49 protein-coding genes, 1 pseudogene and 1 riboswitch (2 of these 51 cut by a window edge) are annotated in these 57,671 nt (G+C 71.5%); of the genes and pseudogenes, 37 read left to right on the top strand and 13 right to left on the bottom strand.

From position 1 onward, the window contains the following. The 5 genes from ACZ607_RS27170 to ACZ607_RS27150 all read left to right on the top strand — a co-directional run. Window positions 1-1,243, top strand: the 3' portion of a protein-coding gene (locus tag ACZ607_RS27170) for a GuaB1 family IMP dehydrogenase-related protein (protein ID WP_469738714.1). The gene continues 224 nt to the left of window position 1, outside the view; 1,243 of the gene's 1,467 nt are visible here — the last part of the coding sequence; its start codon lies beyond the left edge, outside the window; it ends in the stop codon at window positions 1,241-1,243. 207 nt (window positions 1,244-1,450) lie between these two features. Beyond that, the gene (locus tag ACZ607_RS27165; RefSeq protein ID WP_469738712.1) at window positions 1,451-2,911 is read left to right on the top strand and encodes an aldehyde dehydrogenase family protein; all 1,461 of its coding nucleotides are present in this window, start codon (window positions 1,451-1,453) and stop codon (window positions 2,909-2,911) included. Window positions 2,912-3,034: 123 nt separating this feature from the next. Then, a complete protein-coding gene (locus tag ACZ607_RS27160; protein ID WP_099176893.1) occupies window positions 3,035-3,493 on the top strand; it encodes an Lrp/AsnC family transcriptional regulator in 459 nt (152 codons plus the stop codon). A gap of 232 nt (window positions 3,494-3,725) precedes the next feature. Next, entirely contained in the window at window positions 3,726-4,523 is a 798-nt protein-coding gene (locus ACZ607_RS27155; protein WP_469738710.1) for a carbon-nitrogen hydrolase family protein, read from the top strand. Between the two features lie 50 nt (window positions 4,524-4,573). Beyond that, complete coding sequence (locus ACZ607_RS27150) at window positions 4,574-6,280, top strand: flavin monoamine oxidase family protein (protein WP_469738708.1); 1,707 nt, start codon at window positions 4,574-4,576, stop codon at window positions 6,278-6,280. Window positions 6,281-6,334: 54 nt separating this feature from the next. Here the strand turns inward: ACZ607_RS27150 and ACZ607_RS27145 are convergent, their stop codons facing one another. Beyond that, window positions 6,335-7,045, bottom strand: a complete 711-nt coding sequence (locus ACZ607_RS27145) for a DUF5995 family protein (protein WP_469738706.1) — start codon at window positions 7,043-7,045, stop codon at window positions 6,335-6,337. A gap of 97 nt (window positions 7,046-7,142) precedes the next feature. On the opposite strand from ACZ607_RS27145, the gene ACZ607_RS27140 reads away from it, so the two are divergent. Next, window positions 7,143-8,333, top strand: a complete 1,191-nt coding sequence (locus ACZ607_RS27140; RefSeq protein ID WP_469738704.1) for a glycoside hydrolase family 6 protein — start codon at window positions 7,143-7,145, stop codon at window positions 8,331-8,333. Between the two features lie 181 nt (window positions 8,334-8,514). Here the strand turns inward: ACZ607_RS27140 and ACZ607_RS27135 are convergent, their stop codons facing one another. After that, entirely contained in the window at window positions 8,515-9,837 is a 1,323-nt protein-coding gene (locus ACZ607_RS27135) for a COG1470 family protein (protein WP_469738702.1), read from the bottom strand. 232 nt (window positions 9,838-10,069) lie between these two features. Between ACZ607_RS27135 and ACZ607_RS27130 the strand changes: the two genes are divergently transcribed. The 4 genes from ACZ607_RS27130 to ACZ607_RS27115 all read left to right on the top strand — a co-directional run bounded on the left by ACZ607_RS27130 (window position 10,070) and on the right by ACZ607_RS27115 (window position 16,941). Then, window positions 10,070-10,762, top strand: a complete 693-nt coding sequence (locus ACZ607_RS27130; RefSeq protein ID WP_469738700.1) for a helix-turn-helix transcriptional regulator — start codon at window positions 10,070-10,072, stop codon at window positions 10,760-10,762. Window positions 10,763-10,907: 145 nt separating this feature from the next. Further along, window positions 10,908-14,120, top strand: a complete 3,213-nt coding sequence (locus ACZ607_RS27125; protein WP_469738699.1) for a hypothetical protein — start codon at window positions 10,908-10,910, stop codon at window positions 14,118-14,120. Then, a complete protein-coding gene (locus ACZ607_RS27120) occupies window positions 14,117-14,824 on the top strand; it encodes a Pvc16 family protein (RefSeq protein WP_469738697.1) in 708 nt (235 codons plus the stop codon). Before ACZ607_RS27125 ends, ACZ607_RS27120 begins: the two co-directional genes overlap by 4 nt. After that, window positions 14,821-16,941 carry an ATP-binding protein gene (locus ACZ607_RS27115; protein WP_469738695.1) on the top strand — a complete coding sequence of 707 codons (2,121 nt, stop codon included), beginning with the start codon at window positions 14,821-14,823 and terminating at the stop codon, window positions 16,939-16,941. Before ACZ607_RS27120 ends, ACZ607_RS27115 begins: the two co-directional genes overlap by 4 nt. Window positions 16,942-17,131: 190 nt before the next feature. Here ACZ607_RS27115 and ACZ607_RS27110 read toward each other — a convergent pair whose 3' ends face one another. Then, window positions 17,132-18,886, bottom strand: coding sequence for an eCIS core domain-containing protein (locus tag ACZ607_RS27110; protein ID WP_469738693.1), 1,755 nt, complete (start codon window positions 18,884-18,886; stop codon window positions 17,132-17,134). A 247-nt stretch (window positions 18,887-19,133) separates the two neighbouring features. Here ACZ607_RS27110 and ACZ607_RS27105 point away from each other — a divergent pair, with 247 nt between their 5' ends. The 13 genes from ACZ607_RS27105 (at window position 19,134) to ACZ607_RS27045 (ending at window position 32,484) form a co-directional block, all read left to right on the top strand. Beyond that, window positions 19,134-20,690 (top strand): phage tail sheath family protein, encoded by a 1,557-nt coding sequence (locus tag ACZ607_RS27105; protein WP_469738691.1) that lies wholly within the window; start codon window positions 19,134-19,136, stop codon window positions 20,688-20,690. A 50-nt stretch (window positions 20,691-20,740) separates the two neighbouring features. Next, entirely contained in the window at window positions 20,741-21,181 is a 441-nt protein-coding gene (locus ACZ607_RS27100) for a phage tail protein (protein ID WP_099176901.1), read from the top strand. Then, complete coding sequence (locus tag ACZ607_RS27095; protein WP_469738688.1) at window positions 21,178-21,678, top strand: hypothetical protein; 501 nt, start codon at window positions 21,178-21,180, stop codon at window positions 21,676-21,678. The genes ACZ607_RS27100 and ACZ607_RS27095 overlap by 4 nt, the downstream gene beginning before the upstream one ends. Further along, a complete protein-coding gene (locus tag ACZ607_RS27090; RefSeq protein ID WP_164992666.1) occupies window positions 21,675-21,833 on the top strand; it encodes a DUF6760 family protein in 159 nt (52 codons plus the stop codon). The genes ACZ607_RS27095 and ACZ607_RS27090 overlap by 4 nt, the downstream gene beginning before the upstream one ends. A gap of 127 nt (window positions 21,834-21,960) precedes the next feature. Continuing rightward, complete coding sequence (locus tag ACZ607_RS27085) at window positions 21,961-24,777, top strand: hypothetical protein (RefSeq protein ID WP_469738686.1); 2,817 nt, start codon at window positions 21,961-21,963, stop codon at window positions 24,775-24,777. A gap of 61 nt (window positions 24,778-24,838) precedes the next feature. Next, window positions 24,839-25,264 carry a phage tail protein gene (locus ACZ607_RS27080; protein WP_099176904.1) on the top strand — a complete coding sequence of 142 codons (426 nt, stop codon included), beginning with the start codon at window positions 24,839-24,841 and terminating at the stop codon, window positions 25,262-25,264. A 68-nt stretch (window positions 25,265-25,332) separates the two neighbouring features. Further along, on the top strand, window positions 25,333-26,052 hold the full coding sequence (locus ACZ607_RS27075; protein ID WP_129261296.1) for a CIS tube protein: 720 nt from the start codon (window positions 25,333-25,335) through the stop codon (window positions 26,050-26,052). Further along, window positions 26,049-27,878, top strand: a complete 1,830-nt coding sequence (locus tag ACZ607_RS27070; protein WP_469738683.1) for a VgrG-related protein — start codon at window positions 26,049-26,051, stop codon at window positions 27,876-27,878. The genes ACZ607_RS27075 and ACZ607_RS27070 overlap by 4 nt, the downstream gene beginning before the upstream one ends. 51 nt (window positions 27,879-27,929) lie before the next feature. Then, window positions 27,930-28,268, top strand: a complete 339-nt coding sequence (locus ACZ607_RS27065) for a PAAR domain-containing protein (RefSeq protein ID WP_469738681.1) — start codon at window positions 27,930-27,932, stop codon at window positions 28,266-28,268. Beyond that, window positions 28,268-28,690 carry a GPW/gp25 family protein gene (locus tag ACZ607_RS27060; RefSeq protein ID WP_129261289.1) on the top strand — a complete coding sequence of 141 codons (423 nt, stop codon included), beginning with the start codon at window positions 28,268-28,270 and terminating at the stop codon, window positions 28,688-28,690. The genes ACZ607_RS27065 and ACZ607_RS27060 overlap by 1 nt, the downstream gene beginning before the upstream one ends. Then, window positions 28,690-30,651, top strand: a complete 1,962-nt coding sequence (locus ACZ607_RS27055) for a putative baseplate assembly protein (protein WP_469739346.1) — start codon at window positions 28,690-28,692, stop codon at window positions 30,649-30,651. Before ACZ607_RS27060 ends, ACZ607_RS27055 begins: the two co-directional genes overlap by 1 nt. Further along, a complete protein-coding gene (locus ACZ607_RS27050; protein ID WP_469738679.1) occupies window positions 30,648-31,211 on the top strand; it encodes a phage tail protein in 564 nt (187 codons plus the stop codon). The genes ACZ607_RS27055 and ACZ607_RS27050 overlap by 4 nt, the downstream gene beginning before the upstream one ends. Before the next feature lie 265 nt (window positions 31,212-31,476). Then, complete coding sequence (locus ACZ607_RS27045; protein ID WP_469738677.1) at window positions 31,477-32,484, top strand: zinc ribbon domain-containing protein; 1,008 nt, start codon at window positions 31,477-31,479, stop codon at window positions 32,482-32,484. Between the two features lie 16 nt (window positions 32,485-32,500). Here ACZ607_RS27045 and ACZ607_RS27040 read toward each other — a convergent pair whose 3' ends face one another. The 3 genes from ACZ607_RS27040 to ACZ607_RS27030 all read right to left on the bottom strand — a co-directional run bounded on the left by ACZ607_RS27040 (window position 32,501) and on the right by ACZ607_RS27030 (window position 36,670). Further along, entirely contained in the window at window positions 32,501-33,796 is a 1,296-nt protein-coding gene (locus tag ACZ607_RS27040) for a hypothetical protein (RefSeq protein WP_469738675.1), read from the bottom strand. Window positions 33,797-33,892: 96 nt separating this feature from the next. Further along, window positions 33,893-35,287, bottom strand: coding sequence for a uracil-xanthine permease family protein (locus ACZ607_RS27035; protein WP_469738673.1), 1,395 nt, complete (start codon window positions 35,285-35,287; stop codon window positions 33,893-33,895). Between the two features lie 153 nt (window positions 35,288-35,440). Beyond that, window positions 35,441-36,670 carry an MFS transporter gene (locus ACZ607_RS27030; protein WP_469738671.1) on the bottom strand — a complete coding sequence of 410 codons (1,230 nt, stop codon included), beginning with the start codon at window positions 36,668-36,670 and terminating at the stop codon, window positions 35,441-35,443. Between the two features lie 145 nt (window positions 36,671-36,815). Here ACZ607_RS27030 and ACZ607_RS27025 point away from each other — a divergent pair, with 145 nt between their 5' ends. Together ACZ607_RS27025 and ACZ607_RS27020 are read left to right on the top strand one after the other, a co-directional pair. Beyond that, a complete protein-coding gene (locus ACZ607_RS27025) occupies window positions 36,816-38,015 on the top strand; it encodes an ROK family transcriptional regulator (protein WP_469738669.1) in 1,200 nt (399 codons plus the stop codon). Window positions 38,016-38,255: 240 nt separating this feature from the next. Further along, window positions 38,256-38,693, top strand: a pseudogene (locus tag ACZ607_RS27020) (serine/threonine-protein kinase); the annotation flags it as partial. A gap of 130 nt (window positions 38,694-38,823) precedes the next feature. On the opposite strand, the gene ACZ607_RS27015 reads toward ACZ607_RS27020, so the two are convergent. From ACZ607_RS27015 to ACZ607_RS26990, 6 genes are all read right to left on the bottom strand, one after another. Beyond that, entirely contained in the window at window positions 38,824-39,228 is a 405-nt protein-coding gene (locus ACZ607_RS27015; RefSeq protein ID WP_469738667.1) for a hypothetical protein, read from the bottom strand. Between the two features lie 20 nt (window positions 39,229-39,248). Continuing rightward, the gene (locus tag ACZ607_RS27010) at window positions 39,249-43,937 is read right to left on the bottom strand and encodes a putative T7SS-secreted protein (protein ID WP_469738665.1); all 4,689 of its coding nucleotides are present in this window, start codon (window positions 43,935-43,937) and stop codon (window positions 39,249-39,251) included. Beyond that, window positions 43,937-44,584: a hypothetical protein gene (locus ACZ607_RS27005; RefSeq protein WP_469738663.1), complete on the bottom strand. Its 648-nt coding sequence runs from the start codon at window positions 44,582-44,584 to the stop codon at window positions 43,937-43,939. Before ACZ607_RS27005 ends, ACZ607_RS27010 begins: the two co-directional genes overlap by 1 nt. Then, window positions 44,581-45,072 (bottom strand): SseB family protein, encoded by a 492-nt coding sequence (locus ACZ607_RS27000; protein WP_469738662.1) that lies wholly within the window; start codon window positions 45,070-45,072, stop codon window positions 44,581-44,583. The genes ACZ607_RS27005 and ACZ607_RS27000 overlap by 4 nt, the downstream gene beginning before the upstream one ends. Window positions 45,073-45,083: 11 nt before the next feature. Further along, a complete protein-coding gene (locus ACZ607_RS26995) occupies window positions 45,084-45,614 on the bottom strand; it encodes an ATP-binding protein (RefSeq protein ID WP_469738660.1) in 531 nt (176 codons plus the stop codon). 114 nt (window positions 45,615-45,728) lie between these two features. After that, complete coding sequence (locus ACZ607_RS26990; protein WP_469738658.1) at window positions 45,729-46,712, bottom strand: MarR family transcriptional regulator; 984 nt, start codon at window positions 46,710-46,712, stop codon at window positions 45,729-45,731. 524 nt (window positions 46,713-47,236) lie between these two features. Between ACZ607_RS26990 and ACZ607_RS26985 the strand changes: the two genes are divergently transcribed. From ACZ607_RS26985 to ACZ607_RS26930, 12 genes are all read left to right on the top strand, one after another. Continuing rightward, the gene (locus tag ACZ607_RS26985; RefSeq protein ID WP_469739344.1) at window positions 47,237-48,103 is read left to right on the top strand and encodes a helix-turn-helix domain-containing protein; all 867 of its coding nucleotides are present in this window, start codon (window positions 47,237-47,239) and stop codon (window positions 48,101-48,103) included. Continuing rightward, window positions 48,100-48,354 (top strand): DUF397 domain-containing protein, encoded by a 255-nt coding sequence (locus ACZ607_RS26980; protein ID WP_469738656.1) that lies wholly within the window; start codon window positions 48,100-48,102, stop codon window positions 48,352-48,354. Before ACZ607_RS26985 ends, ACZ607_RS26980 begins: the two co-directional genes overlap by 4 nt. Before the next feature lie 136 nt (window positions 48,355-48,490). Further along, window positions 48,491-48,621, top strand: a riboswitch (FMN riboswitch). Window positions 48,622-48,789: 168 nt separating this feature from the next. Beyond that, a complete protein-coding gene (gene ribD, locus ACZ607_RS26975; RefSeq protein WP_469738655.1) occupies window positions 48,790-49,890 on the top strand; it encodes a bifunctional diaminohydroxyphosphoribosylaminopyrimidine deaminase/5-amino-6-(5-phosphoribosylamino)uracil reductase RibD in 1,101 nt (366 codons plus the stop codon). Continuing rightward, complete coding sequence (locus tag ACZ607_RS26970) at window positions 49,891-50,511, top strand: riboflavin synthase (RefSeq protein WP_469738653.1); 621 nt, start codon at window positions 49,891-49,893, stop codon at window positions 50,509-50,511. Beyond that, on the top strand, window positions 50,508-51,152 hold the full coding sequence (locus ACZ607_RS26965; protein WP_099176922.1) for a nicotinamide mononucleotide transporter family protein: 645 nt from the start codon (window positions 50,508-50,510) through the stop codon (window positions 51,150-51,152). Before ACZ607_RS26970 ends, ACZ607_RS26965 begins: the two co-directional genes overlap by 4 nt. Beyond that, window positions 51,149-52,435 carry a bifunctional 3,4-dihydroxy-2-butanone-4-phosphate synthase/GTP cyclohydrolase II gene (locus ACZ607_RS26960; protein ID WP_469738651.1) on the top strand — a complete coding sequence of 429 codons (1,287 nt, stop codon included), beginning with the start codon at window positions 51,149-51,151 and terminating at the stop codon, window positions 52,433-52,435. The genes ACZ607_RS26965 and ACZ607_RS26960 overlap by 4 nt, the downstream gene beginning before the upstream one ends. 49 nt (window positions 52,436-52,484) lie before the next feature. Further along, window positions 52,485-52,970, top strand: a complete 486-nt coding sequence (gene ribH, locus ACZ607_RS26955; protein WP_099176924.1) for a 6,7-dimethyl-8-ribityllumazine synthase — start codon at window positions 52,485-52,487, stop codon at window positions 52,968-52,970. Between the two features lie 35 nt (window positions 52,971-53,005). Next, entirely contained in the window at window positions 53,006-53,278 is a 273-nt protein-coding gene (locus ACZ607_RS26950) for a phosphoribosyl-ATP diphosphatase (protein ID WP_031097852.1), read from the top strand. Window positions 53,279-53,329: 51 nt separating this feature from the next. Next, on the top strand, window positions 53,330-54,178 hold the full coding sequence (hisG, locus tag ACZ607_RS26945; RefSeq protein ID WP_469738648.1) for an ATP phosphoribosyltransferase: 849 nt from the start codon (window positions 53,330-53,332) through the stop codon (window positions 54,176-54,178). Window positions 54,179-54,219: 41 nt separating this feature from the next. Beyond that, a complete protein-coding gene (locus tag ACZ607_RS26940; RefSeq protein WP_469738646.1) occupies window positions 54,220-54,699 on the top strand; it encodes a PH domain-containing protein in 480 nt (159 codons plus the stop codon). A gap of 186 nt (window positions 54,700-54,885) precedes the next feature. Then, window positions 54,886-56,271 carry a hemolysin family protein gene (locus ACZ607_RS26935; protein ID WP_469738644.1) on the top strand — a complete coding sequence of 462 codons (1,386 nt, stop codon included), beginning with the start codon at window positions 54,886-54,888 and terminating at the stop codon, window positions 56,269-56,271. Then, window positions 56,268-57,353, top strand: a complete 1,086-nt coding sequence (locus ACZ607_RS26930; RefSeq protein ID WP_124279783.1) for a hemolysin family protein — start codon at window positions 56,268-56,270, stop codon at window positions 57,351-57,353. The genes ACZ607_RS26935 and ACZ607_RS26930 overlap by 4 nt, the downstream gene beginning before the upstream one ends. A 45-nt stretch (window positions 57,354-57,398) precedes the next feature. On the opposite strand, the gene ACZ607_RS26925 is transcribed toward ACZ607_RS26930, so the two are convergent. After that, window positions 57,399-57,671: the 3' portion of an AAA family ATPase gene (locus ACZ607_RS26925; RefSeq protein ID WP_469738642.1), read on the bottom strand. Its footprint extends 1,632 nt past the window's final position; the window shows 273 of its 1,905 coding nt (coding positions 1,633-1,905); the start codon falls outside the window, past its right edge — the gene reads right to left on this strand; it ends in the stop codon at window positions 57,399-57,401.

Genomic DNA, 57,671 nt, shown 5'->3' with positions numbered 1-57,671 from the left:
CGGCGGGCTCGTCGTGATCCCGCAGGACATCCCGATCGAGGTCGTCACCGAGGTCATCGGCTGGGTCAAGAAGCGTCACCTGGTGCTCGACACGCCCATCGTGCTGGCCCCCGGACAGACCGTCGCGGACGCCCTCTCCCTCCTGCACAAGCGGGCCCACGGGGCCGGTGTCGTCGTCGACGCCGAGCACCGGCCGGTCGGTGTCGTCACCGACCACGACCTGACCGGTGTGGACCGCTTCACCCAGCTGTCCGAGGTCATGTCCAAGGACCTGGTCGTCCTCGACGCGGGCATCGACCCGCGCGAGGCGTTCAACACCCTCGACGGCGCCAACCGCAAGCTCGCCCCGGCGGTCGACGAGGACGGCCGGCTCGTCGGCATCCTCACCCGCAAGGCCGCGCTGCGCGCGACGCTCTACACCCCCGCGACGGACGCGGACGGCAAGCTGCGGATCGCGGCCGCCGTCGGCATCAACGGCGACGTGGCGGGCAAGGCCAAGCAGCTCCTCGACGCCGGTGTCGACACCCTCGTCGTGGACACCGCGCACGGCCACCAGGAATCCATGATCAGCGCGGTCGCGGCCGTCCGGGCGCTCGACCCGGTCGTCCCGATCGTCGCGGGCAACGTCGTGGCCGCCGAGGGCGTACGCGATCTGATCGAGGCGGGCGCCGACATCATCAAGGTCGGTGTGGGTCCCGGCGCGATGTGCACCACCCGCATGATGACCGGCGTCGGCCGGCCGCAGTTCTCCGCCGTACTGGAGTGCGCCGCCGAGGCGAAGAAGCACGGCAAGCACGTCTGGGCCGACGGCGGTGTCCGGCACCCGCGCGACGTGGCGATGGCGCTCGCCGCCGGCGCGTCCAACGTGATGATCGGTTCCTGGTTCGCCGGTACGTACGAGTCGCCCGGCGACCTCCAGCAGTCCGCCGACGGGCGGTACTACAAGGAGTCCTTCGGGATGGCCTCGGCCCGCGCGGTCAAGAACCGCACCTCGGAGGAGTCCTCCTACGACCGGGCCCGCAAGGCGCTGTTCGAGGAGGGCATCTCCACCTCGCGGATGTTCCTCGACCCCACCCGTCCCGGTGTCGAGGACCTGATCGACTCGATCATCGCCGGTGTCCGCTCCTCCTGCACCTACGCGGGCGCGTCCTCGCTGGAGGAGTTCGCGGAGAAGGCGATCGTCGGTGTGCAGAGCGCCGCAGGTTACGCCGAGGGAAAGCCGCTCCACGCCAGCTGGAGCTGACGCCGGGGCCCCGGCGGCCCTGTCGTTCCACGGGTGCTCCTCCCCGCCGTTGGTGCGGGGAGGAGCGCCTTTCGCATGGGCGCCCGAGGCAGTGGAAGACCGGCTCCTCCCGGGGGCGGGCACTTCCGGACTCCCCTTCAACTTGATTGAAGGATAAGTAATATGAGCCGCAATCAGCTGCCCGCCTCCTCTGCGGTAAGGGATTTCATGTCTTCCTTCTTCACCGACCTGGCCCAGCAGTACATCGACGGCGAGTGGCGGCCGGGGAAGGGGTCCTGGGACATCATCGACTTCAACCCGTACAGCGGGGAGAAGCTCGCCTCGGTCACCGTCGCGACGGCCGACGAGGTCGACCAGGCCTACCGGGCCGCGGAGCGGGCCCAGCCGGGATGGGCGGACACGAACCCGTACGCCCGGCGGGCGGTGCTGGAGAAGGCGCTGCGGGTCGTGGAGGAGCGCGAGGCCGAGATCGGCGAGGCGATCGTCGCGGAGCTCGGCGGCACCCGGCTGAAGGCGGGCTTCGAGCTCCACCTGGCCAAGGAGTTCCTGCGCGAGGCGGTCCAGCTCACGCTGCGGTCCACCGGGCAGATCCTTCCCTCGCCGACCGAGGGCAAGGAGAACCGCGTCCTCCGACTGCCCGTCGGCGTCGTGGGGGTCATCAGCCCCTTCAACTTCCCCTTCCTGCTGTCGCTCAAGTCGGTCGCGCCCGCGCTGGCCCTCGGCAACGCGGTGGTCCTCAAGCCGCACCAGAACACCCCGGTCTGCGGCGGCACCCTGATCGCCAAGGTGTTCGAGGAGGCGGGGCTGCCCGCCGGCCTGCTGAACGTCGTGGTCACCGACATCGCGGAGATCGGGGACGCCCTGCTGGAGCACCCCGTCCCGCAAGTCATCTCCTTCACCGGATCGGACCGGATCGGCCGCCACGTGGCGACGGTCTGCGCGGCCAACCTCAAGCGGGCGGTGCTCGAACTGGGCGGGAACAGCGCGCTGATCGTCCTGGACGACGCCGATGTGGACTACGCCGTCGACGCGGCCGTCTTCAGCCGCTTCATCCACCAGGGCCAGGTCTGCATGGCGGCCAACCGCATCCTGGTGGACCGCTCGGTGGAGCGGGAGTTCACCGAGAAGTTCGTCGCCAAGGTCGCCTCCCTCCGGGTCGGCGACCCGGCCGACCCCTCGACCCACATCGGCCCCCTGATCAGCTCCTCGCAGGCCGACGCGGTGTCCAAGCTCGTCGACGAGACCGTGGAGGCGGGCGCCACGGCGCTGCTGCACGGCCGGGCCGACGGCAACGTGGTGAGCCCGTCCGTGCTGACCGGGCTCGCCGCCGATTCCCCCGTCCTCCAGCAGGAGATATTCGGGCCCGTGGCCCTGCTCGTCGCCTTCGACGGTGAGGACGAGGCCGTACGGATCGCCAACGACACCCCGTACGGGCTGAGCGGGGCGGTCCACACCGGCAACATCGAGCGCGGCGTACGGGTGGGACAGCGGATCCGCACCGGGATGATCCACATCAACGACGGCACGGTCCACGACGAGCCGATCGTCCCGTTCGGCGGCGAGAAGAACTCGGGTCTCGGACGGCTGAACGGCGAGTCGATGCTGGAGGCGTTCACCACACAGAAGTGGATCTCGGTCCAGCACGGCCGCTCCGAGTTCCCCTTCTGACCGGAGCCCCGACCGGCGCTTCCCGGCGGCACGCGCGCTCCACGCGGGGCGCGCGTGTTCTACTTCGGGGGCGGCCCGCGCCGCCCCCGAACCCTTCCGCCGCAGAGAAGTGATCCACCCGACGTGCGCCTGAACGACCTCGACGAACGCATCGTCCACGCCCTCGCCGAGGACGCCCGCCGCTCCTACGCGGACATCGGCGCCCTCATCGGCCTCTCCGCCCCCGCGGTGAAACGCAGGGTGGACCGGCTGCGCGCCGAGGGCGCCATCACGGGCTTCACCGTGCGCGTCGACCCGGCGGCGCTCGGCTGGCAGACCGAGGGGTTCATCGAGATCTACTGCAGCCGCAACACCGCCCCCGAGGCCATCAAGCGCGGCCTCTCCGCCTATCCCGAGGTCGCCTCCGCGTCCACCGTGACGGGCGAGGCCGACGCGGTCGTGCAGGTCTTCGCCGCCGACATGCGGCACTTCGAGCAGGTGCTGGAGCGGATCGCCGGCGAACCGTACGTCGAGCGCACCAAGTCCGTCCTCGTGCTCTCCCCGCTGCTGCGGCGCTACTCCTCCTCGGGCCCGCCGGCCTGACGGCGCAGGGGCGGGGCAGCTCACGGCCCGAGGGTCCCCGACGGCTGCGGGACGAGACCGAAATCACGGCTCCGACCTGCGAAGACGTCCCACGCAACGAATCGCCGCCACAGCCCGTTCCCGCGCAACGGATCGGCGGTGTACGCGCAACAATCGCGCCTTGTCGGCCGTGATCCCCGCGCCGTACCTTCGATACGTCTCCCCACCCCGCCCGTCCCGCCCGAGGTCAGCCATGCCGCCGTTGCGTACCGCCCTGCTCCAGAGCTCCGGACGAGCCGGCTCCGTGGACGACAACCTCGCCGCGCTCGACGCGGCCGCCGCCCGGGCCGCCGCCGCGGGCGCCCGGCTGCTGGTCTGCCCCGAGCTGTTCCTCACCGGCTACGCCATCGGGGACGCCGTACCGGAGCTGGCCGAGCCCGCGGACGGCCCCGCCGCCCGGGCCGTCGCCGACCTCTGCGTACGCCATGGCCTGGCGGTGCACTACGGATACCCGGAGCGGTCCGGGGAGGCCGTCTTCAACGCGGCGCAGCTCATCGGCCCGGACGGGACGCCGCTCGCCAACTACCGCAAGACCCACCTCTTCGGCAGCTTCGAGGAGGAGTGGTTCACCCCCGGCGACCGGCCGGTCGTCCAGGCCGAGCTGGACGGCGTACGGGTCGGGCTGCTGATCTGCTACGACGTCGAGTTCCCGGAGAACGTACGCGCGCACGCCCTGGCCGGGACCGAGCTGCTGCTCGTCCCGACCGCGCTGATGCACCCCTTCCCGTTCGTCGCCGAAGCCGTCGTGCCGGTCCGCGCCTTCGAGAGCCAGCTCTACATCGCGTACGTCAACCGGGCAGGCAGGGAAGGCGAGTTCGACTTCACCGGGCTGAGCTGTCTGGCCGGCCCCGACGGCACCGTCCGGGCCCGGGCGGGCCGGGGCGAGGAACTGCTCGTCGGTGAGGTCGACCCCGCTCTGCTCGCCGCGTCCCGCGCCGTCAACCCGTATCTCCAGGACCGCCTCCCGGGCCTGTACGGCTCCCTGGTCTGAACCCCGCCCCCGTTCCACGCCTGCCCAGCTTCGCAAGGAGTCCGTACCCCATGACGTCCACGGTGCCCAACGCCGTCCAGCACACCGACGCGCAGCCGCCGATCACCATGTTCGGGCCGGACTTCCCCTACGCCTACGACGACTTCCTCGCCCACCCGGCGGGCATCGGGCAGATACCGGCCACCGAACACGGCACCGAGGTCGCCGTCATCGGCGGCGGGCTCTCCGGCATCATCACCGCGTACGAACTGATGAAGATGGGCCTGAAGCCCGTCGTCTACGAGGCGGACCGGATCGGCGGGCGCCTGCGCACCGTCGGCTTCGAGGGCTGCGACCCCTCGCTGACCGCGGAGATGGGCGCCATGCGCTTCCCGCCCTCCTCGACGGCGCTCCAGCACTACATCGACCTGGTGGGTCTGGAGACCCGGCCGTTCCCCAACCCCCTCTCCCCGGCGACCCCCTCGACCGTCGTCGACCTCAAGGGCGAGTCCCACTACGCGCGCACCATCGACGACCTGCCCCCGGTCTACCGCGAGGTGATGGACGCCTGGAACGCGTGCCTGGAGGAGGGCGCCGACTTCTCGGACATGAACCGCGCGATGCGCGAGCGCGACGTACCGCGCATCCGGGAGATCTGGGCGAGGCTCGTCGAGAAGCTCGACGACCAGACGTTCTACGGTTTCCTCTGCGGTTCCGAGTCCTTCGCCTCCTTCCGGCACCGCGAGATCTTCGGGCAGGTCGGCTTCGGCACCGGCGGCTGGGACACCGACTTCCCCAACTCGATCCTGGAGATCCTCCGCGTCGTCTACACCGAGGCCGACGACCACCACCGGGGCATCGTCGGCGGCAGCCAGCAACTGCCGCTGCGCCTCTGGGACCGCGAACCGCAGAAGACCGTGCACTGGCCGCACGGCACCTCGCTGTCCTCGCTGCACGAGGGGCAGCCACGCCCCGCCGTGACCCGGCTGGACCGCACCGCGGGCAACCGGATCACCGTCACCGACACCACGGGCGACATCCGCACCTACCGGGCGGCGGTCTTCACCGGACAGTCCTGGCTGCTGCTCTCCAAGATCGCCTGTGACGACGCGCTCTTCCCCATCGACCACTGGACGGCGATGGAGCGCACCCACTACATGGAGTCCTCCAAGCTGTTCGTGCCCGTCGACCGGCCGTTCTGGCTCGACAAGGCCGTCGACGGCCAGGGCAACGCCACCGGCCGGGACGCGATGTCCATGACGCTCACGGACCGGATGACCCGGGGGACCTACCTCCTGGACGACGGACCCGGCAAGCCGGCCGTCATCTGTCTCTCCTACACCTGGTGCGACGACAGCCTGAAGTGGCTTCCGCTCTCCCCGAAGGAGCGCATGGACGTCATGCTCAAGTCGCTCGGCGAGATCTATCCGGGCGTCGACATCCGCAAGCACATCATCGGCAACCCGGTCACCGTCTCCTGGGAGAACGAGCCGTACTTCATGGGCGCGTTCAAGGCCAACCTGCCGGGCCACTACCGCTACCAGCGGCGCCTGTTCACCCACTTCATGCAGGACCGGCTGCCCGCCGACAAGCGCGGCCTGTTCCTGGCGGGCGACGACATCTCGTGGACGGCGGGCTGGGCCGAGGGAGCCGTGCAGACCGCGCTGAACGCCGTATGGGGGGTGATGGCGCAGTTCGGCGGCGCCACCGACCCGGCGAACCCCGGCCCGGGCGACGTCTTCGACGAGATCGCGCCGGTCGAGCTCCCGGAGGGCTGAGGGAGGGGGCGGCCTCCCCGCGCGCCCTCTCCCCGCACTCTCCTCGCGCCCCTCTCAGCGGCACGGAGTGAGCAGGAAGCGCCCCACCAGCCCGGCCCCGGCATCCATCCGCTGCCTGAACTCCTCGGCCAGGGGCGGCACTCCGCGCAGCTGCCACAGCATCCGGGCGGCCGTCCACGACGCCTCACGGGCCCGCTCCAGGCTCCAGGACCCCGCGAGATGGACGAGGGGATCGGCGACCTCCAGCAGATCGGGACCGGGCATCAGATCCTCGCGGATCTGCTCCTCCAGCATCACGAGGAGATCACCCACCCGGTCGAACTCCTCCTTGAGGTCCGCCGGAGCGCAGCCGAGCGTACGGCAGGTGTCCACCACGGCCAGCGCGAGGTCGTGCCCGATGTGCGCGTTGACACCGGCCAGCGCGAACTGCAGCGGGCGTACGCCCGGATGGTGCCGGTACTGGAACAGCGGAAGCCAGCACGCGGGCGGACTGCCGCCCGACGCGGCCGTGTCGACCGCCGTCAGATAGTGCTCGGCGAACCGCACGTCCAGCGCGGACACGGCCTCCCGGTCCGGGAACGCGCCGTCCGTGAGGTGGCGGCCGACGGCCTCCGTGACCGTCAGATAGACCTGGTTGAACACCGCGAGGCCGTCCCCGGGCGGCCGGCCGGAGCGGAACGCGCGCATCCGCTCGATCACCGCGCCGACATCGGTCACGGTGCCGGCCACGCCGGCCGGGGTTGCGAACTGCTCGATCCGGTCCATGCGTGCAGCGTCCCAGCCATAGGCTCGCCACGGCGCCGACGGGCCGGAGACTTCATCGGAACGGACGAACACCGGGCGCCGGGGGAGGGGACGAGGAGTGCCGGGTGTACGGGCGGGGAGCAGGACCGAGGCGGGACGGCGCAGGCGCGCCGCGCGCCGCCACACCATGGCCGCGCTGGCGTCGGCCGTCGTGGCGGCCGGTGCGGCGACGGGAGTGATGGCCGCGGCCGCGGGCGACGGCGGGCGCACGACCGCGCTCCCGGACACGACCGCGTCCCCGGTCCTGGAACCGCTGCCCGCGGTGCCCACGCCCTCCGTGTCGCCCCCGGCCTCCGCGACGGCCGTACCGTCCCCGAGCCCCAGCCGGACGCCGCGCAGTAGCCCGGCCCCGGCCGCGAAGCCGACGCGGTCCTCGTCGCCCGCCGTGTCCGCCGGGCTCTACCGCCACCCGCGGTCCCAGGTCCTGGACTGGATCGGCGCCCACCGGGACGACCCGCGCCGCCCGCTGATCGAGTCCAGGATCGCGGCGCGGCCCGCCGCGGTCTGGTTCCCCGCCTACAACCCGGGGGCCGTCACCGGCCAGGTCCGGGGCGTGACGTCCGCCGCGGCGGCCGCGGGCCGTACGCCCGTCCTCGTGCCGTACGCCATCCCCGACCGGGACTGCGGCGGGGCCTCCGAGGGAGGGGCGCCCGGCCTGGACGCGTACGACGCGTGGATGGCGGACTTCGCCGCGGGCCTCGGCGGCGGGCCCGTCATCGTCGTCCTGGAGCCCGACGCCATCGCCCTGTCGGACTGCCTCTCCGCCGGACAGCGGGCCGCGCGCTTCGCGTCCCTGGCCCGCGCCGGCCGCACCCTGCGCGCCGCGAACCCGCGGGCCAGGGTCTACTTCGACGGCGGTCACTCCGGCTGGCACAGCGCCACGAAACAGGCCGCGGCGCTCCGCGAGGCGGGCGCCGCGACCAGCGGCGACGGCATCTTCACCAACGTGTCCAACTTCCACAGCACGGCCGACGAGACCGCGTACGCCCGGCGGGTGCTCGCCGCGCTCGGCGGGCCGCCCGGCCTGGGCGCCGTCATCGACACCAGCCGCAACGGCAACGGGGCACCGCAGGAGGGGGAGTGGTGCGACCCGGCGGGCCGGGCGCTCGGCAGGACCCCGACGACGGACACCGGGCTGACCGGCATCGACGCGTACCTCTGGGTGAAACTGCCGGGGGAGTCCGACGGCTGCAAGGGCTCGGCCGGTTCGTTCAGCCCGGACTACGCCTACGAGCTGGCCACCGGCTGAGCGCGGCGGGGGCCGGCACCGGACGCCCGGTCAGGGCGCCCGAAACGGCGGTTTCCGTGTGGCGTATGTGCCCGGATGCCGGTTTCCGGACCGGAGTTGGTGATTTCTGGACGCAATGACCGACCGTTCTTTACAGGGCGGTCGGCACCGATCGAAAATGATCGGAGGCTTCACGTCCGTTTCATTGCTCGGTGCGGATCAGTTCGCCGCTCACGTTCAGAACCTCGTGGCATCCCTGGGCCTTGCGGCCGGTGGCCGGAGTGCCCGGCTCGGAACAGGTCACGTCGATGGTCACGGTGTCGTTCGCAGGGATCTTGATGGGGGTGACCCAGTGATAGTCCTGGTTGCGGAAGGTCTCCAGAGCGATCGTGGTGATCTTGCGGTCACCGAAGCTGATCGTCATCACGCCCTCGTCGCCCTGGAAGTTGGCGACAACGATGTCCGTCACACCGAAGACGCTCTTCTCGGGCACCTTGTACGTACCGGTCTTCGTCTGCCCGCTCGTGGTCTTCAGGTCGATGGTCGCCGAACTCTGCTGACCACCCGTGCCCGAGGTGCCGTCACCGCCCTCCCCGGGTCCCTGACCCGAGCCCGGGCCGGTGGGAGAGGGGTTCGCGCCGCCGGGACCGCCGCCCGGTGTCTCCCCGTCGCCGCCCTGCTCCCCGGGCGGTGTGGGGCGCAGCTGGACCACCTCGTCGGCCGCCTCCTTGGCGGCGCTGCGCACCGCCGGGCGGACCAGCGCGAACCAGGCGAGCAGCAGCGCGAGCAGCGCCGCGAGCACGGCGATCAGCCACTTCGGGAAGATCGGGATCTGGACGAACTCCGCGTCCAGCACCGGCTGTACGGTGCTGTCGTCCGTCCGGGCCTCGTCCTGGTCGCCGGTCTCGGCGGTGGTCAGTGTGAACGGCCACACCACCGGGGAGCCGAACCAGACGGGCTTGCCCGTCCGGACCCGCAGCCCGACCTCGGCCGACTCGCCGGGTTCGAGCTTCGGCCCGGCCGGGCTGAAGGCGAACGCCAGCTCCTCGCCCGCCTGGCCGGGAGTGAAGCCCGCCTGCACCGGGGTGTTGCCCTCGTTGCGCACCGCCAGCCGGTACCGGCCGCGCAGCCAGCCGCGGCGACGGCGCGGCCGCACCTCGGTGCGCAGCTCGTGGAACTCCTCGACGTGCACGGTGGTCTCGGGAACCCGTACAGCCTCGGGATGCTCGGTCGGCAGGACCCGTATCGCGAGGGGCATCTCGCCGGCCCGGATCTCCGGGGAGCGCGGCGGATCCAGACGGATCGTCACCGTCTCGGAGGTGCCGGGGTAGAGGGAGACCCGCGCGGGTTCCACGGTGGTCCAGGAAGCACAGTCCCCGACGACCTCGAGGCTGTACGCCTCGACGATGTCGCTGTCGTTGCGGACGGTCAGACCGGTCGTGGCGGTGCCGCCCGGGGTCACGGTCACGGCCGGGATGTCGAGTCCGGGCGCACCGGGACCGGAAGAGGCTGGAGAAGGCGTCACACCACCACGGTAGGGACGCCCGCAGGGGTGCGCCGAGGGGTGCGAGGGCAACACCCGGGCAGTCGTGGTGCCCGCGGAGCCACCACCGGCCCGCCCGTGTCCGTAGGTGGCTGATGCCACTTCCCGGACCCCGCGCGCCGCCTTCCGGCGGCGGTCGCACCCTTGCGATCCTCCCCTACGAACATATGAACAGGTAACCCTCATGTCCTGCGCAGAGGAGAACACCCCGGCCATGCCTGCTTCCCCCACACACATGCCCGCCACCGCCGGTTCCGGGCACCGGGTCCCACCCGCCGCAGGGCCGGAGCGGGTGACCGTGGCGGTCTACGCCGCCGATCCCATCCTGCGCGTCGGCGTCGTCCAGCAGTTACGCCAGCGCCCCGAGGTCGACCTGCTGGCCGAGGCCGACGCGCAGGACGCCCAGGTGTCGCTGGTGGTCGTGGACCACGTCGAGGACGACGTGATCGCCCTGCTGCAGCGGCTCCGGCTCAACTCCGCCACCCGCGTCGCCCTCGTGGTCGGCACCCTCGGCTCGGGCGCGCTGCAACGCGTCATCGAATGCGGCGTCCCCGCGGTGCTGCGGCGCTCCGAGGCCGACCAGAACCGGCTCGTCCACCTGGTCCTCGCGACGGCCAACGGCGAGGGGGTGCTTCCCGGCGACCTGCTCGGCAAGCTGCTCTCCCACGTCGGCAGCCTCCAGCGCTCGGCGCTGGATCCGCAGGGCCTGTCCCTGTCCACCCTGACCACACGGGAGGCGGACATGCTGCGGCTGGTGTCGGAAGGACTGGACACCGCCGAGATAGCCCGTAAGACCGCGTACTCCGAGCGGACCGTCAAGAACGTCCTCCACGAGATCATCAACCGCCTCCAACTGCGCAACCGCGCCCACGCGGTGGGCTTCGCGCTGCGGAACGGCCTCATCTGACGACGGCCGGTGCGCCGGTGCTGCCCGAAAGCACACCCCACGTTTCCCCCGGGTACGGCCCCACCGCCCTGCCGCCCCGTCCACGGCCGTCGCAGGGTGGCGGGGGCACATCCACGTGCCGCACCGGACCGCGAGGGGAATCTCCATGGGAACCGCTGGCCGAGGCGGACGCTACCGCCTCGGGAGACTCGGCACGGCGTTGCTGCTGCTGACCCCGCTGCTCGGGGCGGCGGCCTCCGGGAGCAGCGGCGCCGGGTCCGCGCCGCGGGCCGCGGCCGAGGACACCACGGACACCCGGATCGCCTTCGCCGGCACCCGGCACCGCAGCCTCGGCAGCGTGGGCACCACGACCTCCAGCACCCCGCTGTTCGGCGAGGGCCCGGCCCACCAGGACGTCCAGCCGTCCGCCCTCGGCGAGCGGATGGTCTTCGCGAGCCTGCGCGACGAGGCGACCCCGCAGATCTACCTCCGGTCCGCCGACGGTTCCGTACGACGGCTGACCGTCGGCATGGACGCCGCGCACCCCCGGCTGACCCCCGACGGCGCCTCCGTCGTGTTCGACGCGGCCGAGCCCGGCGGGCAGGGGAGCGGGACGCAACGCGACCTGTGGCGGGTGCGCACCGACGGCACCGGTCTGACCCGGCTGACCGACACCCCCGCCGACGAGGAGAGCCCGACCGTCTCGCCCGACGGGCAGCGGCTGGCGTACGCGAGCGACAGCGACCCGGCGGCCGGTGAGCAGATCTACGTACGGTCCCTGAACGGCGGCACCGCCACCCGCGTCACCTCCCCCGCGAACGGGACGGCGACCGAGCCGGCGTGGAACCCGGTGGACGACGACGAGAACCGTGACTGGATCGCGTACACCGCCACGACCACCGTCGACGGGCGGAGCGTGCCCCGGCTGCGGGTGACGAACGCGAACGGAACCGGTGACGGGCCGCTGCTCGGGGGCGACCGGGCACAGTGGCGTGCCCACGGGGCAGCGTGGCTGCCCGACGGCGACCAGGTGCTGTTCCTGAGCCCCGAGATCACGTGTGAGTGCGAGGGCGACTGGGACCATGTGTTCAGGGCGACCGTCCACGACGAGGCGCAGGTACCCCCGCTCGTGCTGGACGAGGACCGGGAGATCTCCTCGGTCACCTGGACCGGTCCGCTCGACGGTGGCAAGGCGGTGGTCGAGCGCACCTCGGCACCGTCCCCTGACGGGCCGGACTCCGAGAGGAAGCACTCCGGCGCGCACGTGGTGACGCTCCAGGACATCCGGACGGACGGGTCCGACCCCCGCGATCTGGGGGTGCCGATCCTCAACGAGGATCCGGCGGCCGACACCAACACCGACCCTGCCAAGGACCCGCTGTTCGAGCCCGCGGCCGACTACGACCCGTGGACCGAGCGGCAGAACTACACCCCCGACGGCCGCCGGATCGTGGTGACCCGCTTCGAGGACGGCGACCAGGGCCGGATCGAGCGGATCTGGACGGCGGACGCCGACGGGACGAATCCCCGGCCCATGGAGCTCAGGGACCGTGGCGCGACGGACCGGGACACCGACCCGACGTACTCCCCGGACGGCACGTCCCTCGCCTTCACCCGGACTTCACCCGGCGGCACCGGCCCCTCCAGCCAGATCCTCGTCGCGGACGCGGCCTCCGGCGCGATCACCGGGCGGATCACCCCGCCGGCCGGAGAGCAGACGGGCGGCGACGCCCAGCCCACCTGGTCCCCCGACGGCACCACCCTCGCCTTCACCCGGAACGCGGTGATCGGTGGTGACGGGGGCAACAAGCACATCTGGACCGTGCGCGTCGACGACCTCGACGACCCCGGTGAGCAGCACGACCTGAGTGAGGTGAACTGCCCAGGCGCCTGCGAGGTCATCGACGACAGCCCGGCGTTCTCCCCGGACGGCACCACCGTCGCCTTCAACCGCAAGCGCGGCGGCGGCGAGGTCGACCAGGGCGGCGGCATCCTGCTCACCTCCCTCACGGGCGACGACTGCCGGGTGCTGACGCCCGCCGCCGTCCTCGACCTGCCCGGGGCCTGCGGGCGGCAGCTGCCGGACCCCCCGGCCACCGGCCCGTTCCAGCCGCGCGACGCCGCGTGGACGGCCGACGGCGAGAGCCTGGTGATCAGCTCGCGGGCCGAGGCGGCGGTCAACAGCCCGGAGAAGCTCGGCCTGTTGGACGTCGGGTCCGGCGACCTCACCTCGCTCACCGGCGCGCTCCCGGGCCGGCAGAAGGAGCCCAGCGTCCAGCAGTCCGTGAACCTCGCCGTCGACGCGCCCGCCACCACCCCCGAGGTCACGGTCGGCGAGGACACCACCGTCCGGGTCGGCCTGGTGAACAACGGCCCGGCCGCCTCCCCGGGCACCACCCTGACCATCGCCCCGCCGCCCGGCGTACAGATCACCGGGGTGACCCACCCCGGCGGCACCTGCGACGCCGCCGCCCTCCGGTGCGACGTCGGAGTGGTGAGGCCCGGCACCACCGTCACGGTGGACGTCACCCTCACCGGCCTCACCGCAGGTGACCAGCCCGTCGACTGGTCGGTCGCCGGTACGGTCATCGATCCGGAGCCCGGCGACAACGCCGGCCGGACCGTGATCCCGGTCGGCGAGGCGGAACCGACCCCGACCCCGACACCACCGACGCCGAGCCCGGACCCGCCGGCCCCACCCCCCACGGTGCCCGCCGAGCCGCCCGCGCCCGACGCCGGGCCCGGCGTGCGGGTCACCGCCCAGCCGAACCCGGGCTACGTCGGCGGACGCGTCGTGGTGACCTACACCGTCCGCAACGGCCGCAACGCGCTCGCGACCGGGCTGCGGCTGCGCATCGGCCTGCCCCGGGGCATCCCGGACAACGGGCGGCCGCAGGGCTGCGACCGCTCCTGGGTGTGCGCGCTGCCGGACCTGAAACCGGGCGCGAGCACCGTCGTACGCGTCGTGCTCAGCCCGGACAAGGCGCTGACCGGCCGTGTCACGGGTGAGCTCACCACGACCGGCACCGACGCCGACCGGAGCGACAACACCGCACAGCAGCGGCTGCGCGTCCTCCAGCCGCGCATCGTCGCGGTGCCCGACATCGGCAAGCCCGGCTTCGTCACCTCCGTACGCGGCAAGGACTTCCCGCCGGGAGCGCCGGTGCGGTTCAGCTGGAAGCCGGGGATCACCGCGGCGGCGGCGCCGACCGTTCCACTGCCGGACGGCACCTTCATCGGCCAGCTGCTCATCCTCGCCAAGGACCGGACGGGACCGCGCGTCATCACCGCCAAGGGCCCCGGGTTCTCGCCGGTGACGACCGACTTCCTGGTGGTCAGCGGGACCTTCCAGCCGCCCGGCGAGGTGAGCCGCCGGTGATCCACGAGGTCGACGAGGCCCTGCGCCGCCTGCTCGGCGAGTCCGGCCTGGAGGCGTCGGGCGTCGAGGTGGCCTTCGACGCCCCCACCCGGGACTGGGCGGCGCGCCGCAACGCCCCCACCGTCTGCGTCTTCCTCTACGACGTCCGGGAGGACGCCACCCGGCGCGGCAGCGGCGCCGGGGAGGTCTACGACGCCGAAGGGCATCTGGTGGGACGGCGCACCCCGCCGCGCTGGTTCGAGCTGACGTACCTGGTCACGGCGTGGGCAAGCCGCCCGCAGGACGAACACCGGCTGCTCTCGCAGGTGCTGGCGACCCTGACCGGCGCCGACACCCTGCCCGCCCGTCTGCTCACCGGCACGCTCGCCGACCTCGGCCTGACGGTGGGACTGGACACGGGCGGGGTCGGACTCGACGCCCCGGCCGCCGCCGACGTGTGGTCGGCGCTCGGCGGCGAGCTGAAGGCGTCCCTCCAGGTCCGGGCGCGGGCACCGCTCGCCGGTGTGACCACCGAGGCGGCGCCGCCGGTCACCGAGGGCCTCCTCGTGCGCACCGCCACCAGGCGCGAGGGCGCGCAGGCGACGCCGGGCCGCCGCCTGCGCTACACGGAGACCTCCGACCCGGGCCCGGACGGCGGCCTCGCGGGCCCGCGCGAACGAGGCCCCGCGCCCGCCCGCCGCCGCAGAGGGGACCGCCAGCCGTGACGCACACCGTCGGACCCGACATCGTCGCCGGACCGGTGTCCGCCGACGTGGGACCCCTCTGGGACCGGCTCCGGCTGGTCGAGGAACGGGTGCGGCACGCCGTCGCCGTCCGGCGCGCCGACGACCCCGACCCCGACGACCCGTACCGCGGCCAGTACCTCACTCCCGACGCGGCCGCCCGCATCCTGGACGAGCCGGGCGGACTCGGCGTACCCGGCCACGAGCCGTGGCAGCCCGTGGCGGGTTCCGTACTCGGCGGACTCGCCCGGCACTTCGGCCTGTCCCCGCTGGACCTGGACCTGCTGCTGGTGGCGCTGGCACCGGACCTCGACGCACGGTTCGAGCGGCTCTACGGCTTCCTCAACGACGACCTCACCCGCCGCCGGCCCACGGTCGGGCTCGCTCTGGAGCTGTGCGGGCTGTCCGGGGCGGCGTCCGCCCGCTTCCGGATCGCTCCCGGCGCGCCGCTCGTCGCGGGCGGCCTGGTGGAGATCACGGAGCCCGAACGTCCGCCGCTGTCACGGGTGTTGACCGTGCCCGACCGGGTGACCGGACACCTGCTGGGCAGCGACCGTCCCGATGCCCGGCTGGCCGGGGTGCTCGGCGTCGCGCGGGAGGACCCTCCCGCTGAGGAAGCGGACGTCCTGCGGACGGCGGCCGCGGCAGGCACCGGCGTCGGGCTCGTCCATCTGCGCACCCGGGGAGGCGACGCGGCGGAGCTGGCCACCGCGGCCCTGCGCGCGGCCGGGATGCGCCCGCTCGTCCTGGACGCCGTGGCGCTCACCCGGCGCGCGGGCGACGTACCGGAACTCGCCCGGGTCGCCGCCCTCGAAGCCCGCCTCACCGGTGCCGGAGTCGTTTTCGGGCCCCTGGAGACGCTCGCCGGCGAACCCACCGAACGCGCCCGCACCCTCGGGGCGTTGTGCGCGGCGCTGCGGGGAATTCCCCTGATCACGCACGGCACGGTCGGCTGGGCACCGGAGTGGGCGGCCGACACGCCCGTCGAGCTGACCGTCGCGGCGCCCTCGCCCGAACGGCAGGCCGCGCGCTGGCGGCAAGCCCTCGAACGGGCCGCCGCCGACACCTCGGGCGACGCCGGCTCCGGTGGAGGCTTCGGGACCGGTGACGCCGGCAAGCTCGCCGAGGCGGTTGCCGCGCACCGCCTGGACTCCGGGCAGGTGCGCCGCGCCGCCGACGTGGCGGTACGCACGGCCGCCCTCGCGGGCCGCCCGGTCGGCCCCGACGACCTGCGCAGCGCCGTACGCGCCCAGAACGGCGCGGGGCTCGACCGGCTCGCCCGCCGGGTGGAGCCGGACGTCGGCTGGGACGACCTGGTGCTGCCGCCGTCCACGCATCGGCGGCTGCGCGAACTGGCACTGAGGGCCCGCCATCGTGAGCAGGTGCTCGGGCAGTGGGGGATGCGGCCCGGCGGCGGCCGGGGGCGCGGTGTGGTCGCGCTCTTCGCCGGCGAGTCGGGCACCGGCAAGACCATGTCCGCGGAGGTCGTCGCCACCGATCTGGGCATGGACCTGTACGTGGTGGACCTGTCCACGGTCGTGGACAAGTACATCGGGGAGACCGAGAAGAACCTGGAGCGGATCTTCACCGAGGCGTCCGCGGTCAACGCGGTGCTGCTCTTCGACGAGGCCGACGCGATCTTCGGCAAGCGCTCGGCGGTGAAGGACGCGCACGACCGGCACGCCAACATCGAGTCGGCGTATCTGCTCCAGCGCATGGAGTCGTTCGACGGGATCGCGGTCCTGACCACCAATCTGCGGGCCAACCTCGACGAGGCGTTCACCCGGCGGCTCGACGTGGTGGCCGACTTCCCGGTGCCCGACCCCGGCCAGCGCCTCGCCCTGTGGGAGCGCTGCCTGGGCGTCCGGCTGCCCCGCGCCGACGACCTGGACCTCACCTTCTGCGCCGACCGCTTCGAACTCGCCGGCGGCTCCATCCGCGCCTGCGCGGTCACCGCCGCCTACCTCGCGGCGGATGCCGGCTCCCCGCTCACCATGCGGCAGTTGGTGACGGCGGTCGCGCAGGAGTACCGGAAGCTGGGGCGGCTGGTGCTGGAAGGGGAGTTCGGGCCGTGGCTGGGGGAGGTCACCGGCGTGTGAGGGCGGGCCCCGCGGCCTGCCTCGCCACCCCCGTAGGCCGCACCGCCTCCCCCCGCGTAGGCGACGGGCAGTGTGCCCTGCCGTGCCCGGGAACGCCGAAAGCCCTGCCCGGAGCGTTTCCGGTTCGGTCCAGTCCGGTCAGGGCCGCGGGAGGTGAGTCAGTCGTGCGGCGGGCCGGCGGACAACAGCGTCACTCCTCGCGGAGCCGGTCGTCGTCGGTCGCCTCGCCGACCATCTTCGCGATGAACACCGCCAGCCCCGGCCACTGGTCCACCTCCAGGGGCCCGCCCAGATTGCGCAGTTCGAAGAGGGACAGGTTCTCGTTGTCCGTCTCCATGGCTCCCAGCCCCTCAGGTGCCGGGGTCTCGTGGTGGCGGGGATAGCCGGGCGGGGGCGAGAGCAGGTCCTTGGCGGTCGCCGGGTCTCCCACGAACACCGAATCCAGCCACGCTCGCCTGGTCAGTGCCGGGCCCTTCGGCTTCTCCTTGTAGTTGCCGGGAAACACGGGGAATTCGACCTGGAAGTAAGGATTCAGGGCCGCGTAGAGGTTCGCGAGGCGACTGATCATCCATGCCGACGCTTCGGGCGACAGGCTGCGGCGCATGCTCACGAAGTCCGTACGCGGCATCATCGGGAAGAAGTACTTGGGATCGTCATTCTTGCTGCTGAGTCCGGCGGCGTCGTCGAGAGTTTTCAGAATCACCGTGAGGAACCCGGACACCTCCCCTTGCAGAGCGGGATCCATGGCCTCGGCGCCGGAGGCCTCAGCGGCTTCTCGGACGATCTCGTCGGCAGCTGCGCGCGCATCGCCGAGACTCGACAGCCCGGCGGTCACCCGGTTGCTGAGCTCGGCCTCGCCCTGTCCTGCAGCGTTGCCGGAGCGCCGTGTGCGTCCGCCGCCCTTCGACGGGTTCGCCTGTTGGCTCAACCGGGCCAGGGTGTCGGCGAGTCCGGCGACGTTCTCCATCTTGATGCCGAAGGTGGCCTGGGCTATGGCGCTGCCCGGGCCGAGCGTGGTGATCGTGTACGGAGGGTGGCTGTAGCTCCGTTGCTGGGACAGCTGGTTGTGGAAGGCGACGATCGCGGAGAGCGCCCGCTTCACGTCGTTGAGGGTCTCCAGCGGACGGGTGACGAACTCGACGTTCCCATTGTCGGCGGAGACGTAGGACAGGCCGCCCTCCAGCTCGATGAGGGACGCCTTCGAGTCTGTCTTGAGGGACTTGCCACCACCCTCGTTCTCCTCGTGGATCTTCCATTCGTCGCCGGCCCTCACCTCGAACTCGAAGCCGACCTTCCGCTGGACGTGGGCCGGATCTGCCCCAGCCGTCGGCCGGGAGCCCTGCGCCGAGGTTTCCGCGTCGGCGGGCAGAGGGGCCGACAGAACGCGGCGCGCGTTGGCCTCGGCGGCTTGTTCGAACCTGTCCGACGGGTCGGAGACCTTGAGCCCGTTGCCGTGGTCGGCGCCCGAAACCGGACCTTCGCGCTGCTGCACGACGTGTGTGAGCTCGTGGGCGAGTGTGTGCCGGTCGCCGCCGCCCGCGCCGATCACGACATGGCTGCCCGAGGTGTACGCCCGCGCTCCGATGGCCTGGGCCGAGCGGGCGGCCGCAGCCCCCGTGTGCAGTCGTACGGCGGAGAAGTCGGTCCGGAAGCGGGACTCCATGTCCCGGCGGACCGGCGCGGCGAGCGGCTTGCCGGCCGAGCGCAGGACCTCGTGCACGCCGGGGTCCGGCGTCTCCACGACGGGCCCGGGGCGAGCGCGGCGGGCGATCATCGCGGTCACCGCGGCGTTGCCCGCGCCCCGCTGTCCCGCCCGGAGGGTGGCGGCGGTGAGCGGCGGCGGCACTGAGGGGCCGGCAGAGGTCTCCTGGCGGGCGGCGGCCGGCCCGCGCGTGGCGGACAGCCGGTTCTCGTGCTGCTCGGCATGTGCCCCGGACGTCCGCAATTCGTTGCCCCCTCGTCGGCACGGCACTCCTGCGCATCCCAGTCGACCGTCCGGGCGTACGAGGCGTCCAGGCCCGTACGGGCACAACGAGGGCAGGTCCGGGCGGCGGCCGGACGGTCGTACGGGCAGAGGAAGGCAGCGGCCCTGCCCCTGATCATGCCCCCGCGTCCCTGCCGCCTCCGCGAACCCCCACGGAGACTCGACCTGGACACAGGTGAACGAACCCGAAGGACGCGAAGGAGCGAGTATGCCGACGTACCTCACCCCGGGCGTGTACGTGGAGGAGGTGCAGTCCGGTGCCCGGCCCATCGAAGGGGTCGGCACCGCCGTCGCCGCGTTCGTCGGGTTCGCGGCGAGCGGCCCGTTCCACGCACCGACGCTGGTCACCAGCTGGGACCAGTACACCCAGACGTTCGGCGGCTTCACCGAGGGCACCTACCTGCCCCTCTCGGTCCACGGCTACTTCGCCAACGGCGGTGGCGCCGCGTACATCGTGCGGATCGGCGGTCAGGCCGAGGACGCCTCCGCCCCGGCGGCCGACGGCGGCCGGCGCGCGCCCAAGGCGGCTGAGCCGGTGGCTCTCGGCGGCTTCCTCGTCACCGCGAAGCAGGGCGTCACCGGTGTGTCGGTCGAGGTCACCGACGCGGAGGGCGAGAACCCGCCGGAGGACCGCTTCAAGGTCCTGGTCCGCCAGGGCGGTCAGGTCGTGGAGACCTACGAGGCCTCCACCCGCAAGAACGTCAAGGGATACCTGGTCACCCAGGCCCGCGCCTCCAAGCTGATCCAGGTCACCGAGGAGCAGGGCGCCGCCCAGGCCAGGCCCACCGCCCAGACCCTGGCCGTACCCGACGCCCCGGCCGCGCCCGCCGCGGGCGGCTCGGGTGAGGTAGCCCGCCTCGACCCGGCGGAGTACGTCGGCGACGCCGCCGCCCGCACCGGGTTCGGCGGCCTGGAGACCATCGACGAGATCACCATGGTCGCCGTGCCGGACCTGATGAGCGCCCATCAGCGCGGCGACATCGACGCCGAGGGCGTACGCACCGTGCAGCTCGCGGTGATCTCGCACTGCGAGCAGATGGGCGACCGTGTCGCCGTCCTCGACGCCCCGCCCGGCCTCGGCGCCCAGCAGGTGCGCGCCTGGCGCAACGACGAGGCCGGCTACGACTCCCGGTACGCCACCCTCTACTACCCCTGGATCCGCGTCTTCGACCCGGCCACCGGACGCAACACCACCGTCCCGCCGAGCGGCCACATCGCCGGCGTGTGGGCGCGCAGCGACGGCGAGCGCGGTGTGCACAAGGCGCCGGCCAACGAGGTCATCCGCGGTGCGGTGGACCTGGAACTCCGGCTCAGCAAGGGCGAGCAGGACCTGCTCAACCCGGTCGGCGTCAACTGCGTACGGGCCTTCCCCGGACGCGGCATCCGCATCTGGGGCGCCCGCACGCTCTCCTCCGACCCGGCCTGGCGCTATCTGAATGTGCGCCGCCTCTTCAACTACCTGGAGGAGTCCATCCTCCTGGGCACCCAGTGGGTGGTCTTCGAGCCGAACGACGACCGGCTGTGGTCCAGCATCCGGCGCAACGTCACCGCGTTCCTCAGCGAGGAGTGGCGCAGGGGCGCGCTGTTCGGCCGCACGGCCGAGGAGGCGTTCTACGTCAAGTGCGACCGGGACAACAACCCGCCGGAATCCATCGACCAGGGCCGCGTCATCTGTGAGATCGGTGTCTCGCCGGTCAAGCCCGCCGAGTTCGTGGTGTTCCGGCTGGCCCAGTTCTCCGACAGCACCAGCCTCATCGACGAGTGACTCCGGTCCAGCCGGACGAACAGCTCAGCAACGGAAGGTGACAGACAGTCATGGCAACGGGCGATGCTCTTTCCACCCATGTCTTCGGTGTGCAGCTCGGCGGCTACCTGGTCGAGTCGGTCCAGGAGATCAGCGGGCTGACCGTCGAGGAGGAGGTCGTCGAGGTACGTCAGGTCAGTGCGGAGGGCAAGCAGATCATCCGCAAGCAGCCCGGCGCCCGCCAGGCCGGTGAGATCACGATCACCCGGGGACTCGACCAGAGCGGTGAGTTCACCGACTGGATCAAGGAGACCCTCAACAACGGTGCCGTGAACTCCGCGCGGCAGAACCTCACCATCGAGATCAAGGACACCGAGGGCAACACGGTCCGCCGTATCCAGCTGATGCAGGGCTGGGCCTCCAAGTGGGAGGGACCGTCCCTGAAGGCGGGTGAGTCGTCCGCGGCCACCGAGTCCGTGACGATCGTGTTCGAAGAGATCATCGTCGAATGAGGCGCCGCACCGTGACCGCGGGCAACCTGGAGGAGATCCTCGAGGCCACCGCGCCCGCCCCGGCGCCGGAGCAGGCGGCGGCACCTCGGGCCCCGGCCGCTCCGGCGCCGCCCCGGGAGGAGAACGGGCTGCGCACCGAGTTCGAGTTCGAGCTGCCGCGCGGCTATGTGGACGAGGCGGGCACGGTGCACCGGCACGGCGCGATGCGTCTGGCCACCGCCCGTGACGAGCTGCGTCCGCAGATCGACCTCAGGGTCAAGGAGAACCCGGCGTACCTGAGCGTGGTGCTGCTGAGCCAGGTGATCACCCGGATCGGCACCGTCACCGATGTGCACGCCGGGGTGGTGGAGCGGATGTACGCCACCGACGTCGCCTTCCTCCAGGACTTCTACCGCCGGGTCAACAGCGAGGGCCACACCCGTGCCGCGGTGACCTGCCCGCACTGCGAGGGCGGCTTCGAGGTCGACCTCTCGGGTGGGCGCCTGGGGGAATCGTGACGTACGCGCTTCCCCGGCTCCGGGAGGAGATCGCGTACATCGCCTATCACTTCCACTGGCAGCGTGAGGAGATCCTCGACCTGACCCACGGCGAACGTCAGCAGTGGGTGGCCGAGATCGCCCGCATCAACACCCGCGTGAACGAAGGCGGTTGAGCACATGGGATGGCGCGACAGGCTGCGCCGCCGGGCCGCGAACCCGTCTGCCGCGGATCCGGGCCAGGGGGCGCCCGGCACGCCGGGTGCCGCCGCACCGGTTCCTGCGGGGCCTTCGGAGCCTTCCTTGCCCGGCGACTGGGACGGGGGCTGGCGCCGCACCGCCGCGCCGGAACTCACCGTGTCCCGCGCCCCGCTGGGCGTCAGCGACGGCCTCGCCTTCCGCGCGGGCCTGGCCGCCTGGCAGAACCCGTCGTTCGGCAGCGGCCTCGGGCACGCGCTGCTGCCTGCCGCTCCGGCCGGTCTGGTGCACGGCGTCACCCGCCCGGCGGCTCCCCGGGCCACGCACACGGCCGGAGGGCCGCTGTTGCTGAGGGCGGTGCGGCCGGACGCCACGGATGGCGCGGACGAGGTGACGGCCGACGGGGCACCCGAGGCTGCCCGGCGGCCGGTCGCGGGGGATCGGAAGCCCGGATCGACGGGACCCCGTCCGGGCTCCTCCGCCGTACGGCCTCCGGGTGGCTCCGGTGGCGGCCCCCGTGCGGGGAAGGAGGGTCCGGGCGACGCGGCTCCCCGGTCCCGTGGCCTCACGGCCACGGATTCCCCCGCCGTCCTCGACGCCCCACCGGCCGCCGTCCAGCGGGCCGTCCGGCCGGGCACGGGCCCGGTCGTGGCCCCCGCCGGCACCGGCCGTCCGCCGGTCGCCGCCAGGACTCCGCTCGTACGACGGGTGGCGGTCGTCCCGCCCGCAGCCGGGCCCCTTTCCGATCCGACCCCCGGGCGGGCGTCCGTGGCCCGGGGTACGTCCGGAGGCCGTACGTCTTCGGCCCCGGCCGTCCGGGACGCTGCCGTGAAGGCGACCGGGCCGCGCCCGGAACCATCCCGTACGTCCGGCGCCGACGGATCCCACGGGGCCGTCCGGCCCAGCCCGTCGGGGCCCCGCCTGACCGTCGCCCGCCGCCCGTCCGGACCGGTGCGCCGCGTCGCGGTGGTGCGGCCCGCACCCCCTCCGGCGCCCCCGCGAGACGCGGCCGGCACCACCGCCGGTGCGAGGACGGACTCCTCCGCCTCCGTGCAGCGTGCCGCCACGCGTACGGACTCCTCCGCCTCCGTGCAGCGTGCCGCCACGCGTACGGACTCGTCCGGCACCGCCCCACCGGACGCCACGAGCACGGACTCCTCCGCCCCTGTGCAGCGTGTCGTCACACCCTCGCGCGGCCGCGCTCCCCTCGGTGCCCCGTTGAGTGAACTGCCCTCCACCGCAGAGCCGTTCGGGCGTTCCCCTGCCGTGCCCGGCGCAGGTTCAGCGGCCGGTCCGGCCCTGCCCGTCGTCCAGCGCCAGGGCGACACCCCGGTGCCGTACGACAGCGGCACGAGCGCCACCGGGGGAGCGGCTGCTGCTGCCGACGCCCCGCGCCGGACCCCGGCCCCGGACGGTTCTGGCGCCCGTGCGCGCGGTGGCCTGGGAGCCCCGCTGCCCGAGCTGCCGCCGAGCGCCGCGCTGCCCCGCTCCGCCGCGTCCCCTGCCGTGGGACCCGGCCCGGACGTCCAGCGCGCTCCGGGCGGGGACGCTCCGCTGCTGGGGTCGGCCGCCGCCCGGCGCGGCCTCGCGGAGCACTCCACCACCGGGGCCACTCCCGTGCCTCACGGAGACGGGCCCGCCACCCCGCTGGTGACGACCTCCCCGGCCGTCGCCCCCAGCCGCCCGGAATCCGCGAACGCCGCAGCCACGGAAGGCGCGGCAGCGGCAGGAATGGCGCCGGGCGGGGCGAGCGCGGGCAGACGACCCGGCCCGGACGTCCAGCGCGCCGACGGGCCGGCCTTCGGCGGACACCGGGCGGACGGGCCGGCCTCCGGCGGACACCGGGCGGACGGGCCGGCCTCCGGCGGACACCGGGCGGACGGCCCCCGCTCCGGTGGGCAACACCCTCATCGCCCCGCCGCACCGGGCCCGGTCGTCGTGGCCAGGGCCGTGGCGCCGGACTCCGCCTCCACCCGGTCCGCAGGTTCGGCGGACCCGCGCCCCCTCACCCTGACCGGCTCCGCACCGCCCTCGGCTCCCCGGGGCCTCTCGCTGCTGGCGGCCCGCCCGCTCACCCTGAACTTCCGGACCCCGGCAGGGACGCCACCGCCCTCCGCCGCCCGCTCCGGCGGCCGCCCCGTAGTGGCGGCGCGCTGGCCCGGTGCACCGGCCGCCGCGCAGGGCGACACCCCGGCCGGGTCGCCGGCACACCGGGGCGGCCCGTCGGCCGTCTCCCCGGCAGCTCCCTCCGGCCGCTCCGGGACACCCACGCGTCCGCTGACCGGCCCGTATGCGCCCGCCGCACCGCAGCTCCAGCGAGCCGTGACCGCGACCGCGTACCCCGAACCGCAGGGCGCGCGGGGCGCACCGGCCGAGCACGCAGGAAGGCGAACGTCCGGCTTCCCGGCCCCGGTCCAGCGCGTCCCGGTCGTCCGTCCCGCGCCGCCCGGCCCCGTGACCGCGGGCGCGGCCATCGCCGTACCGGCGAAGTCCCTGCCGGTGACCGCCCCGCAGGCGCCGCCGCTCGCCGACCGCCCGGCGGGCCCTCCGGCTCGGGTGGGAGCCCGCCCGGGGCCCCTTCCCACGGTCCGGCCGCGGACGGTCGCGCCGGGCGCCGCCGACCCGGTACAGCGCGACGCCGTCGCTTCCGCCGCCGACCCGTTCAAGGGCGTGCAGGGCAAGGAGATACCGGCGCGCGGCCGTCCGCGATCGTCATCCGCGCCCCCCGCTCCCACGTCCGCCTCGGCCACCACCTCGGGCAAGGCGGCCTCCCGCCGCCGTCCCGAGCGCCCCCAGGACGACTCCGGCTCCGAGCTCGACGACCTGGCGCGCCGTCTGATCGACCCCGTGTCGCGGCTGCTGCGCGCCGAGTTACGACGCGGTCGCGAACGCACCGGCCGTCCCTACGACGGACGCCGCTGACGGCATGCCATGGACGAAGACCGACCGGACGACGAACGACTGACGGGCGAGTGACGGACCGATGACCGACAGCATCTTCGCGACCAGCGTGCATTTCCGGCTCGCGATCGGCGGCAACGACCTGGGCGCCTTCCACACGTGCTCCGGCATGGGCGCCGAGGTCGAGATGGAGACCTACGCCGAGGGCGGCAACAACGGTTTCACCTGGCAGCTGCCCGGCCGTGTGACCTGGTCCAACATCACGCTCACCCGGCCCGTCACCGCCGACACGGCGAAGATCGCCCGCTGGCTCGACGAGACGCTGAAGCGGGTGGAGCCCAAGGACGGCGAGATCGTGGCGCTGAAACCGGATCTCACCCGGATCATCAGCTGGCAGGTGTCCGGGATCGTCCCGGTGCGCTGGCAGGGGCCGTCCTTCGACCCCGCCAACTCCCAGGCGGCGGTGGAGACCCTGGAGATCGCCCACCAGGGCCTGCGCCCGTCCTGACCCGCCCCCCATGCCCACACCCACGCACACCGCCCCCGACCAGCCGTCCCAGGAAAGGAGGTCCTGCTGTGTCCCCTGCACGCTCCAGCCGGGCCAGGGCCCAGCTGACGCTGAAGGAGCCCCCGGCCTCCGTCGGCGCCAAGCCCGGCGGGACCATCGCGCGGCTGAACCTCCAGTTCAACCCCTCCACCCTGGAGCTGAGCAAGAGCACCGAGTGGCGGCGCACCCCGTCCCGGATGGCGGGGCAGTCCGCGCTGCCGGAGTTCGTCGGCAGCGGCCCGCGCACGCTCTCCCTGGAGGTGTTCCTGGACGCCACCGCCACCCACGACAACTCCGTGGAGCTGGCGGTGGAGAAGCTGATGAAGGGGTGCGTGCCGACCCCGGCCAGCCTGGGCCGCAAGAAGCCGGCCAGCCCGTGGGTGCGGTTCGAGTGGGGCACGGCGCGGACGACGTCGTTCGACGGGGTGCTGTCGAGCCTGTCGGTGAGCTACACGCTGTTCGACGTGGACGGCAAGCCGCTGAGAGCCACCTGCGCGCTGTCCGTCGAGGAGGCGAGTGTCGACCCGGCGGGCCAGAACCCGACGTCCGGGGCGCGCAGTGCCCGCAGTACGCACACCGTGGTGGCGGGCGACAGCCTGGCCTTGCTGGCCTGGCGGGAGTACGGCGACGCGACGGCCTGGCGGGTCATCGCGGAGGCCAACGACATCGACGACCCGATGACTCTCGTGCCCGGCACCGAACTGGTGGTGCCGGGGCTGCGTGACGCGGGCGCAGAGGAGGACCAGTGAGCACACCCGAGGCGCGGGGCGGCCGGTCGTTCGCCGCCGACCCGGTCATCGAGACGCCGGCCGAACTCCCGCGGATCTGGGCCGCCCAGCTGGTGAACTGCGTGGTCGACGAGAACGTGGGCCTGCCGGACTCGGCTGTCCTCACCTTCCGCGACCCCGACCACGAGTTCCTCCAGGACGTCGGTATCACCATCGGCACCCCGCTGAAGGTGTCGGTGGTGACCGTCTCCGGGCAGGCACGCGAGCGGCTGTTCGGCGGCGAGGTGACCGCCCTGGAGCTGGACCGGGACCGCACGGGCTCGTTCACGGTGGTGCGCGCCCATTCCCAGGAGCACCGTCTTCAGCGGGGCCGCAAGGTCGTGGCGTACCGGAACATGACGGCGGCGGCGATCGTCCGCAAGGTGGCCGCCGGGGCCGGGCTGGCCTGCGGGAAGGTCGACGCCGAGCCGGTCACCTACCAGCAGCTGTCGCAGGCCAACGTGTCCGACTGGGACTTCCTGCAGTTCCTGGCGGGGGAGAGCGGCGCGCAGGTGCGGGTCGACGACATGGGGCTGCTGCAGTTCACCAAGCAGCGGAAGGCGTCCGGTGCGCCCGCCCCGTCGACCTCGGCGACCCGCAGCCCGATGGTGCTGGAGCACGGGGGCAACCTGCTGGCCCTGCGGGCGTCGCTGTCGGCCGCGGCCGGCGCGCAGCAGGTGGAGGTGCGTGGCTGGGACGTCGCCAACAAGCAGCCCCTGGTGGCCCGCAAGCCGTCGGTGGACAGCGACACGGTGATGCCCGGGCTGAGCCCGGCGTTCGCCGCCCGGTTCGGCACGTCGTCGAAGCTGACCGTCACGGACACCCCGTACCGCTCCCTCGCCGAGACGGAGGCCGTCGCGGATGCCGTGGCCGCCGAGGTCAGCGCCGGGTTCGGCGAGTTGGAGGCGCTGGTCCTGGGCAACCCCAAGCTGAGGGCGGGCGTGCCGGTGGCGCTCGGCAACGTCGGGCAGGCGTTCTCCGGGAAGTACACGGCGACGGCGGTGCAGCACGCCCTCGAACCGCACGGCGGATACCGGACGACGGTGTGGGTGAGCGCCGGCACGGACCGCTCCCTGACGGGCCTGGTGACCGGCGGGAACGCGTCCGGCCGCGGACCCCGCATGCCCGGTCTGGCCATCGGCGTGGTGACCGGCGTGCGCGAACCCGGTGGCGCCGAGTCCGGCGGCGTACAACTGAAGTTCCCCTGGCTGGACGACACGTACGTCACCGACTGGGTGCGCACCGTGCAGTGGGGCGGCAAGGGCGGTGGCGGCGTGTTCAGCCCGGAGGTCAACGACGAGGTCCTGGTCGGCTTCGAACAGGGCCTGCTGGACAGTCCGTACGTCATCGGCGGGCTCTACAACGGCGTGGACAAGCCCTCGCCGCACGACGTCCCGCTGATCGACAGGACCACCGGGAAGGTCAACCGGCGCTCCCTCGTGTCGCGTTCGGGGCACCGTGTGGAACTGCTGGACGCACGGGCACCCGGTCCGTCCGGGGTTCGGGTGACGAGCGCCGACGAGCGCCTCGAAGTGTTCCTGGACAACCGGCGGGACCGGATCGAGCTGACCGTCTACGCCGGGAAGGGCCGCCGACGGCCCCTCAGCTCCGTCCTGCTCGACAAGAAGGGCATCACGCTGGACGCGGGGCGCGGCGACGTGAGCGTCTCGGGCCGGAACGTGGACATCCAGGGCCGGGTCGGAGTGAAGATCGGCGGCCGGACCGTGAGCGTCAACGGCTCGTCGGACGTCACCGTCGACGGCGGTCTGCTGGGCGTCCTCAAGGCCAAGCTCATCCGGATCAACTGACCTCTCCTGCCGACAGTCCCCTCGTTCCCAAGTCGTTCCCAAGGAGTCCGCATGCCGGCCGCAGCCCGTACCGGTGACCTCACCAACCACGGCGGCGTGATCGCCCTGCCGACCGGCCCCGCCGCCCAGGCGGTGGCACGGGTGCTGATCGGCGGCCGCCCGGCGGCCGTGACCACGGGCCTTCCCGGCCCTCCGGGCAGTGTGCACACCTGCGTGGTGCCCCCGCACGCGCTCCTGGGGCCGGGGAACGTGGTCCTGCCCGATCCGGCCTCGCTCGTCCGGGGCCAGGTACTCATCGGCGGGCTGCCGGCCGCGAAGATGCGTGACAAGACCACGTGCGGCGCGATGATCGTGGGCGGTGCCCTGAACGTCCTCATCGGGGGCGTCTGATGAGCGACCGGTTCATCGGCCGCGGCTGGGCGTTCCCGCTGCGCGTCGGGCCGACCGGCGGGATCGGCATGGTCGAACGGGAGCGGGAGATAGAGGAGGCCATCCGCCTCGTCCTCGGCACCGCGCCCGGCGAGCGGCCCATGCGCCCCGAGTTCGGCTGCGGCATCCACGACTACGTCTTCGCGCCCGGCGACGGTGCCACCGCCGGACGGATCGCCCAGCAGGTGCGCGAGGCCCTGGAGCGGTGGGAGCCGCGCATCGCGGTCGACGACGTGGTGGTCGCGTTCGACGCGGTCGAGGACGGCACCCTCTACATCGACGTGCACTACACCCTGCGTTCCACCAACGACCGCCGCAACCTGGTCTTTCCCTTCTACACGATCCCCTCCGAGGAGGGGGCCGAGGAATGGGGCGCCGCCTGATGGCCCTGCCCTCCCCGAACCTGGACGACCGGCGGTTCCAGCAGCTCGTCGACGAGGCGAAACGCTATGTCCAGCAGCGCGCCCCGGAGTGGACCGACCACAACGTCTCCGACCCCGGCGTCACCCTCATCGAGACGTTCGCCTACCTCGTGGACCAGCTGCTGTACCGGCTGAACCGGGTCCCCGACAAGAACTACACCGCCTTCCTGGACCTGCTCGGCATCCGCCTGTTCCCGCCGGCCGCTGCCGTGGCCGAGGTCGACTTCTGGCTGTCGGCACCGCAGCCCGACACGGTGACCCTGAGCCCGGGCACCGAGGTGGCCACCGCGGGCGGCGAGACCGACGAGGCGGTGGTGTTCGCCACCACGGACGAACTGCGCATCGTGCCCAGTGAGTTGATCAGGCTCGTGACCGCGTCCCACGGCGGTGAGCAGACCGACCGGACCGGTGAGCTCACCGAAGGCCGCGACATCCCCGCCTTCCAGGCGGCACCCCGGCCCGGTGACGCGCTGCTGTTCGGCCTGCCGACGGCGGTGCCGCGCTGCGTGGTCGCGGTGAACCTGGACAGCCGCGTGGAGGGCATCGGCGTCGACCCGCGCCAGCCCCCGCTGGTGTGGGAGGCGTGGGACGGCGGCGGCTGGCAGGTGTGCGAGACCGGCGAGGACTCCACCGGCGGCCTGAACCGGCCCGGCGAGATCATCGTGTACGTACCGGCCGGCCATACCGCGTCGGTGATCGGCGGGACCCGGGCCGGCTGGCTGCGCTGCCGGGTCACCGAGGCGGAGCCGGACCAGCCCTTCTACTCGGAGTCCCCGACGGTGCGCGAGGCGTCCGTGTTCACGGTGGGCGGCACCATGACCGTCGAGCACGCCGAGAGCGAGACCGACGTACCGCTCGGCACGTCGGAGGGCGTCGCCGGGCAGACGTTCCGGCTCGGCCGCCCGCCGGTCCTCCTCGACCGCGAGCCCCCCGTGGTGGAGGTCTCCTCGGCCGAGGGCTGGCAGCGCTGGGACCTGGTCGAGCACTTCGGCCGCTCGGGCCCGGCCGACCGCCATGTCCAGGTCGACGCCACCACCGGCGAGTTCACCTTCCCGCCGGCGCTGCGCGAACCGGACGGTACCCTGCGGCAGTGCGGCGCCGTACCGCCCAAGGGGGCCAGGATCCGGGTCGCCCGCTACCGCACCGGCGGCGGCCCCGCGGGCAATGTGGCCCGCGGCGCGATCTCCCTGCTGCGCAGCTCCGTCCCCTACGTCGCACGGGTCGTCAACCGGGAGTCGGCCGGTGGCGGCGTCGCCGGCGAGACCCTCGCCAACGCCCGTCTGCGGGCACCCGACGCGCTGCGCATGCAGGAACGCGCCGTCACCGCCGGGGACTACGAGATCATCGCCGGCCAGGCGGCGCCCTCCGTACGCCGGGTCCGCTGCCTGCCCGCCGCCGAAGGGGCGGGCGCGGTACGGGTGCTGGTGGTCCCGGACGCGGTCGCCGACGAGGGGGACGACCGCCTCCGCTTCGAACAGCTCATCCCCTCCGACCAGATCCTGCGGACGATCACCGCGAGCCTCGACGAACGCCGTCTGATCGGCACCCGCCTGGTCGTCGAGCCGCCGGTTTACCAGGGCGTCACCGTCGTCGCCAGGCTGGCGGCGGCCCCGGCCGACACCGACCGCGTCCGCGACGCGGCCCTGGCCGCCCTGTTCCACCACCTCAACCCGCTCGTCGGCGGCCCGGACGGCACCGGCTGGCCCTTCGGACGACCGGTTCAGTACGGCGATGTCTTCGGTGTCCTGCAACGCGCCACCGGCAACGCGCTGATCGAGGAGATCCTGCTGTTCCCCGCCGACCCGATCACCGGGCGGCGCGGCGCCCCGACGGACCGCGTCGACGTGGCCGCGGGCGCGCTGGTCTTCTCCTACCAGCACCAGGTGGTCGTCACGCCCCTGGAGCCGGAGGTACGCGGATGAGCCGCGCCGCGATACCCGGTCTGCCGAGCCCGCACCCGATCGGCGGGCAGCTGCCCGCGCTGTACGCCGACGACGACTTCGCGCAGCGCTTCACCGCAGGGCTGGACACCGTCCTCGCCCCGGTGTTCGCCACCCTCGACAATCTGTCCGCCTACCTCGACCCCCGGGTGGCCCCGGCCGACTTCCTGGCCTGGGTGGGGTCCTGGGTGGGTGCCGCCGACGACCCGGAGTGGCCGGTGGAGCGACGCCGCGAGACGGTGGCCCGCGCGGTCGAGCTGCACCGCTGGAGCGGTACCCGGCGCGGCCTGGTCGAGGCGCTGCGGCTCGCGCTCGGCGTGCACGCCGAGGTCGTCGGGGACGGCGGCGCGGTGTGGTCGAGCACCCCCGGAGCCGACCTCCCGCCCGAGCCGCCCGCCGAGGTCCTGGTGCGGGTGTGGCCGGACCGAGGGGGCCGGGCCGACCCGGCGCGGGTCCACACGGTCGTGAGGGCCATGTGCCCGGTGCACACCGTCTGCCGGGTAGAGATCCTGTCCGGCCCGCCCACCGACGAAGGGAGGTGACGCCGTGCGCGCCTGTCCCGTGTGCGGGGCGTCCAACGGCCCCACGGACGATTTCTGCGGCAACTGCGGGACGTACCTGGGGTGGTCGGACGGTCCGGCGCCTTCGGGCACGTCGCCGGAGTCACCGCCGAGTACGCCCGCGGAGCCGCCGCCGGGTGAGCCCGCGGAGCCCCCGTCGACGGCGCCTGCGGAGCCGTCGACGCGTACGCCCGCCCAGCCCGGGGCCTCCTCGGGTACGTCCCCGGCTCCGTCGTCGCGTACTCCCGTGCAGCCCGGGGCCTCCTCCGGTACGTCCCCGGCTCCGCCGGCCACGCGCGCACCCGGCCCCGGCCCCACGGCTTCGGAGCCCCCGGCCCCCGGCCCGGCCGCCGGAGCCGCCCCCGCCGTACCGCCCGCCGCACCGCCCGGCACCGCCCGCCCGCCGGCCGCTCCGGCGACGCCCCCGGCCCGCGCCGGTGGCCCCGCCGCCACGGCCGGGGCGTCCACGGCACCCGCCCCCATCCAGCCCGTACGCCCCGCGAAGGCCGTGGCCCCCCGCCCGGTCGTGCGCCCCGTGGAGGCGCCCGACGAGGTGGTGGGCGCGCCCTGCCCCTCCTGTGGCACCCCCAACCCGCCCGGCCGCCGGTTCTGCCGGCGGTGCGCGACCCCGCTGAACCCCGCCGCCAAGCCCGAGGCGCTGCCGTGGTGGCGGACGGTGTGGCCGTTCCGCCGCAGGGTGCGGGCGAGTTCGGGCAGGGCCGTACGGTTCCTGGTGATCCTGGCCGTGGTGGTGGCGCTGTGCGCGGGCGCCGTCCTGCTGCTCCCCGTCGGACGCGTGCTGTTCGAGGACACCCGGGACAAGCTGGGCAAGGCCGTGCCCATCACCCCGGTGAGCACCGAGGCGAGCGCCGCATCGCCCGGGCATCCCGCGAAGAACACCGTGGACGGGGTGAACAACAGCTACTGGGGTGCACCCGCGGAGGGCGCGTCGGTGACGTACACCTTCCGTCAGCCGTTCCGCCTGGTCGAAGTGATCATCAGCAACGGCCCGTCGAGAGACGCGGAGCATTACACCGACGAGGCACGCGCGCTCCGGATCGACCTGGAGGTGACGACGGAGGACGGCGAGCGGCAGCACAAGGAACTGAACCTCAGCGACAAGCCGGATCCGCAGCCGATGCACATCGCTCTCAGCGACGTGAAGACGGTGCGCCTGGTCCTGCGCGAGCCGGTGGACCTGTCCTCGGGACGCCAACTGGCCCTGGCGGAGGTGGAGTTCTTCCAGCGCGGCTGACCGGGGCCGGCCGCGATCAGTCCCTCGGCGGCTGGGCCGGCTGGTCCTCCGGCCCGCCCGCACGGGCGCGGCTCCGGCGGGCGTACGCCGCCTGGGCCGCCGCCCGCAGCCGTACGTAGAAGGGGTTGTCCTGGCTGGTCTGCCACATGTGCAGGTAGACCAGCATCTGGTTGAGCACGGTGTCGTACTCGACCAGGGTCCCGGAGGCGTTTCCGGCCGCCTTGCCCCAGCCGACCAGGCGCTCCTTCTGCGCGGCGGTGATCTTGCGCGCCTTCTCGAAGGAGCTCGCGTACTGCTCCAGCTTCTCCGGCTGGGCACCGTAGACCAGTTTCTCCTCCAGCATGTCCCGCTGGAAGTCGTCGAACTCGCCGTTTCCGGCCAGGGCCGCCTTCAGATCGGCGAGCGTCCGCTGACGCTCCGTCGCCAGCGCCGCGACCTCCTGGTCGGTCGCTCCGGACCGAACCAGCTCCATCACAGGGCTGCTGCCGAACGCCTGATGTGCCGCGACATGGGTCAGCTCATGGGCGATGTGTCCCAGCAGGAAGGAGGTGCCGCCCCTGACCTGGGTGTCGACGTTGAAGGTGAACGCCGGGGCGTCCTCGGGGGCGGCCGGGTCGAGCTTCATGCCGGCCCTGCCACCCTGTGGGTACTGCATCACGGTCACCAGCGGAACCACAGCCATCAGCTCCCCGATGACGGACCGCGTCTCCTCGGGCAGCGTCTCGTCCTCACGCAGTGCCCCCAGCTTCTGGACGAAGTCCCTCATCATCGCGTCGAACCTCGGCGCAGGGAGGGACTGGGACGCCTTGAGGGCTTCGCCCGCGGGATCGCGGAGGTCGAGGCCGGGGTGTTTCCCCTCCTCCATCGTCCGGTCGATCACGGTCAGCAGGTCTCGGAAGACCACCTCGGCGTCCAACTGCCCCTGCGCCGCCTGGGCCTGCTCGCCGAGCCGCCGCGTGCCCCCGACCCGCGAGCCTGCGCCGCCCTTGTGAGCGACGTAGTCGCCGCACGCCCTGACGATGTCCTTGAGGGCGAGCAGCCTGGCTCCCTGTCTGGCATCCGGCAGCGCGTAGAACGCCGCGAGCGCCCTGTCCACCTCGGTGATCTCGGAACGGCCGCGCCGTGCGGTGCCCCCCGTGCCCTGCTTGAACTCGTCCTCGTTCATCATCCGGGACACCGTGACCATCTGGGCGACGACCGCGTTGCCGGCGGACCCCTGAAACGCCCCCGGGGTGCGCGGGCCACGGCTGCTCCTGGCAGGCGTCACCTGCGGTGTGTCGTGCGTCTGCCCGGCTGCTTCATGGGTACGCATGGGCCAACGCTACCGCCCCGGACCGAGGCCACGGGGGCTCCGGCGGAAATGCCGGAGGAGAGCCTCCGCCCCCTGGCCCGGAGGAGGTCCCTCCCGTCAGGACGTCCCGGACGGGGGCTCCTCGTCGTACTGGGACGTACCCGAGTCCAGCAGGGGCTCCTGCGTCTTCAGGTGCGCCGGGGCGAACGCCCGCAGCGCGTGGTAGCCGGTGATCACAACGAGCGTGCCCAGGGCGATACCGCTCAGCTCGAAGTTGTCGGTGATCTTCAGGCTGACCCCGCCGACGCCGATGATGATGCCCGCGGCGGCCGGCACGAGGTTGAGCGGGTTGCGCAGGTCGACCTTGGCGTTCAGCCAGATCTGGGCACCCAGCAGGCCGATCATGCCGTAGAGGATGACGGTGATCCCGCCCAGCACCCCGCCGGGGATCGCCGCGACGACCGCGCCGAACTTGGGGCAGAGACCGAAGAGCAGCGCGAAGAAGGCGGCGGCCCAGTACGCGGCGGTGGAGTAGACCCGGGTCGCCGCCATCACGCCGATGTTCTCGGAGTACGTGGTGTTCGGCGGGCCGCCCACAGCGGTGGACAGCATCGAGGCGGCACCGTCTGCCGCGATGGCGGTGCCCAGCTTGTCGTCGAGGGAGTCGCCGGTCATCTCCCCGACGGCCTTCACATGCCCGGCGTTCTCGGCGATCAGGGCGATGACGACCGGCAGCGCGACCAGGATCGCGGACCACTCGAAGCTCGGCGCGTGGAAGGACGGCAGCCCGATCCAGTCCGCGTCCGCCACGGCCGACAGGTCAAGACGCCAGTGGTCGACCGCCTCGGCGCCCCCCGCCGGGGAGTGGATCTTCCCGAAGACCAGGTCGAGCACCCAGGACAGCACATAGCCGAAGACGAGCCCGAGGAAGATCGCGATACGGGAGAAGAACCCGCGCAGGCAGACCACGGCGAGCCCGGTGAACAGCATCACCAGCAGGGCGGTCCACTGGTCCTGGGGCCAGTACGTCGACGCGGTGACGGGCGCCAGGTTGAAGCCGATCAGCATCACGACGGCGCCGGTCACCACCGGCGGCATCGCCGCGTGGATGATCCGCGCCCCGAACCGCTGCACCACGAGCCCGACCAGGAACAGCACGGCGCCGACCACCAGGACCGCGCCCGTGACCGTGGCACTGGTGCCGCCGCTGGCCCGGATCGTGGCGGCCACGCCCACGAAGGAGAGCGAGCACCCGAGGTAGCTGGGCACCCGGCCCTTCGTCGCCAGCAGGAAGATGGCGGTGGCGACACCGGACATCATGATCGCGAGGTTCGGGTCGAGGCCCATCAGGACCGGCGCCACGAAGGACGCGCCGAACATCGCCACCACGTGCTGGGCGCCGAGCCCGAACGTACGGGGCCAGGAGAGCCGCTCGTCGGGGCGTACGACAGCCCCCGGTGCGGGGGTCTTCCCGTCGCCGTGCAAGGTCCAGCGCACGCCGAGGCCGCCCATGGTCGCTCCCTGATTGGTGTGTGCGGTGCGCCCTGGGGGTCCCACCCGCGGAAAAGATCAGAGCCATGGTAGTGCCGCGCCGGTCTGCTTCCGCGCGCGGCCCTGCCCGCCGGAACCATTCGTTCCGACCGAGGTGTCCGTGAGGGGCGAAGGTCAGCCCTCCGCCGGGGCCCCGTCCTTTGCCCTCTGCGGCGTGCCGCTCCCCGCGACCTTGCGGTCGCCCGCCCGCAGCACCCCGGCGCCCAGGACCAGCCCGAAGGCCAGCACCGTGACCAGGCCGAACGACACCAGCAGCGAGGTCGCCTCCGCCAGCGAGCCGATCGCGGACGGGGCGATGAGCCCGGAGGTGTACGTGATGGTGGCCACGCCCGCGATGGCCCGGCTCGGGTTCGTCCCGCTGCGCCCCGCCGCGGCGAACGCCAACGGAACGACGACCGCCACGCCGAGGCCGAGCAGCCCGAAGCCGCAGAGCGCCAGGGCCGGCCCGTCGGCCAGGACCACGAGCAGCCCGCCGACCGTGGCCAGGACGCCTCCGACCCGTACGGTCCGCACCGCACCGAACCGGTCGACGACCTTGTCCCCGGCGATCCGGGCGACGGCCATGGTCAGCGCGAACGCGGTGGTCGAGGCCGCCGCGAGCCCGGCGGAACTGCCCATGATGTCCTTGAGATAGACGGCAGACCAGTCGAGACTCGCCCCTTCCGCGAACACCGCGCAGAAACCCACCGCACCGATGACCAGCGCCGACTTCGGCGGCAGCGTGAAGCGCGGCGGCGCCTCCTCGTCGGGCAGGCTGCGCAGGTCCAGCACGCCCTGGCAGGCGACGAGGCCGAGGGCCGTCAGCACCAGGGCGGCCAGGGTGTGGTGCAGCCGGGCGTCGGCCCCGATGTGCGCCGCGACCGTGCCCGCCGCCGAACCGATCAGGGCGCCCACGCTCCACATGCCGTGCAGCCCGGACATGATCGACCTGTCGAGCCGGTTCTCCACCTCGACGCCGAGCGCGTTCATCGCCACGTCCGACATGCCCGCGCTCGCCCCGTAGACGAACAGCGCCAGGCAGAGCGTGAGCAGATTCGGGGCCAGCGCCGGGAGGGTCAGGGCCAGCGTCCACAGCGCCAGCAGACCGCGCAGGGCCGTCCGGGCCCCGAAGCGGTGGCTGACGCTGCCGGCCAGCGGCATGGCCAGCGAGGCGCCGATGGCGGGGAAGGCGAGCGCGAGACCGAGCTGGCCCGCGCTCACCGAGGCGTGGTCCTGGATCCACGGGACCCGGGTCGCGAAGCTGCCGGTCACCGCCCCGTGCACGGCGAAGACCGCGGCGACCGCGTATCTGGCCCGCCTGACCTGCTCCATGCCGAAGACCGGAACCGCTGGCTCCTGTGTCATACGCCGTGCCCTCCCCTGAGAATTTCCGGCCCGCCGGTGCCCCCGGCGCCGCCTCACGCGGTGCGCGCCGTAAACTATCAGGAACCCTGCCTGATGAATAACCCTTATGGCGCCCGGCCCCTCATCCATCTGGAAGGATCCCGGCATGCCCGCATCCCCGAGCACCGCCCGGGCCATCAACGACCGGCTCGCCCTGCGACTCCTCCAGCAGGACGGCCCGCTGACGGCCACTCAGCTGAAGACGATGACCGGCCTGTCCCGCCCCACGGTCGCCGACCTCGTGGAACGCCTCCAGGACGCCGGCCTGGTCCGGGTGGTGGGGGAGAGCGGCTCGGACCGCCGGGGCCCCAACGCCCGGCTGTACGGGATCATCGCCGACCGCGCGCACCTCGCCGCCCTGGACGTACGGACGGACAGCGTCGCCGTGGTCGTCGCGGACCTGCTCGGCGTCACGCTCGCCGAGGCCACCCTGCCGATCGGCAGCGACACCGGGACGCGGCCCGCCGTCGAGAAGGCCGTGGCGACGCTGGAGCGCACGGCCCGCACCGCGGGCACCGCCCCGCTGCACAGCGTCGGCATCGGCGCCCCCGGCCTGATCGACCCGGCCACCGGCGAGCTCAGGAACACCGCCGGGCTCCCCGCCTGGCACCGGGGCCTGGTCAGGGAACTCCAGCAGCGCCTCTCCGCCACCGTCCTGGTCGAGAACGAGACCAACCTCGCCGCCGTGGCCGAACACCGCGTCGGGGCCGCCCAGGACCGCGACACCTTCGTGCTGCTCTGGCTCGGCCACGGCATCGGCGCCGCCGTGATGCTCGACGGGAAGCTGCGCCGGGGCGCCTCGGGCGGAGCCGGGGAGATCGGCTTCATGCCGGTGCCCGGCACCCCGGGCGTCCCGTCGGCGGTCAACTGCGACGGGGGCTTTCACTCCCTGGTGGGCTCTGCCGCCATCTGCGAGCTGGCCACGGAGCACGGCATCAAGGCGGGGGACTCGGCCGAGGAACCGGAGCAGGAACAGGACCCCGCCGCCGCGTTCGCCGTCCGGGCCGCACTGCGGGCTGGCGACGCGGCTGGTGAGGCGTTCCTGTCCGAACTGGCCGACCGCCTCGCGCTGGGAGCCGCCTCCGTGGTCTCCGTCCTCGACCCCGGCTGCCTGGTCCTGGCGGGCGAGGTGGGCCGAGCCGGCGGCGACGCGCTCGCCGCGCGGGTGGAGGAGCGACTGGCCCGGATGTCACCGCTGCGTACGGAGGTCAGGGCGGGGACGCTGGGCGGCGGCGCGGTCCTGAGCGGCGCCCTGTTCGCGGCGCGGGAGGCGGCGCAGGAGGCGCTGTTCGGCGCGGGGGGATGAGGGAGGGGCCTGGCTGGGTGGGGGACACGTTCCGGTCAGGCCCGGGACGGCTCCTCAGCTCGGGTGCCCGACGGCCCCAGTCTCCACCAGGAAATGGCTTGGCTCGCCCCACCATGACACGTACAGACTGTCCCGCGCGCGGGTGCAGGCGACGAACAGCAGACAGCGCTCAGCCAGAAGGTCCGCCTCGTGCTGCAGCCGGTCGACCTCCACCGGGGTCACGGCCACACACGGGGCAAGGTGCGGGAGCAGCCGATCGCCGGGCGTTACAAGCTCCTGGAGGAGCTCAACAGCGGCGGTATGGGAGACGTATGGCGCGGCTACGACGCCGTGCTGGACCGGCCCGTGGCCGTGAAGGTGGTCCGGCGGCAGGCCGTTGCCGACTCACCGCAGCTGGCCGAGAAGTTCGCCAAGCGGTTCAAGCGCGAGGCCCGCATCACCGCGCGCATCCAGCATCCCGGCGTGCCGCAGGTGTTCGACGCCGTGCTGGATGACGCCTATGAGCGACTGTTCCTCGTCATGGAGCTGGTCGACGGCGTCCCCCTGTCCGCATACATCCACCCTGATCACCCACTGCCCGTCAGCTGGGCGGTGGCCGTCGCAGCGCAGGTCGCCACCGTGCTGTCGCACGCCCACGACGTGCCCGTGATCCACCGCGACCTCAAGCCGAGCAACATCGCCCTCCGTTTCGGTCCGCTGAGGCCGGCACCGCATCTCGCGTTACAGCTGCCTCGTGATCGTCCGAACATGCTTCGTGAGTCTGTGGCCCGCAAGTCCAAACGATTCGTAGCCCGATCGTCAAAGTGCCCTATTCGGGTTGAATGTCTTTTCGGATAATGGGGGCCTCGGAGAGTGCCTGGAAGATCTTTTCAAGGTCTTCGGCGGTTTTTGCGCAGAACCCCTGGTCGGACTGTCTGATCAAGTCCATTGCCTGGTTGAAGTTCTGACCGTCAGGCCCGGCCTCCTGGATCAATCGAGAAGGGACAATCATCCAGTTCCTGGTCGATTTGAACGTCCAATCGACCTGCTTTGGAGTTTCTCGAACGGCCGATTCAAAAATCCTTTTCAACTGTTCATCAGGTTCGGCATAACGCCACCCAACAAATGCTACTTGAAGGTATCCATAGATAGGGTGACGTTCTACCGGTGACCTGAACCACACCACGTCACCGAATCGACTCAGTACCTGCTTTGCCTGCTCGTTGCGCTTCATGTCTGCCTTGCCTGCAGTCCTCAACGTCGGCCCCACGGGGGCGGCATCTTGTAATCTCCATTATTTCGAATTATTTTCTCTCCGTCGTTTGTCAGTCGCAGCGCTCGTTCGTAATCCCCGAGAGGGATAGGGTTGTTGCTGAGAGTTGGATCGTAGATATAACGTCCGTCTGTGTATACCTCATGGAAGAGGTAGTCCTCGATATTTGCGCCGCCGTGTTCAGGGATTCTGATGTCGCTGCCTGAGTATGTTGTGTAGTGCACTATCCTGCCTTCGCCATCTGCTCTTCGAGATATGAAGGAAGCGATATCAGAGCAGTCGATCTCCGGGCCACTGGGTGCCGCTCTCATTGCGTCGGTGAGATTTCCGCTGGGTGGGTGGGAGGGATTTGGTTCTCGGAAGTCGTAAGGGTCACGCGGGCATGGTGACAGCCCTAGAGGGTCTGTCCAGGTATGGGGATTGTGAACGTAGGTGCTGGGGTTTGGTGCAGGCGACAGGCCGAGTGGATCAACGCTGAAGTATCGCGCTGTCTCGGGGTCATAATAGCGGTGAAAATTATAGTGTAGCCCTGTTTCCGAGTCGAAGTATTGGCCCGGGAAGCGCAGCGGCATGTATGAGGTGCTGGAGGCTGCCCAGGTGGTCGCTCCCCACAGCGTGGCACGCGTCCGCCAGGCGATACATCCTTGCTCGTCGATGAGTTCGCTCGGCGTGCCGACGAGGTCGGTGACGATTGCGAAGAAGCGCTCGTTTATCTCGCTCTGAGGTGTGTCCTTGTCGAGTATGCGTTCCGTCTGGGCAACTGGACGCGTGTCGTGATAGTCCCAGGTCAGCGAGACCGGGTGGGGGAGTTCCGTAGAGTATGTCACCTGCTCGCACAGAATGGGGCCGTCCCAAGTGAACTCCACCCTTTCCGCTATGCCGTCAGGGGTCAACCGCTGTTTTCCTATACGTCGCCCCAGGGGGTCATAGAGGTAGCGCCAAAGAGTTCCGTCAGGGGCGGCCACGGCGGCGAGGCGGTCTTCGGTGCCCCACTGAAAGCGCCAGATATCCGGTTTGCGGGAAATTCGCTGCTTTCTGCGCAACACAACGCGTCCCTGTGCGTCGTGCTCGTAGGTAACATTTCCTGCCCGTGTGATGCGAGTGCCGCTGTAGGCTCGAGGCCCCGCGGCTTCCTGCCCGGGATGTGAGGATGGCCAGACCGCACTGATCTGGTTACCCACATCGTCATACGCGTACCGCTCTGTCCATGTGCCCGCGAGTACCGTGGTCACCCGGCCCGCAATGTCGAGATCGAAGATGCGAGTGCCGTTGAGATCGTCGTGCACACTCGTAAGATGCCCGTCGGCGCGATATCCGTAAGTGCGGCGCTGGATGATATTTCCTTGTGGGCCAGTCACGGATTGGCTGGTGACCCGACCTGTAATATCGAAGACATTCTGCAGGGATAGTGATGTGCCGACTCGTCGGACGAGTTCCTGACCGGCAGAATCATATTCGAACTGAAGCGTGCGTCCTGCAGTAGTCAGTTCACTGCAACGGCTGGATAGGTCATAATTCCACGTACTGATCGCACCGCTCGGTGTGACACGACCTGTTCTGCGGCCGAGGTCGTCGTAAGTGAAATCGAGTGTCCGGCCGTTAACGGTTTCTGACTTTAGTCGGCCATATCGATCACGCAGTCGCATCAATGTCGCATCTGGGCCGGTAGCCAAAGCGAGTTCATCAAATATGTCGTATTCGAATGTGGTGACTGCGTCAGGTGCCGTCTTGCGGAGCACTTGGCCAAGCGAGTTGCGCTCGTACTCCACGGTCTGACCAATTCCATCGGTACGTGATGTGAGATGGCCTGCATGGTCGTACGTGTAACTCAGCGTGCGGTTATCGAAGTCAGTCTCGCCCACGAGCCGGCCAGCCGGGTCGTAGTCGTAAGTCCAGGACTGCCCGTGTGGGTTGGAAACGCGTGTCAGGCGAAGCCCGGCGTCGTGACTGAACTCGAATCTGAAACCATCCGGACCGGTTCGAGCCACTTGCAGATCAAAGTCCGTGTATTCGAAGCGGGTTGTCCCGTCGGTCGACGTGGTGTGAGAAATACAGTTGTTCTCGCCATCGTATATCCAGGACTGAGTAGTGTTGTCCGGGGCGACGTGGCGGGCAAGCTTTCCCTCGACTGTCCATTCAAATCGGGTGATTGCGCCGAGAGGGTCGGTGACTGCGGACAGGCGGCCGAAGGCGTCTCGGGCATATAGGATCCTGCTGCCTGCCCCATCGGTGAACTCAACGGGAAGCCCAGCGGGGTTGCAGCGGATCCACGAGGTGTAGCCCAGGGCATCCGTTGCAGATATGAGATGACCCGAGTCGTTGTATGAGAACCGGGTCGTCGAGCCTGCGGAATCTGTTGTCGAGACACGATTTCCCCGTGCATCGTAGGTGTGACGCAGAACTGTGCCGTCTGTTCGACGTACAAGAACGGGCAGGCTCAGAGCGTTCAACTCCATTGTTGTCCTGCGCCCGTCAGGTCGCTCCAGGGCAACAGGCCGACCTTGCGCGTCGTATGAGGAACGGGTGACGTGTCCGAGTGGGTCGGTGACGGACAGCAGTCGGTGGTATCGGTCGCGTTCGTAGCGGGTGACCGCGCCGAGAGCGTTGACCTTGGCGACGACCTGCGCGCGGTCGTTGATCACGTACCGGGTGGTGTGGCCAAAGCTGTCCGTCATGGATGTCATGCGCAGGCCGGTGTCTGGATCGGTGTCGTCCCAGGTGAAGCGGGCTTCGAGGTGGCCGTTGGTGCCGCTCTGGTACACGCAGCGGTCGTGTTCGTCGTAGACGTATTCGTACCGGCTTCCGTTGGTGTCCGTCCACGCAGTGATGCGGCCCAACTCGTCGCAGTCGAAGCGCAGGGGCTTGCCCGATGAGTTGGTGACAGTGGTGAGGTGACCGTCGGTGTAGCCGTAGCGGAGGATCTCCTGATCGGTGCCGTCGGGGGCGGCGCCTGCCAGGTGCAGGGCGGTGACCCTGCCTTCGCGTGTGGTGAGTTTCAGGTGGTAGCCGCCGTGGTGCACGATCGACGTCGGAGCGCCTGCCTCGTCGTACTCGAAGGAGATCCAGCGGCCGTTACGGTCGTCGATCTGGGCCAGGAGCGCCAGCTCCCCGGCGGGCTGGTCGACGAAGTGCCGGACCTGGCCGGTCTCGGGGTCGGTGATGGTGTAGCCGTCGGCAACCCGGTCCAGCGGCCAGCGCCGGCCGTGGGTGGGCATGACGGGGACGCCCGGGGCCGGGTGCGGATAGGCGAGCAGGCTGCCCTCGTTGCAGCTGAACACCACGCCTTCCGCATCGACCTCCAGACGTTGGTCGACCGTGCTCGACCAGCCGGAACCGAACCAGCGGCCGGCGCGGTGCGAGGAGTCGAAGACGCGCTCGAAGACGAGTGGCAGTGAGCCCGGCAGCACGATGTCCGTCTGCGGAAGCAGCATGCGCCCGGTGGCGACATCGATGGGGTCGTTGACGCATTCGACCTTGCTGCACTGATTGGCGTTGGAGTCAGGGGCCCTCTCATGCCCTTGCCGACCCTTCCCCCGGGGGTGCTTGACCAGGTCCTTCATCCCGGCCCGCAGGCCGCTCTTGATCAGGCCGCCGCCCTTGGTGCCGATGAGTTCGGGGACGAGCCTGCCGAGGAATTCCGAGGGGTCACCCTTTGCCGCGTCCCAGGCGTTCTTCAGCGCGCGGTCGGGGTTGGCGGCGGTGGACGCGAGGCCGGCGAGCGTCATGTTGACGCCCTTGTAGTACTCGGCCGGGTGCGTCAGGTTGTACGGGTCCTGGGGATTGACCGACCGGACGAAGTTCACCAGCCCCGCGGTGCCCTTGATGATGCCACCACCGAAGTGGGCCAGCTCCATGCCCTGGCCGACCCCGTAGTCCATGAGTTCCTGCTTGGCCCGGTCCAGGCCGGTGGGCTCCTTCGGCGCGTGCGCCATCGCTGCCGTGATCGCGCCCTTGGCCGTTTCGGCAGCGTCGTCACGTGCCTGCCGGGCCCGCTGGAGGACTTCCTGAGCGTGCCGGCGCTTGGCCGCGCCCGGGTCGGAGAACGTCCCCGGGTGCGGAAGCGGATGGTCGGTGTTGCGGACCGCGTTGTACGCCTCCGCCTTCTTCTTGAAAGCGGCAGCCGCAGTTTCGTAGTCCTGCTTGCCCTCCTTGTACAGGGCTATCGCCTCAGCCGCCTTGCCCTGCGCGCTGGTAACCGTCCCCGCGAACGTCTCCAGCGCCTTGGCCGCATCCTCGAACGCGTCCGCCGCCCGCACCCAGTCGGTCGGCAAGGTCTGGAACTTGGCGCGGAAGGCGTCAGCGGCCTCGCCCTTCCAATGGCCCGAGTCGAGCTTCTTCATCCCGCTGCCGACGAGATCGAACGCCTTCTGGAAGTCGCGGAGGTTCTTCACCGCCGCGCTGATCTTCTCCGGCCTGCCATGGATCAGCTCATCGGCTTCCTCGGTCTGACCGAGTTGCTGCTCACCGACGTTCGCACCCAGGGAGGAGGCGGTCTCGTCGCCCCAGTCCTCGACCTTGTCCGCCCACTCATCAGCACCGACCTTCTCCAACCCGGCACCGAGCACATCGGTGCCCTTGTCGATCCCTGTGCCGACGATCTCCTTGCCCTTGTCGACCAGGTTGCCCGCCCCGTCGTACAGGGCGTCGCCCCACTTCCCCCAGTCCGGCATCAGCGACTCTCCCCCCACCGCGGCTGCTCAGCCTGATCGATCGTCTCCTGCGAAGGATCAAGCTTCTCCCGCAGCCGCTCGTCCGCCGCGTCCCGCACCTCGGGGTCCATCAGCCCGTTGCGCTCCATCGAGTCGAGCAAGGCGTCGTCCACGTCGTAGGCGGTGTCCTTCCAGGTCTGCTTGACCTCGGCCTGGGCGGCATCCCATGACTCGCGGCTGTAGTCGGGATTGTCATACGCGGACTGGGTGCTGATCGTGTCCCAGCTCATCCCCTTGACCTCGTCCTCGGACGCATGCGGATTCCCGTTCAGGGAGTTCACACCGATCTTGATCGAGTCCTTGACGTACTGCTCCTGCTCCGCGAACGAACCAGCCGACAGACCCACCCCGAGAGCGAAACCGTTCCCCTTCTGCGTCAGGGCCCGCACACCCCACTCCCACCGGTTGCAGAACGTCTCGAACTCCGACGTCAGCCCGCCGTGCCCCAACTCCAGCCCCGACAACGCCAGATCCGAGAACCCCCGGCCCACCGACGCCTCACCGATGAAGCCGAGCTCCTTCAACTCCGCATGCGCCAGGTCGATCCCCTTCGCGATCTCCGCCAACGCCTCCGGCGGCACCTGAAGATCCGCGTTCTCCCCACTCACTGCAACCCCCCGAGATCCACCGCGACCGCGTCCGGCACGATGCCCGCCACCGGCGGGAACAACATGCCGTCCGTACTTCCCGCATCCAGTGCCACTCCCGCCGGGCCCGGCAGCAACGGCACCATCACATCCAGCAACCTGGCGCCCAGAACGGCCTGATACGTCCACTCCCGCCCGGCATCCCCACGGGCCAACGCAAACCGGGCCAACGCCGCCTCGTCCGAGAAGGAGCAGATCCAGCGCACGCCGTTCTGCTCCGCCGACCACAGGTCACCGGCCTCGTCCAACGGCACCAGCACCGCCGTACGCCGGAACTCACCCAGCAACACAGCAAACTCTCGGCGGGCCGTGCGCAACTGGTCCTGTTCGGCCTCCACCGACGTGGCAGCGGGTGCCCGCTCAGGAGGCGGACCCGAAAGATCATCCAGGTCCGCGAGCCGCGAACGCCTGTACTGCTGCTCCGGTATCCCGTCCCCACCCGTGGTCATACGGGGGATCATCACACGCACGGATTTTCGAGTGCAACGTGACTTCGCCTACTGGCTGGATCCTGTTGCATCGATGACGGGGCCACGTCCAGGACCGCCCACACCGTCTTGCCCGGCCCGTCCGCACAGGGATACCAGCCCCACCGATCGGCCAGGGCGGCGACCAACAGGAGGCCTCGGCCGCCCTCCTGGTCGGGCGAGGCTGAGTCGTTGGGGGCGGGGAGGCGCTCGCCTCGGGTGTCGGTGACCTCGATGCGGATGGCCGTGCCCTCGGCGGAGAGGCGGACGCGGAAGTCCCGGCCGGAGACGTGGCCATGGCGCACCGCGTTGCTGCTGAGCTCGGCGACGGTCAGCAGCAGCGCATCGTGCGCGTCACTCCCGTACGGGATGCCCCAGGCGTCGAGGCGTTCACCGGCCAGGCGCCGGGCGAGACGAGCGCCCCGCGGCGTGGAGCTGAAACGCAACGTGAAGTGGTGCCAGGCGAATTGCGCGTCTGGGGCGCGCGTCGGTCGTACGGGGAGCGGCGGCTGCTTGTCGGTCATTCCTCCACACTGGCGCGCAATGACTGAACGTGACCAGGGGTTACGCGCTGTCGCGGCCCGGATGTACGTGGGGAGGGAGAGGCCTGTACGCAGGAGGGGCAGGCTGGAATGGGGTCAGGGCAGGCGCGTCAGGTCGCGCAGCTGTCCGACCAGTGCGTGAACGTCGCGGTCCGCAGGGGGAGCGGCGGGGGGCGCCTCCTGCGGGGTGGTGCGGCAGGGGCGGCAGAGGCCGTCGGGGAGTGCTTCGGGAGCGCCGGGGCGGCCGCATTCGGTGCACTCGGCGAGGAGGCGGCGCTTCGGTGTGACCGTCGTGGTGGGGGTCGGGCTGTTGGTCACGAGCGGCGGCAGTTTGTCGGTGAGGCGGCGTCGTACGAGGCCCACGGGGGAGCCGACCTGCGCGGGGAGGCCTGCGGTGAGCGCCTGGGTGAGGTAGCCGGCATCCATACCGCGTGCAAACCATTCGGCGGCCAGGGGTTCCAGGGCACGGCAGTCCGCTGCGGAGAGCGCCAGGCGCGTGTCCAGGCGGCCCAGTTGGGCCAGGGCGAGGTACGCGGGGGAGGAGGCGGTCGGGGGCTTGGCCTGCATGCGCTGCTCGGGCACGACGGATGGTGCGGACGCGGGGGCTGTCGGGGCCGGGACCTCTGCATCGGCGTCGGCGGCCGGGGGAGCGGGCGTCGCTTCCGGCGAGGAGTTGCTGCCCTCGGCGGCCAGGAACGTGTCCCACCACTCGTTGTCGCGGGCCGTACGGGACCAGTAGGTGCGGGAGACCCAACGGACCTGCTCGCCTTCGCCGGCCAGGCAGCGTACGCGGCGCAGGTGACCGGCCACCCCGAGGGCCTTCAACGCGCTGGAGACGGCCATTTGTCCGTACAGCGGGAGGCTCTTGGCGAGCGACTTGATGTCCATGGCCGCGCCGTCGGGGAGTCGGTCGACGTATCCGGCGATGTGTCGTTCGCGCTCCGGCATCAGCGCGAAGTCGTCTGCCCGGGGCGCGCGTTGGTCTGTCGCGGTGCGCTTGCCGTAGCCGGGGCGGGCTTTCGCGTACGGGCGCGAGGATGCGGGTGTGCGAAGGGCAGGGCTAGGGTGCTCGGTAGCCACGAGATCGCTCGATTCGATCTTGGGGTGAGACCCCGGCCCGGTGTTTCCGCACCGCGTCGGGGTCGATTCGTTGGGGGCACCGTAAGCAGCCGTGACGGTGAGCCGCAAGCCGATCACATTTAGTCATACCGGCTGGCCGTGGCGGGGTGGGGAGGGTGGGGAGGTTGCCCCAAAACCCTTCTTTCCCTACCGGGTGAACAACATCGCTCGGGCCTCGACCCTCGGATCCCGGCCTCCGAATCCCGAAGCTCAAGCGTCGGGCCCGCGCCCGTGATCGTGTCCTTCCAACGAGTGAACGATCCGTTTCCGAGGCTCGAAGCTCGCCTCTCGGATGTCGAGCGTCGGGCCACTCCTTCGATGGAACGCGGCGGGAATCGTGTGCGTGCGGCAGGGCGGGTGGTTACGGTGCCCGAGTGGGACGAGCCGGGGCGGGCGCTTCCTGCGGGGCCGCGAAGAGCCGCCCTTCGCAGGCTGGTTGTACGCGAGGGGCCGAGGCGTGTACGTACGTGGAGCAGGCGGTGGCGATGACGCGGGACGAGGCGGGCATGGACGCGGAGGCGGAGACCTCGCCGGGGACGCAGTCTGAGGGCAAGTCGGAGAACGGCGTGGCGGTCGCCTTCGGGCGGCAGTTGAAACTGCTGCGGGTGCGGTCGGGGCTGGACCGGGCGGAGTTCGGGAAGCAGTTGGGGTACGCCGCGCAGTCGGTGGCCTCCTTCGAGCAGGGACGGCGCATCCCGCAGCCGGAGTTCGTCGACAAGGCGGACCGGCTGCTGGAGGCCGGTGGGCTGCTGATCGCCCTCAAGGAGGAGCTGGCGCGCTCCCAGTACCCGGCGTTCTTCCGGGATATGGCGCGCTTGGAGGCCGAGGCTGTTGAGCTGTGCGCGTACGACACGCACATGGTCAAGGGCCTATTGCAGACGGAGGAGTACACCTGGGCTGTTCTCGCCATGCGACGACCGTTGCTCGACGAGGACACCATCGAGCAACGAGTATCTGCACGCTTGGCGCGGCAGGAGATTTTCAGCCGCTGGCCCGCGCCACTCATGAGCTTTGTCGTGGAGGAGCCCGTTCTGCGACGTCCGTTGGGTGGCCGAGCTGTTCTGCATGGGCAACTGGCGCAGCTGCTGAAGTTCGGCAGGTTCCGTAACGTCGAAATCCAAGTGATGCCGCTCGATCGCGACGACAACGCCGGGGTGGACGGCGCCTTCACAGTGGTGACGCGTAGGGGCGGGGAACAGCTCGTGTATACCGAGGCGCAAGGGCGCAGTAACTGGCTGAGCGATCGGAACGAGACGCGGCTCGCCGCAGCCCGCTATGGGATCATCCGGAGCCAGGCTCTCACTCCGCGAGAGTCCTTGGGGTTCATCGAGAAGTTGCTGGGAGAGCTATGAACACCGCCGAAGTCTCTGCCTCGCAGGAACTTGCTTGGTACAAGAGCAGCTACAGCGGGGCTGAAGGTGGCGACTGCATCGAGGTCGCCTGGCGCAAGAGCAGCCACAGCGGGGCCGAAGGCGGCCAGTGCATCGAGGTCGCCTCCCTGGCCCCACACGTGCACATCCGGGACTCGAAGCAGCCCGACGGCCCGGTGCTCACCGTCGGGGTTCGGGCCTGGGCGGGATTCCTGGGGCTGGCCGTGAGCTGAGGCACCCCGCGAGGGAGCCGGCAGGCCCGGCCCTGGTCACTGTTCCCGCAGCCTCACCCACACTCTGTGACCCGTCCCACAGAAGTCACCCGGATGGACCGTTGACCGTCGTGGCACAATGACCGTGTACCAGCAGCAGCGCACTCCGGGGTCGGTGTAATTCCGAACCGGCGGTTATAGTCCGCGACCCGTCCGCATCCAGCGGCCGGTTGACCAGGTGAGATTCCTGGACCGACGGTGAAAGTCCGGATGGGAGGCAGTGCGCGGCGGGCCGTTACAGGTACGCCGCTGTCGGGCGGATGTGTTCCGGGAAGTCCCGGGACGCCCACATCCGTGTCGACGGATTCGGTTTTCGGCGTTCCCCTGTTGCGTTCCGCTTCATCTGTCGTCATCGACAGGCCCCGGAGTCCGTGCCCGAAGAGGCAGGAGGACCCGGTGGCCACCGCAGCCGAAAGAACCGCCATGCGGCGGGCGATCACGCTCGCAGCGCGCGGGCTCGGCGCCACCAGCCCGAATCCGGTCGTCGGATGCGTCATCCTCGACGCCGCCGGGGAACAGGCCGGCGAAGGCTTCCACCAGCGCGCCGGCGGGCCGCACGCCGAGGTCCACGCCCTGCGCGCGGCCGGCGAGCGGGCCCGGGGCGGTACCGCCCTCGTCACCCTCGAACCCTGTAACCACACCGGCCGCACCGGGCCCTGCGCGCAGGCACTCGTCGAGGCCGGCGTCCGCCGGGTCGTGTACGCGGTGAGCGACCCGAACCCGCAGGCCACCGGCGGTGCCGACACCCTGCGTGCTGCGGGCGTCCAGGTGGACCAGGGGCTCCTCGCCGACGAGGCGGAGGCCGGGAACACCGCCTGGCTCACCTCGGTCCGCCTCGGCCGTCCGTACGTCCTGTGGAAGTACGCCGCGACCCTGGACGGCCGGATCGCCGCCGCCGACGCCACCAGCCGCTGGATCACCTCACCCGAGGCCCGCGCCGACGTCCACCGGCTGCGCGCCGAGGCCGACGCCGTGGTGGTCGGCTCCGGCACCGCCCGCGCCGACGACCCCCAGCTGGGCGTACGTGGCGTCGAGGGCGCCACGCAGCCCCTCCGGGTGGTCGTCGACACCGGCGCCACCGCCGTCCGGCCCGGGGCCCGGGTCCTCGACGGGTCCGCGCCCACCCTGATCGCGGTCGCCGACGACGCCGAGGCCGGCCATCTCCCCGAGGACGCCGTGCTGCGCCTGCCGCGCGCCGCCACCGGGCCCGGCCTGGACATCGGCGCGCTGCTCGCCGCCCTCCACACCCGGGGCGTCCGTTCCGTACTCCTCGAAGGCGGGCCGGTCCTGGCCGGCGCCTTCGTCGCCGCGGGAGCGGTCGACACCGTCGTCGGCTATCTCGCCCCGGTCCTCCTCGGCGCGGGCCCCGCGGCCCTCGCCGACGCCGGAATCTCCACCATCTCCCAGGCGTTGCGCCTCGATGTGACCGAGACCGTCCGTATCGGCCCCGATCTGCGCATCACCGCCGTCCCCGTTCCTGCTCGGAAGGGAAACTGAGTGTTCACCGGAATTGTCGAAGAACTGGGTGAGGTCACCGCCGTCGAGAAGCTCGACGACGCCTCCCGCTTCCGACTGCGCGGCCCCGTCGTGACCGAGGGCGCCAAACACGGCGACTCCATCGCCGTCAACGGCGTCTGCCTCACCGTCGTGGACCTCGGGGACGACGAGTTCACCGCCGACGTCATGGCCGAGACGCTGGACCGCTCCAGCCTCGGCGCGCTGACCGCCGGCTCCCGGGTCAACCTGGAGCGCCCCATGGCGCTCGGCGGCCGCCTGGGCGGGCACATCGTCCAGGGACACGTCGACGGCACGGGCCGCATCGTCGAGCGGCGGGTCTCCGAGAACTGGGAGATCGTCAAGATCTCCCTCCCCGACGGGCTGGCCCGCTACGTCGTGGAGAAGGGCTCGATCACGGTCGACGGAGTGAGCCTGACCGTCGTCGACGCGGCCCCCGACCACTTCACCATCAGCCTCATCCCCACCACCCTCGCGCTGACCACGCTCGGCATCAAGGAGCCCGGCGACCCGGTCAACCTGGAGGTGGACGTCCTCGCGAAGTACGTCGAACGGCTGCTCGGCCACGGCGTCACGCCGCATTCCGGGGAGCCGGTCGCATGAGCACCCTGGACTGGCTGAACTCGGAGGCGTTCACCGCCTTCGGGCAGCACATCATCTGGTCGGACATGCTCGGCAACACCATCGGCCTGATAGCGCTGGCCCTCGGCTGGCTCCGCTCGGTCTGGACCTGGCCCGCCCAGCTGCTGTCCGGCGTCGTCCTGGTCGCCGCGAACGTTTCCGTCCAGCAGGCGGGCAGCGTCGGCAAGCAGCTGATCGTCATCGCCGTCGCCGTCTGGGGCTGGCAGCAGTGGACCCGCGGCAGGCAGCAGGCCCAGGACGGCTCGATCGCCGTACGCTTCGCCACGTGGCGCGAGCGCGGGTACCTGCTGGGCGGCGCGGTCGTCGGCACCCTCGCGGTCGGCGGGCTCTTCACCGCCTTCCCCTCGCTCTCCTGGAGCCCGTGGGCGGACGCGTACATCTTCGCCGGCACGCTCGTCGCGATGCTGGCCCAGGCCCGCGGCATGGTCGAGTTCTGGTTCGCCTGGCTGCTCGTCGACCTCGTCGGCGTACCGCTCAATTTCCACAGCGGACTCGCCTTCTCCGGTCTCATCTACGTCGTCTACGGCGCCCTCGTCCTGTGGGGCATGCGCGACTGGTGGCTGCGTACGCGGACACCCGCTCTGGAAGGAGCCACGGCATGACTGCCCAGCCCACCTGGTTGCACGACCGCACCCTCGATGACCTCTCGCTCGACCCCGTCGAACAGGCGATCCGCGACATCGCCGCCGGACGGCCCGTCGTGGTCGTCGACGACGAGGACCGGGAGAACGAGGGCGACCTCGTCATCGCCGCCGAGAAGGCGACCCCCGAGATCATCGCGTTCATGATGAGCGAGTGCCGGGGTCTGATCTGCGCGCCCATGGAGAACGACGAGCTCGACCGCCTCGAACTCCCGCAGATGGTCGCGCACAACACCGAGTCCATGAAGACGGCCTTCACCGTCTCCGTCGACGCCTCCGCGGCCCACGGGGTGACCACCGGGATCTCCGCCGCCGACCGCGCCACCACGCTCCGCATGCTGGCGGGCGGCCGTGCGGAGCCCGGCGACTTCGTGCGCCCCGGCCACATCTTCCCGCTCCGCGCCCGCTCCGGCGGCGTCCTGGTCCGCAACGGCCACACCGAGGCCGCCGTCGACCTGGCCAGGCTCGCCGGTCTGCGGCCCGCCGGGGCCATCGTGGAGATCGCGGGCGAGGACGGCGTGATGCTGCGGCTGCCCGAGCTCGTCCCGTTCGCCCGTAAGCACGGCCTCACGATCATCTCCATCGAGGACCTGATCGCCTACCGCCGCAGCGCCGAGCCCACCGTGCGCCGCGAGGCCGAGGTCCGGCTGCCCACCAGCTTCGGCCCGTTCACCGCGTACGGCTACCGCTCCCTCGTCGACGGCGTCGAGCACGTCGCCCTCGTCCACGGCGACATCGGTGACGGCCGGGACGTCCTCGTCCGGGTCCACTCCGAATGCCTGACCGGTGACATCTTCCAGTCCCAGCGCTGCGACTGCGGGCCCCAGCTGCACGCCTCCATGGAGCGCATCACGGCCGAGGGCCGCGGGGTCGTCGTCTATCTGCGCGGCCACGAGGGCCGGGGCATCGGCCTGCTGTCGAAGCTGCGCGCGTACGAACTCCAGGAGAACGGCTCCGACACCCTGGACGCCAACCTCGAACTCGGGCTGCCCGCCGACGCCCGCGACTACGCGGCCGGAGCCCAGATCCTGAGCGACCTCGGCGTCCACACCCTCCGTCTGATGACCAACAACCCGGACAAGACCGCCGCGCTCGTACGGCACGGGCTCGACGTCACCAGGCGTGAGCCCATGCCCGTCCAGGCCGGCGAGCACAACCTGCGGTACCTGCGCACCAAGCGGGACCGGATGGGCCACGACCTGCCCTGGCTCGACGCCACGGCGTCCGCATGCGGCAACCAGTAAGCACCGACGCACACACGCACGTACGCACACACGCACACACAGGAGAGACATGAGCGGCAAGGGCGCACCCGAACTGTCCGTACGCAACTGCGGAGACCTGCGGGTGGCGGTGATCGCGGCCCAGTGGCACGAGAAGGTCATGGACGGGCTCGTCGACGGGGCCCTGCGCGCCCTGCACGACCTGGGCATCGACGAGCCGACCCTGCTCCGGGTCCCCGGCAGCTTCGAGCTCCCGGTCGTGGCCAAGGTGCTCGCCGGCCGCGGCTACGACGCGATCGTCGCCCTCGGCGTGATCATCCGCGGCGGCACCCCGCACTTCGAATACGTGTCCCAGGGCGTGACCAACGGCCTCACCCAGGTCACGGTCGACACCGGCGTCCCCGTCGGATTCGGCGTGCTCACCTGTGACGACGAGGCGCAGGCCCTGGACCGGGCCGGGCTCGAAGGGTCCAACGAGGACAAGGGGCACGAAGCGGTCACCGCCGCCGTGGCCACCGCCGCCACACTGCGCACGGTCAGCGAACCCTGGCGCTGAGCAGTGCTCCGGGACCCCGTATTCTAAGGACCATCATGGCCAACAAAACCTTCGAAGAGCTCTTCGCCGAGCTCCAGCTCAAGGCCGCCGACGGCGACCCCTCCACCTCCCGCACCGCCGAGCTGGTGGACAAGGGCGTGCATGCCATCGGCAAGAAGGTCGTCGAGGAGGCCGCCGAAGTCTGGATGGCCGCCGAGTACGAGGGCAAGGAAGCCGCCGCCGAGGAGATCTCGCAGCTGCTGTACCACGTCCAGGTGATGATGGTCGCCCGCGGGATCTCCCTCGACGACGTCTACGCCCACCTCTGAGCCACCCCCGCACGTCCCGGAACTCCCTCCGCACAAAGGAAACCTGACCTCATGCTGCGCATCGCCGTCCCCAACAAGGGTGCAATCTCCGGGCCTGCGATGGCGATGCTCCATGAGGCGGGCTACCGGCAGCGCAAGGAGTCGAAGGAACTCGTCCTGGTCGACCCGACCAACGAGGTGGAGTTCTTCTACCTGCGGCCGCGCGACATCGCGATCTACGTCAGCTCCGGCCGGCTGGACATCGGCATCACCGGCCGCGATCTGCTGCTGGACTCCGGGGCCGAGGCCGAGGAGATCCTCCAGCTCGGCTTCGCGCGCTCCACCTTCCGTTACGCCACCAAGCCCGGCACGGCCACCGGCCCCAAGGACTTCGACGGCATGACGATCGCCACCTCGTACGAGGGCATCGTGGCGAAGCACCTCGCCGAGGAGGGCGTCAACGCCTCCGTCGTCCACCTCGACGGCGCCGTGGAGACGGCCATCGAGCTCGGGGTCGCGCAGATCATCGCCGATGTCGTCGAGACCGGCACCAGCCTGCGCAACGCGGGCCTGGAGGTCATCGGCGAGCCGATCATGACGTCGGAAGCCGTCGTGATCCGCCGCACGGGCGCCGACGCCGAGGACCCCAAGGTGCAGCAGTTCCTGCGCCGCCTCCAGGGCGTCCTGGTCGCCCGCTCGTACGTGATGATGGACTACGACTGCCGGGTCGAGCACCTGGAGCGCGCCGTCGCCCTCACCCCGGGCCTGGAGTCGCCGACGATCTCCCCCCTGCACCACGAGGGCTGGGTCGCCGTCCGCTCCATGGTCGCCTCCAAGGAGGCCCAGCGGATCATGGACGACCTGTACGAGCTGGGTGCCCGCGCCATCCTCACGACGGCCATCCACGCCTGCCGCCTCTGACGGCCGGACCCCACAGCACACCGAAGGACGACAGCGCCACCATGTCCGACCCCGCGCCCAGGCCGCCCGGACTCCCCGCACTCCCGGCCACCTTCAGGCCCACCCTCACCCGGGTGGTCCTGCTGACCGTCGGAGCGGCGATGTTCGTCGTCATCACCACCGTCGCCTTCGTCCTGGAGAACCTCAGCGCGGGGGAGCGGACCAGCTTCGTCTTCGTCGCCCTGCTCTTCTTCGCCGTCCTCGCCCTGCTCAGCAGGCCCCATGTCACCGCCGACGAGACGGGGGTCAGGGTCGTCAACATCACCCGGACCCGCCGGCTCGCCTGGGCGGAGATCCTCCGCGTCAACCTGCGCGCCGGAGACCCCTGGGTGTTCCTCGATCTCAGCGACGGCACCAGCATGCCCGCGCTCGGCATCCAGCCCGGAATCGCCAGGGCACGGGCCATCAGCGACGCCCGGACCCTCCGCGCACTCGCCGAGTTCCACGGCAGCGGAGTGAACGACGCCACTGAGAACGGCTGAGCCCACTGCCCCGTCCGCCCCGATCCCGATTATTCTGGGACCGGTGGCGCACCGGGTGCGCCCCGCCCCGCACCAGAAGGCCCTCGGGCCGCGGGGCTCTTTCCTGCGACCCAAGGAGTGACTCCCTCCAGCAATGGACGGATCGTCCGGTAGTACCTGCGCCGCCCTCTCCCCGGAGGCGGCGGCATGACCACCCCCCTGTTGCTGCTCCTCGCGGCATTCCTTCTCATCCTCGCCAACGGCTTCTTCGTGGCGGCCGAATTCGGTCTCGTCACGGTGGAACGGCCGGACGCCGAACGCGCCGCCACCGAAGGCGACCGCCGGGCCCGCACCGTCGTCGCCGCCCTGCGCGAACTCTCCTTCCAGCTCTCCGGCACCCAGCTGGGCATCACCATCACCTCGCTGGTCGTCGGCATGCTCGCCGAGCCGGCGCTCGCCCAGCTGCTCGCCGGACCGCTCACCGCCACCGGAATGCCCGAAGGGGCCGTCCCCGGCGTGAGCGTCGTGACCGGCATGCTGTTCGCCTCCGCCGTCCAGATGGTGATCGGCGAGCTCGTACCGAAGAACTGGGCGGTCTCCCGGCCGCTCCAGGTCGCCCGGTTCGTCGCCGGTCCACAGCACCGCTTCTCCACCCTCCTGCGGCCGGTGATCACCGCGCTGAACACGGTCGCCAACCGGCTGGTCAGGCTGCTGGGGGTCGAACCCACCGACGAACTCGCCTCGGCCAGGACACCGGGCGAGCTGGTCTCGCTGGCCCGGCACTCCGCCGAGGCCGGCACCCTCGAACAGGACACCGCCGACCTCTTCGTACGGACCCTGTCGCTCGCCGGGCTCACCGCCCAGCACGTCATGACCCCGCGCGTGAAGGTCAGCGCGCTCCAGGCGTCGGCGACGGCGGCGGACGTACTCAACCTCACGCGGGCCACCGGTCTGTCCCGCTTTCCCGTCTACCGGGACCGCATCGACGAGGTCGTCGGCATGGTCCACCTCAAGAACGCCCTGGCCGTCCCCTCGCAGGACCGGCTGCGCACCCCGGTCAGCCGGATCGCCGTGGCACCGCTCCTGGTGCCCGAGACCCTGCCCGTCGAACAGCTGCTCAAGCGGCTCCGCAGCGAGCAGCCGATAGCCGTCGTGGTCGACGAGTACGGCGGCACCGCCGGAGTCGTCACCCTCGAGGACATCATCGAGGAGCTCGTCGGCGAGGTCAGGGACGAGCACGACGCGGAGGGCGCCGACCGTCCCGAGCTCACGCCCGTCGTCGCCGAGGACGGCCGGTCCGGCTGGGACGTGGAGGGCAGCACCAGGGTCCTGACCCTGCGGCGGATAGGCCTCGACGTACCCGAGGGACCGTACGAGACCGTGGCGGGACTGGTCGCCGATCTGCTGGGACGCATCCCCGCACCCGGTGACCGGGCCGAACTGCCCGACTGGCGGATCTCCGTCCGCCAGGTCGGCCACTACCGGGCCGAGAAGGTCCGCTTCGTCCGGCTGACGGACATACCGGCCACCCCGGCGGAACGGCCGGACCGGCCGGAGCACCTCACCCAGGACCTGCTGGAGGCCGTCCGATGAGCCTCGTACAGCTGCTCTTCGCAGGTCTCCTCGTCCTGGCGAACGGCTTCTTCGTCGGCGCCGAATTCGCGCTCGTCTCCGTACGGCGCAGCCAGGTCGAGCCCCTCGCGGCAGACGGTTCGAGCCGGGCCAGACAGGTCCTGTACGGCCTGGAGAACCTGCCGCAGATGATGGCCGCCGCACAGTTCGGCATCACCGTCTGCTCCCTCACCCTGGGCGCGGTCGCGGAGCCGACCGTCGCCCACCTGCTGGAGCCCGTCTTCCACGCGGCGCACGTGCCCGACGGGCTCGTCCACCCGCTCGGCTTCGCGGTGGCCCTGGTCTCGGTGGTCTTCCTCCACCTCGTCATCGGCGAGATGGTCCCGAAGAACCTGGCGATGGCCGCACCCGAGAAGACCGCGATGTGGCTCAGCCCCGGCCTGGTCGGCTTCGCCCGGCTCTGCCGGCCCGTCACCTCCGCGCTCGGCGCCTGCGCCCGGCTCGTCCTGCGGCTCTTCAAGGTCGAGCCCAAGGACGAGGTCGAGGCCGTCTTCACCAGTGAGCAGCTCAACCGGCTGGTGGAGGACGCCGGAATGGCCGGTCTGCTGGAACCGGAGGCGCAGGAACGCCTCGGGGACGCCCTCGAACTGGGCAGCAGGCCCGTCACCGACGTCCTGCTGGACCGTGCGTCCCTGGTGACGGTGGACCCCTCCGTCACCCCGCGCCGCATCGAGGAGCTGACCGTGCGGACCGGCTACTCGCGCTTTCCGGTCTGCGCCGAGGGCGGCGGCCCGTTCATGGGCTATCTGCACGTCAAGGACGTCCTGGAGCTGGAGGACGGCGAGCGGGCCGTCCCGCAGCAGATCTGGCGCCCGATGGCCACCGTACGGGCGGAACTCCCCCTGGACGACGCGCTGACGGTCATGCGCCGCGCGGCCACGCATCTCGCCCAGGTCGCCGACGCGTCGGGCAAGGTCCTCGGACTGGTCGCCATGGAGGACGTCCTGGAGATGCTGGTCGGCGAGGTCCGCGACCCCGCCCACCGTGTCTCGGTGCCCCGCCGCACGGTGGAGGCGCCGAAGGCCATGGCTCCGCTGGGCTGATCACCGCCGCCGGGCGGTCCCTCGGGGGGCCGCCCGGCGGCGCGCTCACAGCGTGCCGGGCTCCTGCTTCCCCCGGTCCGCCGGACCCCGCCCCGACAGCACCTCGCCGTACGCCTGCATCAGGTCCGGCAGCCGCAGCGTGGCCAGATCGTCCCTGGTCGGAGCGGCGGTGTAAGCCGACAGCCGCAGATCGCGGTAGGCGCAGCTCTTCTCGTACAGGGTGCGCAGGAAGCGGCCGTTGCCCAGTTCGTCGATCCAGCCCTGGTCGACCACGTGCCCGCTGATGCTGCGCAGCTCGTCGAGCGACTCCTCGTCCCA

The organism is Streptomyces sp. NPDC104381, assembly GCF_055583745.1.
This window is presented reverse-complemented; position numbering and strand designations above follow the sequence as displayed.

Excerpts from the sequence above, each read along its gene's own strand:
- ACZ607_RS27145 (WP_469738706.1), bottom strand. The coding sequence starts at position 7,045 with ATGGACCGGATCGAGCAGTTCGCAACCCCGGCCGGCGTGGCCGGCACC.
- ribH (WP_099176924.1), top strand. The coding sequence starts at position 52,485 with ATGAGCGGCAAGGGCGCACCCGAACTGTCCGTACGCAACTGCGGAGAC.
- ACZ607_RS27035 (WP_469738673.1), bottom strand. The coding sequence starts at position 35,287 with ATGGGCGGCCTCGGCGTGCGCTGGACCTTGCACGGCGACGGGAAGACC.
- hisG (WP_469738648.1), top strand. The coding sequence starts at position 53,330 with ATGCTGCGCATCGCCGTCCCCAACAAGGGTGCAATCTCCGGGCCTGCG.
- ACZ607_RS27155 (WP_469738710.1), top strand. The coding sequence starts at position 3,726 with ATGCCGCCGTTGCGTACCGCCCTGCTCCAGAGCTCCGGACGAGCCGGC.
- ACZ607_RS26935 (WP_469738644.1), top strand. The coding sequence starts at position 54,886 with ATGACCACCCCCCTGTTGCTGCTCCTCGCGGCATTCCTTCTCATCCTC.
- ACZ607_RS27095 (WP_469738688.1), top strand. The coding sequence starts at position 21,178 with ATGAGGCGCCGCACCGTGACCGCGGGCAACCTGGAGGAGATCCTCGAG.
- ACZ607_RS26980 (WP_469738656.1), top strand. The coding sequence starts at position 48,100 with ATGAACACCGCCGAAGTCTCTGCCTCGCAGGAACTTGCTTGGTACAAG.
- ACZ607_RS27050 (WP_469738679.1), top strand. The coding sequence starts at position 30,648 with ATGAGCCGCGCCGCGATACCCGGTCTGCCGAGCCCGCACCCGATCGGC.
- ACZ607_RS27025 (WP_469738669.1), top strand. The coding sequence starts at position 36,816 with ATGCCCGCATCCCCGAGCACCGCCCGGGCCATCAACGACCGGCTCGCC.
- ACZ607_RS26960 (WP_469738651.1), top strand. The coding sequence starts at position 51,149 with ATGACTGCCCAGCCCACCTGGTTGCACGACCGCACCCTCGATGACCTC.
- ACZ607_RS27055 (WP_469739346.1), top strand. The coding sequence starts at position 28,690 with ATGGCCCTGCCCTCCCCGAACCTGGACGACCGGCGGTTCCAGCAGCTC.
- ACZ607_RS26940 (WP_469738646.1), top strand. The coding sequence starts at position 54,220 with ATGTCCGACCCCGCGCCCAGGCCGCCCGGACTCCCCGCACTCCCGGCC.
- ACZ607_RS27125 (WP_469738699.1), top strand. The coding sequence starts at position 10,908 with ATGGGAACCGCTGGCCGAGGCGGACGCTACCGCCTCGGGAGACTCGGC.
- ACZ607_RS26950 (WP_031097852.1), top strand. The coding sequence starts at position 53,006 with ATGGCCAACAAAACCTTCGAAGAGCTCTTCGCCGAGCTCCAGCTCAAG.
- ACZ607_RS26985 (WP_469739344.1), top strand. The coding sequence starts at position 47,237 with ATGACGCGGGACGAGGCGGGCATGGACGCGGAGGCGGAGACCTCGCCG.
- ACZ607_RS27015 (WP_469738667.1), bottom strand. The coding sequence starts at position 39,228 with ATGAAGCGCAACGAGCAGGCAAAGCAGGTACTGAGTCGATTCGGTGAC.
- ACZ607_RS27030 (WP_469738671.1), bottom strand. The coding sequence starts at position 36,670 with ATGACACAGGAGCCAGCGGTTCCGGTCTTCGGCATGGAGCAGGTCAGG.
- ACZ607_RS26965 (WP_099176922.1), top strand. The coding sequence starts at position 50,508 with ATGAGCACCCTGGACTGGCTGAACTCGGAGGCGTTCACCGCCTTCGGG.
- ACZ607_RS27105 (WP_469738691.1), top strand. The coding sequence starts at position 19,134 with ATGCCGACGTACCTCACCCCGGGCGTGTACGTGGAGGAGGTGCAGTCC.
- ACZ607_RS27165 (WP_469738712.1), top strand. The coding sequence starts at position 1,451 with ATGTCTTCCTTCTTCACCGACCTGGCCCAGCAGTACATCGACGGCGAG.
- ACZ607_RS26995 (WP_469738660.1), bottom strand. The coding sequence starts at position 45,614 with ATGACCGACAAGCAGCCGCCGCTCCCCGTACGACCGACGCGCGCCCCA.
- ACZ607_RS26930 (WP_124279783.1), top strand. The coding sequence starts at position 56,268 with ATGAGCCTCGTACAGCTGCTCTTCGCAGGTCTCCTCGTCCTGGCGAAC.
- ACZ607_RS27100 (WP_099176901.1), top strand. The coding sequence starts at position 20,741 with ATGGCAACGGGCGATGCTCTTTCCACCCATGTCTTCGGTGTGCAGCTC.
- ACZ607_RS27010 (WP_469738665.1), bottom strand. The coding sequence starts at position 43,937 with ATGCCGGACTGGGGGAAGTGGGGCGACGCCCTGTACGACGGGGCGGGC.
- ACZ607_RS27080 (WP_099176904.1), top strand. The coding sequence starts at position 24,839 with ATGACCGACAGCATCTTCGCGACCAGCGTGCATTTCCGGCTCGCGATC.
- ACZ607_RS27150 (WP_469738708.1), top strand. The coding sequence starts at position 4,574 with ATGACGTCCACGGTGCCCAACGCCGTCCAGCACACCGACGCGCAGCCG.
- ACZ607_RS27000 (WP_469738662.1), bottom strand. The coding sequence starts at position 45,072 with ATGACCACGGGTGGGGACGGGATACCGGAGCAGCAGTACAGGCGTTCG.
- ACZ607_RS27060 (WP_129261289.1), top strand. The coding sequence starts at position 28,268 with ATGAGCGACCGGTTCATCGGCCGCGGCTGGGCGTTCCCGCTGCGCGTC.
- ACZ607_RS27040 (WP_469738675.1), bottom strand. The coding sequence starts at position 33,796 with ATGCGTACCCATGAAGCAGCCGGGCAGACGCACGACACACCGCAGGTG.
- ACZ607_RS27130 (WP_469738700.1), top strand. The coding sequence starts at position 10,070 with ATGCCTGCTTCCCCCACACACATGCCCGCCACCGCCGGTTCCGGGCAC.
- ACZ607_RS27065 (WP_469738681.1), top strand. The coding sequence starts at position 27,930 with ATGCCGGCCGCAGCCCGTACCGGTGACCTCACCAACCACGGCGGCGTG.